54 protein-coding genes (2 of these 54 only partly in view) are annotated in these 56,911 nt (G+C 60.9%); 21 read left to right on the forward strand and 33 right to left on the reverse strand.

The window, feature by feature from the left end; all coding sequences use genetic code 11:
• From RXV86_RS06705 to RXV86_RS06715, 3 genes are all read right to left on the reverse strand, one after another.
• Window positions 1–898 carry the 5' portion of a TRAP transporter large permease subunit gene (locus tag RXV86_RS06705; RefSeq protein ID WP_316298579.1) on the reverse strand. 698 nt of this gene lie to the left of the window's left edge, so the window shows 898 of its 1,596 coding nt (coding positions 1–898); the start codon lies at window positions 896–898; the stop codon falls past the left edge of the window.
• Window positions 899–901: 3 nt separating this feature from the next.
• On the reverse strand, window positions 902–1,645 hold the full coding sequence (locus RXV86_RS06710; RefSeq protein WP_316298582.1) for a TRAP transporter small permease: 744 nt from the start codon (window positions 1,643–1,645) through the stop codon (window positions 902–904).
• Window positions 1,646–1,782: 137 nt separating this feature from the next.
• Window positions 1,783–2,787, reverse strand: coding sequence for a TRAP transporter substrate-binding protein (locus tag RXV86_RS06715; RefSeq protein ID WP_316298584.1), 1,005 nt, complete (start codon window positions 2,785–2,787; stop codon window positions 1,783–1,785).
• A 310-nt stretch (window positions 2,788–3,097) separates the two neighbouring features.
• Here RXV86_RS06715 and RXV86_RS06720 point away from each other — a divergent pair, with 310 nt between their 5' ends.
• The 7 genes from RXV86_RS06720 to RXV86_RS06750 are packed head-to-tail and all read left to right on the forward strand — an operon-like array spanning window position 3,098 to window position 9,418.
• Window positions 3,098–3,940, forward strand: a complete 843-nt coding sequence (locus RXV86_RS06720; protein WP_316298585.1) for a fumarylacetoacetate hydrolase family protein — start codon at window positions 3,098–3,100, stop codon at window positions 3,938–3,940.
• A gap of 16 nt (window positions 3,941–3,956) precedes the next feature.
• Window positions 3,957–4,862, forward strand: a complete 906-nt coding sequence (ltnD, locus tag RXV86_RS06725; RefSeq protein WP_316298587.1) for an L-threonate dehydrogenase — start codon at window positions 3,957–3,959, stop codon at window positions 4,860–4,862.
• Window positions 4,863–4,898: 36 nt separating this feature from the next.
• The gene (locus RXV86_RS06730) at window positions 4,899–5,804 is read left to right on the forward strand and encodes a phytanoyl-CoA dioxygenase family protein (protein ID WP_316298588.1); all 906 of its coding nucleotides are present in this window, start codon (window positions 4,899–4,901) and stop codon (window positions 5,802–5,804) included.
• 30 nt (window positions 5,805–5,834) lie between these two features.
• A complete protein-coding gene (locus tag RXV86_RS06735) occupies window positions 5,835–7,007 on the forward strand; it encodes a pyridoxal phosphate-dependent aminotransferase (protein ID WP_316298589.1) in 1,173 nt (390 codons plus the stop codon).
• A gap of 19 nt (window positions 7,008–7,026) precedes the next feature.
• Window positions 7,027–7,965 carry a 2-hydroxyacid dehydrogenase gene (locus tag RXV86_RS06740; RefSeq protein WP_316298591.1) on the forward strand — a complete coding sequence of 313 codons (939 nt, stop codon included), beginning with the start codon at window positions 7,027–7,029 and terminating at the stop codon, window positions 7,963–7,965.
• Window positions 7,966–7,978: 13 nt separating this feature from the next.
• Window positions 7,979–8,767: an HpcH/HpaI aldolase/citrate lyase family protein gene (locus RXV86_RS06745; RefSeq protein ID WP_316298593.1), complete on the forward strand. Its 789-nt coding sequence runs from the start codon at window positions 7,979–7,981 to the stop codon at window positions 8,765–8,767.
• The gene (locus tag RXV86_RS06750) at window positions 8,768–9,418 is read left to right on the forward strand and encodes a GntR family transcriptional regulator (RefSeq protein WP_316298594.1); all 651 of its coding nucleotides are present in this window, start codon (window positions 8,768–8,770) and stop codon (window positions 9,416–9,418) included.
• 68 nt (window positions 9,419–9,486) lie between these two features.
• On the opposite strand, the gene RXV86_RS06755 is transcribed toward RXV86_RS06750, so the two are convergent.
• The 5 genes from RXV86_RS06755 to bhcA are packed head-to-tail and all read right to left on the reverse strand — an operon-like array spanning window position 9,487 to window position 14,227.
• On the reverse strand, window positions 9,487–9,942 hold the full coding sequence (locus RXV86_RS06755; protein WP_316298596.1) for a redoxin family protein: 456 nt from the start codon (window positions 9,940–9,942) through the stop codon (window positions 9,487–9,489).
• A gap of 9 nt (window positions 9,943–9,951) precedes the next feature.
• Window positions 9,952–10,917 (reverse strand): iminosuccinate reductase BhcD, encoded by a 966-nt coding sequence (gene bhcD, locus RXV86_RS06760; protein WP_316298599.1) that lies wholly within the window; start codon window positions 10,915–10,917, stop codon window positions 9,952–9,954.
• Window positions 10,917–12,080, reverse strand: coding sequence for a 3-hydroxy-D-aspartate aldolase BhcC (gene bhcC, locus RXV86_RS06765; protein ID WP_316298601.1), 1,164 nt, complete (start codon window positions 12,078–12,080; stop codon window positions 10,917–10,919). The genes bhcD and bhcC overlap by 1 nt, the downstream gene beginning before the upstream one ends.
• Window positions 12,081–12,095: 15 nt before the next feature.
• Entirely contained in the window at window positions 12,096–13,058 is a 963-nt protein-coding gene (bhcB, locus tag RXV86_RS06770) for a beta-hydroxyaspartate dehydratase BhcB (protein WP_316298602.1), read from the reverse strand.
• On the reverse strand, window positions 13,055–14,227 hold the full coding sequence (bhcA, locus tag RXV86_RS06775) for an L-aspartate--glyoxylate aminotransferase BhcA (protein ID WP_316298604.1): 1,173 nt from the start codon (window positions 14,225–14,227) through the stop codon (window positions 13,055–13,057). Before bhcA ends, bhcB begins: the two co-directional genes overlap by 4 nt.
• Window positions 14,228–14,408: 181 nt before the next feature.
• Between bhcA and bhcR the strand changes: the two genes are divergently transcribed.
• On the forward strand, window positions 14,409–15,233 hold the full coding sequence (gene bhcR / locus RXV86_RS06780) for an HTH-type transcriptional regulator BhcR (RefSeq protein ID WP_316298606.1): 825 nt from the start codon (window positions 14,409–14,411) through the stop codon (window positions 15,231–15,233).
• A 356-nt stretch (window positions 15,234–15,589) separates the two neighbouring features.
• Here the strand turns inward: bhcR and RXV86_RS06785 are convergent, their stop codons facing one another.
• A complete protein-coding gene (locus RXV86_RS06785) occupies window positions 15,590–18,058 on the reverse strand; it encodes a DNA topoisomerase IV subunit A (RefSeq protein WP_316298608.1) in 2,469 nt (822 codons plus the stop codon).
• 228 nt (window positions 18,059–18,286) lie between these two features.
• Here RXV86_RS06785 and RXV86_RS06790 point away from each other — a divergent pair, with 228 nt between their 5' ends.
• A complete protein-coding gene (locus tag RXV86_RS06790) occupies window positions 18,287–18,925 on the forward strand; it encodes an SH3 domain-containing protein (RefSeq protein WP_316298609.1) in 639 nt (212 codons plus the stop codon).
• On the opposite strand, the gene RXV86_RS06795 is transcribed toward RXV86_RS06790, so the two are convergent.
• Window positions 18,922–19,743 (reverse strand): LytTR family DNA-binding domain-containing protein, encoded by an 822-nt coding sequence (locus tag RXV86_RS06795; RefSeq protein ID WP_316298611.1) that lies wholly within the window; start codon window positions 19,741–19,743, stop codon window positions 18,922–18,924. The two genes, RXV86_RS06790 and RXV86_RS06795, sit on opposite strands and share 4 nt — an antisense overlap.
• Before the next feature lie 124 nt (window positions 19,744–19,867).
• Here RXV86_RS06795 and RXV86_RS06800 point away from each other — a divergent pair, with 124 nt between their 5' ends.
• From RXV86_RS06800 to RXV86_RS06825, 6 genes are all read left to right on the forward strand, one after another.
• Entirely contained in the window at window positions 19,868–21,028 is a 1,161-nt protein-coding gene (locus tag RXV86_RS06800) for a calcium-binding protein (protein WP_316298613.1), read from the forward strand.
• Window positions 21,029–21,108: 80 nt separating this feature from the next.
• Window positions 21,109–21,939, forward strand: a complete 831-nt coding sequence (locus RXV86_RS06805; RefSeq protein WP_316300194.1) for an SDR family NAD(P)-dependent oxidoreductase — start codon at window positions 21,109–21,111, stop codon at window positions 21,937–21,939.
• Window positions 21,940–22,032: 93 nt separating this feature from the next.
• Complete coding sequence (locus tag RXV86_RS06810) at window positions 22,033–22,230, forward strand: twin transmembrane helix small protein (RefSeq protein WP_316298614.1); 198 nt, start codon at window positions 22,033–22,035, stop codon at window positions 22,228–22,230.
• Between the two features lie 3 nt (window positions 22,231–22,233).
• On the forward strand, window positions 22,234–22,803 hold the full coding sequence (locus RXV86_RS06815) for a cob(I)yrinic acid a,c-diamide adenosyltransferase (RefSeq protein WP_316298615.1): 570 nt from the start codon (window positions 22,234–22,236) through the stop codon (window positions 22,801–22,803).
• Between the two features lie 333 nt (window positions 22,804–23,136).
• Window positions 23,137–23,895 carry an electron transfer flavoprotein subunit beta/FixA family protein gene (locus RXV86_RS06820; RefSeq protein ID WP_316298616.1) on the forward strand — a complete coding sequence of 253 codons (759 nt, stop codon included), beginning with the start codon at window positions 23,137–23,139 and terminating at the stop codon, window positions 23,893–23,895.
• On the forward strand, window positions 23,895–24,821 hold the full coding sequence (locus RXV86_RS06825) for an FAD-binding protein (RefSeq protein WP_316298617.1): 927 nt from the start codon (window positions 23,895–23,897) through the stop codon (window positions 24,819–24,821). Before RXV86_RS06820 ends, RXV86_RS06825 begins: the two co-directional genes overlap by 1 nt.
• A gap of 92 nt (window positions 24,822–24,913) precedes the next feature.
• Here the strand turns inward: RXV86_RS06825 and RXV86_RS06830 are convergent, their stop codons facing one another.
• Window positions 24,914–25,762, reverse strand: a complete 849-nt coding sequence (locus RXV86_RS06830) for a DUF6473 family protein (RefSeq protein ID WP_316298619.1) — start codon at window positions 25,760–25,762, stop codon at window positions 24,914–24,916.
• A 189-nt stretch (window positions 25,763–25,951) separates the two neighbouring features.
• Here RXV86_RS06830 and RXV86_RS06835 point away from each other — a divergent pair, with 189 nt between their 5' ends.
• Window positions 25,952–26,827, forward strand: a complete 876-nt coding sequence (locus tag RXV86_RS06835) for a 3-hydroxybutyryl-CoA dehydrogenase (RefSeq protein WP_316298621.1) — start codon at window positions 25,952–25,954, stop codon at window positions 26,825–26,827.
• 225 nt (window positions 26,828–27,052) lie between these two features.
• Window positions 27,053–27,700, forward strand: coding sequence for a HigA family addiction module antitoxin (locus tag RXV86_RS06840; RefSeq protein ID WP_316298622.1), 648 nt, complete (start codon window positions 27,053–27,055; stop codon window positions 27,698–27,700).
• Between the two features lie 3 nt (window positions 27,701–27,703).
• Here RXV86_RS06840 and RXV86_RS06845 read toward each other — a convergent pair whose 3' ends face one another.
• Window positions 27,704–28,531: a TauD/TfdA family dioxygenase gene (locus tag RXV86_RS06845; protein WP_316298623.1), complete on the reverse strand. Its 828-nt coding sequence runs from the start codon at window positions 28,529–28,531 to the stop codon at window positions 27,704–27,706.
• A 75-nt stretch (window positions 28,532–28,606) separates the two neighbouring features.
• Window positions 28,607–29,377, reverse strand: coding sequence for a sulfite exporter TauE/SafE family protein (locus RXV86_RS06850; RefSeq protein WP_316298626.1), 771 nt, complete (start codon window positions 29,375–29,377; stop codon window positions 28,607–28,609).
• Window positions 29,378–29,561: 184 nt separating this feature from the next.
• Between RXV86_RS06850 and RXV86_RS06855 the strand changes: the two genes are divergently transcribed.
• Complete coding sequence (locus RXV86_RS06855; protein WP_316298627.1) at window positions 29,562–31,220, forward strand: acyl-CoA dehydrogenase family protein; 1,659 nt, start codon at window positions 29,562–29,564, stop codon at window positions 31,218–31,220.
• A gap of 244 nt (window positions 31,221–31,464) precedes the next feature.
• Here RXV86_RS06855 and RXV86_RS06860 read toward each other — a convergent pair whose 3' ends face one another.
• The 4 genes from RXV86_RS06860 to RXV86_RS06875 all read right to left on the reverse strand — a co-directional run bounded on the left by RXV86_RS06860 (window position 31,465) and on the right by RXV86_RS06875 (window position 35,310).
• Window positions 31,465–32,223 (reverse strand): SDR family oxidoreductase, encoded by a 759-nt coding sequence (locus tag RXV86_RS06860; protein ID WP_316298628.1) that lies wholly within the window; start codon window positions 32,221–32,223, stop codon window positions 31,465–31,467.
• Window positions 32,220–33,698, reverse strand: a complete 1,479-nt coding sequence (locus RXV86_RS06865) for a carnitine 3-dehydrogenase (protein WP_316298629.1) — start codon at window positions 33,696–33,698, stop codon at window positions 32,220–32,222. Before RXV86_RS06865 ends, RXV86_RS06860 begins: the two co-directional genes overlap by 4 nt.
• A gap of 57 nt (window positions 33,699–33,755) precedes the next feature.
• The gene (locus tag RXV86_RS06870) at window positions 33,756–34,094 is read right to left on the reverse strand and encodes a hypothetical protein (RefSeq protein WP_316298631.1); all 339 of its coding nucleotides are present in this window, start codon (window positions 34,092–34,094) and stop codon (window positions 33,756–33,758) included.
• 304 nt (window positions 34,095–34,398) lie between these two features.
• Window positions 34,399–35,310 (reverse strand): 3-keto-5-aminohexanoate cleavage protein, encoded by a 912-nt coding sequence (locus RXV86_RS06875; protein ID WP_316298632.1) that lies wholly within the window; start codon window positions 35,308–35,310, stop codon window positions 34,399–34,401.
• A gap of 102 nt (window positions 35,311–35,412) precedes the next feature.
• Between RXV86_RS06875 and RXV86_RS06880 the strand changes: the two genes are divergently transcribed.
• Complete coding sequence (locus RXV86_RS06880; protein ID WP_316298633.1) at window positions 35,413–36,357, forward strand: helix-turn-helix domain-containing protein; 945 nt, start codon at window positions 35,413–35,415, stop codon at window positions 36,355–36,357.
• 153 nt (window positions 36,358–36,510) lie between these two features.
• Here RXV86_RS06880 and RXV86_RS06885 read toward each other — a convergent pair whose 3' ends face one another.
• From RXV86_RS06885 to RXV86_RS06915, 7 genes are all read right to left on the reverse strand, one after another.
• Window positions 36,511–37,377 carry a lysophospholipid acyltransferase family protein gene (locus RXV86_RS06885; protein WP_316300196.1) on the reverse strand — a complete coding sequence of 289 codons (867 nt, stop codon included), beginning with the start codon at window positions 37,375–37,377 and terminating at the stop codon, window positions 36,511–36,513.
• A gap of 71 nt (window positions 37,378–37,448) precedes the next feature.
• On the reverse strand, window positions 37,449–37,727 hold the full coding sequence (locus RXV86_RS06890; protein ID WP_316298634.1) for an HPr family phosphocarrier protein: 279 nt from the start codon (window positions 37,725–37,727) through the stop codon (window positions 37,449–37,451).
• Between the two features lie 34 nt (window positions 37,728–37,761).
• Window positions 37,762–38,157: a PTS fructose transporter subunit IIA gene (locus RXV86_RS06895; RefSeq protein WP_316298636.1), complete on the reverse strand. Its 396-nt coding sequence runs from the start codon at window positions 38,155–38,157 to the stop codon at window positions 37,762–37,764.
• A gap of 16 nt (window positions 38,158–38,173) precedes the next feature.
• On the reverse strand, window positions 38,174–39,091 hold the full coding sequence (gene rapZ / locus RXV86_RS06900) for an RNase adapter RapZ (protein WP_316298638.1): 918 nt from the start codon (window positions 39,089–39,091) through the stop codon (window positions 38,174–38,176).
• 27 nt (window positions 39,092–39,118) lie between these two features.
• Window positions 39,119–39,538, reverse strand: coding sequence for an HPr kinase/phosphatase C-terminal domain-containing protein (locus RXV86_RS06905; RefSeq protein ID WP_316298640.1), 420 nt, complete (start codon window positions 39,536–39,538; stop codon window positions 39,119–39,121).
• Window positions 39,539–39,582: 44 nt separating this feature from the next.
• The gene (locus RXV86_RS06910) at window positions 39,583–41,271 is read right to left on the reverse strand and encodes a sensor histidine kinase (protein ID WP_316298642.1); all 1,689 of its coding nucleotides are present in this window, start codon (window positions 41,269–41,271) and stop codon (window positions 39,583–39,585) included.
• 58 nt (window positions 41,272–41,329) lie between these two features.
• The gene (locus tag RXV86_RS06915) at window positions 41,330–42,031 is read right to left on the reverse strand and encodes a response regulator transcription factor (RefSeq protein ID WP_316298644.1); all 702 of its coding nucleotides are present in this window, start codon (window positions 42,029–42,031) and stop codon (window positions 41,330–41,332) included.
• Window positions 42,032–42,393: 362 nt separating this feature from the next.
• Here RXV86_RS06915 and RXV86_RS06920 point away from each other — a divergent pair, with 362 nt between their 5' ends.
• Both RXV86_RS06920 and RXV86_RS06925 read left to right on the forward strand, forming a co-directional pair.
• The gene (locus RXV86_RS06920) at window positions 42,394–43,992 is read left to right on the forward strand and encodes a phosphoenolpyruvate carboxykinase (protein WP_316298645.1); all 1,599 of its coding nucleotides are present in this window, start codon (window positions 42,394–42,396) and stop codon (window positions 43,990–43,992) included.
• A 136-nt stretch (window positions 43,993–44,128) separates the two neighbouring features.
• The gene (locus RXV86_RS06925; protein WP_316298646.1) at window positions 44,129–45,901 is read left to right on the forward strand and encodes a carboxyl transferase domain-containing protein; all 1,773 of its coding nucleotides are present in this window, start codon (window positions 44,129–44,131) and stop codon (window positions 45,899–45,901) included.
• A gap of 55 nt (window positions 45,902–45,956) precedes the next feature.
• On the opposite strand, the gene RXV86_RS06930 is transcribed toward RXV86_RS06925, so the two are convergent.
• From RXV86_RS06930 to RXV86_RS06970, 9 genes are all read right to left on the reverse strand, one after another.
• Window positions 45,957–47,021, reverse strand: a complete 1,065-nt coding sequence (locus RXV86_RS06930) for an aldo/keto reductase (protein ID WP_316298647.1) — start codon at window positions 47,019–47,021, stop codon at window positions 45,957–45,959.
• 117 nt (window positions 47,022–47,138) lie between these two features.
• Entirely contained in the window at window positions 47,139–48,167 is a 1,029-nt protein-coding gene (locus RXV86_RS06935) for a diguanylate cyclase (RefSeq protein ID WP_316298648.1), read from the reverse strand.
• A gap of 3 nt (window positions 48,168–48,170) precedes the next feature.
• The gene (locus RXV86_RS06940) at window positions 48,171–48,776 is read right to left on the reverse strand and encodes a heme NO-binding domain-containing protein (protein WP_316298651.1); all 606 of its coding nucleotides are present in this window, start codon (window positions 48,774–48,776) and stop codon (window positions 48,171–48,173) included.
• A gap of 114 nt (window positions 48,777–48,890) precedes the next feature.
• Window positions 48,891–50,576, reverse strand: coding sequence for a Na/Pi symporter (locus RXV86_RS06945; RefSeq protein WP_316298652.1), 1,686 nt, complete (start codon window positions 50,574–50,576; stop codon window positions 48,891–48,893).
• Between the two features lie 195 nt (window positions 50,577–50,771).
• Entirely contained in the window at window positions 50,772–52,340 is a 1,569-nt protein-coding gene (locus RXV86_RS06950; protein ID WP_316298654.1) for a trimethylamine methyltransferase family protein, read from the reverse strand.
• A gap of 333 nt (window positions 52,341–52,673) precedes the next feature.
• Window positions 52,674–54,200, reverse strand: a complete 1,527-nt coding sequence (locus RXV86_RS06955; RefSeq protein WP_316298656.1) for a sulfatase-like hydrolase/transferase — start codon at window positions 54,198–54,200, stop codon at window positions 52,674–52,676.
• Window positions 54,197–55,783, reverse strand: a complete 1,587-nt coding sequence (locus tag RXV86_RS06960; RefSeq protein WP_316298658.1) for a tripartite tricarboxylate transporter permease — start codon at window positions 55,781–55,783, stop codon at window positions 54,197–54,199. Before RXV86_RS06960 ends, RXV86_RS06955 begins: the two co-directional genes overlap by 4 nt.
• Window positions 55,783–56,331, reverse strand: coding sequence for a hypothetical protein (locus tag RXV86_RS06965; protein WP_316298659.1), 549 nt, complete (start codon window positions 56,329–56,331; stop codon window positions 55,783–55,785). The genes RXV86_RS06960 and RXV86_RS06965 overlap by 1 nt, the downstream gene beginning before the upstream one ends.
• 69 nt (window positions 56,332–56,400) lie before the next feature.
• Window positions 56,401–56,911 carry the 3' portion of a tripartite tricarboxylate transporter substrate-binding protein gene (locus tag RXV86_RS06970; RefSeq protein WP_316298660.1) on the reverse strand. 437 nt of this gene lie beyond the right edge of the window, so only the last 511 of its 948 coding nucleotides appear in the window; its start codon lies off the right edge, out of view — the gene reads right to left on this strand; its stop codon occupies window positions 56,401–56,403.

Below are 56,911 nucleotides of genomic sequence, written 5' to 3' on the forward strand. Positions count from 1 at the left end.
CACGACCAGCGACAAAGAAGATCAGCGCCAGGAAGATCGCCAATGCGACACCGAACTTCACTACGAAATCCGGCGTACCAAAGGTGATGGCCTCTACCCCTTCCACCACGGCATTCTGACCGGTCACCGTGAAGAACAGCGCCCGCACAAACAACGCGGCCGAAAAACCGGACGCAATCAACAGCAGAAACGACCCAAACAGCGCTGCCTTCTCACGGCCTTCCGGATCGCCCGGCTTTTTCTCAGGAAGCGGAGCTTTCTCCGGGTTTAGCTGGGTTGTGATGATGATGTAGATGATGAAAAAGCTCGCCAGCATGAAGCCGGGTAGAAAGCTCGCCGTGAATAACGCCTTGATCGACGTCTCGGTGATCAGCCCATAGATAATCAGAACAATCGACGGCGGGATCATCGTGCCGAGGCTGCCCGAGGCACAGATCGTGCCGATCGCTAGGTTCTGGTTGTATCCCAGCTTAAGCATCTGCGGCAGCGCAATCAGGCCCAGAAGAACCACCTCGCCACCGATGATGCCCGACATAGCTGCCATGATTACCGCCATTATCGAGGTTACGATGGCAATACCCCCGCGCGTCCCGCTGAGCCAGACATTCAGCGACTTGTACATCTCGCCGGCGATACCGGATCGTTCCAAGAGGTTCGCCATGAATATGAATAACGGTATTGATATGAGGACATAATCCGTCAGCAGCCCGTAAATCCGCTGTGCCAGAATGTTGAGCGGACCCTGCCCGAAGTTTCCAAACAGAAAGTCAGGGCCGAATTTCATTAGCAAAACGCCCGCGGCCAACACCGCCGAGGCAAATCCCAGCGGCATGCCGATCGCCAGCAGGATCAGCATCGCCACCAGCAGGATCAGGGAAATGGTTCCGATATCGAGCATGGCTCAGGCCCCCTTCGCCGGGTCTTTGGCCCGGTCGGCTATTTCGTGCTTCAACTCTTCGATCTCCGCCTCATCGACTGGCAAGTGGTGCTCGGGCGCCTTGTTCCAATCCTCGATCAGGTTCACCAGCGCCTGGATTGACACCAGCAGAATGATCAGGAGAACCGTCGGTTTCATCGTCGCCGGAATCGGCGGATCAAAGGCGGTCCCGAAGGTTTCCCAACGCAGAAACTTTGCCCGGGCCTCGTTGTACCCACCCCAGATCATCGACACGGTAAAGGCCCAGATCAGAGCAACCGACACCGTGTCGGACAGTTTTTGCGCCCAGCGTGGCATAATGTCGTAAAGCAGGTAAATCCGGATATGGCTGCGCTGCTGCATGGCGTAAAGACCTGCAAGCAGAAAGATGAAACCGGCAATCCACAACGAAAGCTCGTTGGCCCACAGCGTCGGCTTCTCGAACACGTAGCGCAGGACAACCTCGTAGAACATCACCGACACCAGCAACATGACCAGCATCATCGCCACCCGCCCCATGAACAGGCTGATGTCATCCCAGCGGGTTTCCGAGTCCTGTTCGATCGACGTGGTGCGCACGGTGCGCACCCCCATTACCAGCGACACCGCAACGATCAGAGCTGATAAATACTCCAACGCCCCTGCCGGTACATAAGTCGAGGTAATTGCGTTGTTTGCCCACCCGAAGGTCAGAATGAATTTCGGAAAGTTCCAGATCAGGTAAGCCATGCTGGCGACAAATAAACTTGGCCACAGCAACTCCTTGAACGAATCGATCGCCCTCACGGTTGAAACCCTCCCCGCTTCAATCTTGCTTTTTGACAAATTGGCGGACCGCACCCCTGCGCGGCCCGCCTCATTAGGCTTTATTCCGCGACCAGACCAAGCTGCCCAAGGAACGCCATGTGGCTGTCAACCAACGCCCGGGCTTCCGGGGTCTTGTCGGCCCAACCCTGCCATGCGCCCTGAGCCGCCTTGCGGAAATCGGCACGGTCAGCCGGCGACCAGTCGTGGATGGTCACGCCAGCAGCTTCCAAGGCCGCTTTGGCTTTCAGGTTTTCCACGTCCATCGCCATGGTCAGGCGGAACGACAGCTTCTGCATCGCCACATCGAGAATACGACGGTTCTGCTCGCTGAGGCCTTCATAAGCGTCGACACGACAGGCCAAGTGGTCCGACGGCATCGAGTGGAAGCCCGGATAGGTGGCGTGCTTGACGATGTCATAGAGACCCAGGCCAACGTTGTTGGCCAGCGATGAGGCATCGGCACCATCAATGATACCGGTTTCCAGCGCCGTAAAGATCTCGTTGAAATCCATCACGATCGGGCTTGCGCCCATGGCCGCGAAAATCTCGGTTTCCAGGCCCGGCGGCGAACGGAATTTCCAGTCTTTCAGATCTGCCGGCCCGGCAATCGGACGCGAGGACGACATCGATTCCTGTCCGTTGATCCACCAACCGACCAGCTTCATGTTATATTGGCCGTAAAGCGCGTCCGCCGCTTCGAACCCACCACCATGATACAGCCACGAGTATTGCTGCCACGGCGAGTCATAACCGCCCATGATGTCGCCGACGAACTGGAACGCAGGGTTCTTGCCGGTCTGATAGGCACCACCGGTCATGTCGCAATCGAGAATCCCGGTCGACGCGGCGTCGAACGTTTCCACCGACTTCACAACCGACGACGAATAGAACATCTCGACATTCAGGTCGCCGCCCGACATTACCTTGATATCGTCAAGGAACCCCTGGATTTGCTGGCCCGAGATAGTTTCAGGCGCATAATGCGTCTGAATGCGCAGTGTATCAGCCGCAGCCGGAATAGCCACCAAGGTAGCCAGTGCGGCCGAAAGTAGAGTTGATTTCATTGATCGTTTCCTCCCAAAAAAAGTCCTTTCGGTGAACATCAAAATGGGGCCTCCTCCCCCATCAAACGCCCAGACCGAAACCGAGCGCGGGACTCAATCGAATCCCGGCTTGATTTTTGGTATACCACTCACTTTCATTTTGGTATACCAAAATTCTGAAGACCGGTCTGAAATCTGCGATTTCCGCTTTTCTTCAACGAAAAACAAGGGCTCAAATTCCCGGCGGCGTCGCGGAATCGGGCTGAATTCAAGCGCTGCCCGTGCAACACGCCGACCCAAGACTCAACAGTGCGCCAAAGACAGGAACAACATGAAACTTCTCCGATATGGTCCAAAGGGCCAAGAAAAACCCGGCATTCTGGACGCTGACGGCAATGTTCGCAGCCTCGACGGACAAGTTGCCGATTTCGCAGGTGAAAACGTATCCCTCACCGCCCTGGATGCCATTCGTGCGCTCGATCTTTCGGCCCTGCCCGTGGTGGCACCCGACCGGATCGGAGCATGCCTGGCAGATGTGCCCAATTTCTATTGCATCGGCCTGAACTACGCCAAACACGCCGCCGAAACCGGTGCCGAGCCTCCGAAAGAACCGATTCTCTTTTCCAAATCGACTTCCGCCCTGTCCGGGCCGTTCGATCCAGTTGTAATCCCGCGCGGATCAAAGAAAGCTGACTGGGAGGTCGAACTGGGCGTCGTGATCGGAAAACATGCAAGCTATGTCTCAGAAGAGGACGCCCTGGACCATGTTGCCGGCTACTGCACGATCAACGACATGTCCGAGCGCGAGTTTCAGATCGAACGCGGTGGCCAGTGGGTCAAAGGCAAATCGGCGCCGACATTCGGCCCAACCGGCCCCTATCTGGTGACCGCAGACGAAGTTCCGAACCCGCAGGCGCTGCGCCTGTCACTCGATCTGAACGGGGAAACGGTTCAGGACAGCGACACCTCGGACATGATCTTCTCGGTACCCGAAATCATCTCCTACATGTCACAGTTTATGGCCCTGCGGCCTGGTGACATCATCGCCACCGGCACCCCGTCGGGCGTTGGCATGGGCATGAACCCACAACGATTCCTGCGCCCCGGGGATGTCATGGAGCTTGAGGTCGAAGGCCTTGGCCGCCAGCGCCAGGAAACGGTCGCAGCGGACTGAGCCGGCGGAACGGGACATGACACGGACGGACGCAAAAAACATTCTGGTCGTCGGACTGGGGTCCATGGGTTTCGGCATGGCCGAAAGCCTGCTGAGCGCCGGGCACAATGTGTTCGGTGCCGATATCGACGCCGAAAAGGTTCAGACCCTGTGCGCGAAAGGTGCGCAAAGCGCAGATCAGCTTGGCAAAAGCGAAGCGGATGTTCTTGTATCCGTGGTGTTGAACGCCGAACAGACCGAAACGGTTCTGTTCGGCACGCCGGACTTGGCCGCCCGTGTTGCGAAGGGTGGCGTTGTTCTGTCTTGTGCGACGGTCGCCCCGTCCTTTGCTCAAGAGATGGCGGCCCGGGCAACCGCGCGCGGCCTTCACTATCTGGATGCGCCTATTTCCGGCGGTGCTGTGCGCGCCGCAGCAGGTCAATTGTCGGTCATGGCAAGCGGCAGCGACGCCGCATTCGCCGCCGCATCCCCAGCGCTGGACGCCATGGCAGAAACCGTTCACCGGCTGGGCGATACCGCCGGGGCCGGATCGGCTATGAAAGCGGTCAATCAGCTGCTCGCCGGTGTTCATATCGCCGCGATGGGCGAGGCGCTCGCTTTCGGAATGACCCAAGGCTTGGATATTGGCCGGATGATAGACGTCATTTCGGTCTCTGCCGGCACATCGTGGATGTTTGAAAACAGAGCCCCGCATGTGCGGGATGCCGATTACACCCCGCGTTCGACGATCAGTATCTGGCCCAAGGATCTCGGCATCGTGTCCGAAATCGCCCAATCCGCCGGGCTCGACGTGCCAATCACCCGAACCGCGCTCGAACGCTACCGTGAAGCCGCCGGTTCCGGGCTTGGCCTGGAGGACGACGCAGCAATCATCAAACCCTATGCGGCCTCCGTCGGCCTGAAACTGCCCGGAGAGGAATAAAAATTTTTCTGCCTGCAATTGTTCGGAGATACGACCATGCCCAAGCCGATTTCGCTCGAAGACGGAACACTGCCAAAGGAAGAACGCGACGCCTATTGGCGCGATGGGTTTATCTTTCCGATCCAGGTGTTTTCGGAAAAGGAAGCTGAGTCGCTTCGCAATGAGCTGGAGCAACTGGAACAGGACTGGCTGACCGCCGACCTGCCCCACCCACTCTTGCAATACAAACGCATCAACTCGAACTGCGTGCTTCCGTTCGCTGCGCGCACGGCAACGGATCCTCGGGTTCTTGACGCGGTCGAAGGCATTCTGGGGCCGGACATCCTGATCTGGTCCGCCGAGTTCTTTATCAAGGAGCCGCGCACCACCCACATCGTCGGCACCCATCAAGACCTAACCTATTGGGGCATGGGGGAAACCTCGGACCAGGTCACCGCGTGGATTGCCCTCTCTCCCGCAACGGTGGAAAGTGGGTGCATGGATTTTGTCGCGGGCAGTCACAAAAACCCGATCCTGCCGCATAACGACACATTTTCGGAAAACAACCTGCTATCACGCGGACAGGAAATCGCCGTCGATGTCGCGGATAAGGACAAAACCCCTATCGAGCTGCAACCCGGGCAGATGTCCCTGCATCATGGGCTGACAATTCATGGCTCGGGGCCCAACAGCTCGGATGACCGCCGGATCGGCTTCGCCATCCGCTATATCAACCCCAACGCCAAGCAGCTTCGTGCCTCCCGCGATTATGCGATGCTGGCGCGTGGGGTCGACCGCTCGGGGCATTTCCTGCATTTCGCCCCGCCGACCCGGATTTTCTCGCCGGAAAGCCTGCGCCTGTTCGACGAGATCCGCACGGCCCGCGCCGAAGCCCTGACGGAAGGCGCCGAACAAAGCGTCGGCCTCTACAATGAACGCCACAAGGACGACGCGCGAAAATGACTCGCTTCGCAAAGAGATAAAGGACCACGCATGACCTCGCAGTTACAATTCGCCGATAGCATTTCGCGACTTGGCACGGAATCCGCTTTCGTGGTCCTGGCACGGGCGCAGAAACTGGCGTCCGAAGGCAAGGACATCATCAATCTCGGGATCGGCCAACCCGATTTCCGCACCCCGGACCACATCGTCGAAGCCGGGATCAAGGCGCTGCAAGACGGCCATCACGGTTACACCCCGGCAAATGGCCTTCCCGCCCTGCGCGAGGCGGTTGCCGCCGACCTGCACCGCCGTCACGGCGCCGAGGTCAATCCCGACAACGTCATCATTGTTCCCGGCGGCAAGCCCACCATGTTCTTTGCGGTGTTGATGTTCGGCCAGCCCGGGGTCGAGATCATGTATCCCAACCCGGGGTTCCCGATCTATGAGTCGGTCATCAAGTACTCCGGTGCCACCCCGGTGCCCATTGCGCTGCACGAGAAGAACGGCTTTGCCTTCTCGGCCGAAGCCGTGCTGGGCCAGATCACCGACAAGACACGGCTGATCATCATCAACAGCCCGGCCAACCCGACCGGCGGCGTTACTCCGAAAGAGGAAATCGACAAGCTGGTCGCGGGCCTGATGGACCATCCGCATGTCGCCCTGATGTCGGACGAGATCTATTCAAACATGCTCTATGGCGGGCGTGAACATGTCTCGCTGCTGAACTACCCGGAAATCCGTGATCGTCTGATCATGCTGGATGGCTGGTCGAAAACCTATGCCATGACCGGCTGGCGGCTGGGTTATGCCGTCTGGCCTGACAGCATGGTCGACCCGGTGACCCGGCTCTGCATCAACGACCATTCCTGCGTGAACGCGGCCACCCAGTATGCCGGGATCGCCGCGTTGGAAGGGCCGCAGGACGCGGTGCACGACATGGTCCGCCAGTTCGACACGCGCCGCGAGGTGATCGTGCATGAGCTCAACAGCCTGCCCGGCATAAGCTGCACCGACGCAGCCGGAGCGTTCTACGCCTTCCCCAACATTTCGGGCACCGGTATGACAGCGGCGCAGGCGCAGGACCGGTTCCTTGACGAGGCCGGCGTGGCCTCCGTGGCCGGTACCTCTTTTGGCGCCTGGGGCGAAGGTTACGTGCGCTTCTCCTATGCCAACAGCACCGAAAACATACTCGAAGCCATCAACCGCATCCGCGGCATTCTGTAATTTGCAAAGGGACCAAGACATGACGAACGTTCTGGCAATCGGGCATTACGCCGACCACGACCAAGACGCATTGAGGGCCGATCTTTTAGCCCGGATCGTCACCACGAATGCCGAAATCGCCGCTCTGCCAGAAACCGATCGGCAGCAAGTGACGGCGCTGGCCTTCATGGGGCATGAGCCCTTCGGCGGGACCGACATGGACCTCCTGCCCAATCTCGGTCTGATCGCCAATTTCGGCGTTGGCTACGATGCCATCGACGTCGACGCCGCTGGCGCGCGCGGCGTCAAGGTGACGAACACGCCCGACGTCCTGAACGACGATGTGGCGGACCTTGCCGTCGCCCTGCTGATCGCGCAGGGGCGCGAAATGATCCCGGCCTCGAACTGGGTGACCTCCGGCAACTGGGGCACAAAGGGCAACTTCCGGCTGGCCAGAAAGATCAGCGGCGGCAGTGCCGGGATTGTCGGTCTTGGACGGATCGGGCGCACCATCGCCGACCGGCTGACCGCCTTCAAGATGGACATCCACTATACGTCGCGCCGCGAGAAAGAGACGCCGGGCTGGACCTACCATTCCAATCCAGTGTCGCTGGCCAAGGCGGTCGATTATCTGATCGTTGCACTGGTGGGGGGGCCGGACACGGAAAACCAGGTCTCGAAAACGGTTCTCGAGGCGCTTGGCCCGCGCGGGATCGTCGTCAATATTTCGCGCGGCTCTACTGTCGATGAGGACGCGCTTTTGGACGCCCTGGAAAACGGCACGATTGCCGGTGCAGGGCTGGATGTATTCCAGGGCGAGCCCCAAATCGATCCGCGGTTTCTCAAACTCGAGAACGTGGTTCTGCAACCCCACCAGGGATCGGCCACAGTGGAAACCCGCGCCGCGATGGGCCAATTGCAGCGCGACAACATCCACGCCTTTCTCGCGGGCCGCGACCTGCTCACTCCGGTGAACTGAATCGGAGTCTTCGATGAACCTGCCAAAGAACCATTTCAAGCACGCGATCCTGCAGGGAAAACAACAATTCGGGTTGTGGAGTTCGATACGTGACCCCGCCGTCAGCGAAATGCTGGCCGGCTGCGGCTATGACTGGATTGTCCTCGACTGCGAACATTCCCCGCGAGACGTTCAGGAAGTCCTGCACGGACTCCATGCCATGTCGGCCTATCCTGTAGAGCCGGTGGTTCGGGTCAAGAGCCTGGACGTGGCCGAGATCAAGAAGATGCTGGATATCGGCGCGAAAACGATCCTCGTGCCCTATATCCAGAACGCGGAAGAAGCCCGGCTTGCGGCGGCGGCGGTCACTTACCCGCCCGGCGGATTGCGCGGCGTCGCCGGCGGCACGCGCGCCAATCTTTTTGGCGCAATCCCCGACTATTTCGACAAAGCCCGCGATGAAATCTGCCTGATCGTCAAGATTGAAACCCGCGAAGCCATGGAAAACCTAGAAGAAATCGTTTCGACCTATGGTGTCGATGCTATCTTCGTCGGCCCTGCCGACCTCGCCGCAAGCCTTGGGCACCCGGGCAACCTGAAACACCCCGACGTGAAGGCAGCGATTGCCGAAACCATCCGTCGCGTACGGGACCTGGGCAAGCCAGCCGGGTTCCTATCGCCCGATGCGGAACTGCTGGATCTTGTGTTCGACGCTGGCAGCGTCTTCACCGCGATTGACATCGACTTGACAGCACTGCGTCGCATTGCGGTGGCCCGTCTGTCCGAGTATCACAGCCGGAAACAACGCAGTCAGGAAAAGTAAATGGCGGATCAAGTCCTTGCAGAAAACATCGCGAACCAGTTGCGTCGGGATATTCTGCGCGGGAAATTTCCGCCGGGCGCGCCGATCAAGGAACGCGACAACGCGGCAGAAATGGGCGTCAGCCGAACCCCCATGCGCGAAGCGATCAGAATCCTGGCACGCGAAGGCCTTTTGGTCCTTCGGGCGTCCCGCAGTCCCATCGTCGCCAAACCATCGTTCAAGGAAATCTCGGACGCGGTTGACGTGCTTCTGGCCTTGGAGAACTTGTCGGTGGTTCTGGCCTGCCGGAACGCGTCGGATAAGGACCTGGCAAATCTCAAGGCGATCCACAAGGACATCGCCGACAGGTACGATGACCTTGACCCTTTGGACCTGTTCGAAATCGACATGTCCTTTCACAGCGCCATCGCCAAGGCATCTCATAACGCATCGCTGTTTGGCACGTATCGCTCGTATCTTGAGCGGCTATGGCGCGCCCGTTTCCTGTCGGCGCGGCAACGACGGAACCGCGACCGTGTGATCAACCACCACACCGCACTTCTACAGGCGCTGACGGACCGCGACGAGGCGGCCGCCAGGGCGGCCATTCGCGTACACCTTGGAAACCTCGCCGACGACATTCGCCCAAGCATTGAGGAAGAACAGGACTGATTTCTGCGCGGACCGTCATGGCGTCTTTGCCAATGTCGCAACGTCGGTGCCCGTTCCGTTTGCCGCGCTCAGGTCGCCCGTTGTTTCAGATAGTTCCGCATAGTTTGCGCGCAGGAAACGGTCACCGGAACACCGGGCGGGTTGTTCCTCCGGTCGGGTTCGGCAAAGGTCTGTTCGATCTCGCCATCGACAATCAGCATGGAATACCGCCAACTCCGGTGGCCCATGCCCTGATCGCTTCGTGGTACCAGCTTATCCGGGGTCTTGGCCAAGTCCCCATTTCCGTTTGGCAGCAGGCGCACCTTTTCGATGCCAAACGCCTTTCCCCACTGGGACATGACGAAAGCATCGTTGACCGAAACACAGATCACCTCGTCCACGCCCAGCGCCGTTGTCTCGTCATGCAGGGCTTCGAAACCTGGCAGGTGGCTTTCCGAACAGACAGGTGTGAACGCGCCGGGAAGCCCGACGTGCAATCGAACCTGCGACCAAGTCGCCTGATTGCAGCCATCACGACCGGGCATTCCACCTTGCTACAGGTCCGTCTCCACAGCTGTTCCAGCCGCGCGCGCCAACTCGACGACCGCCCCCGCCACAGCCAGATCCTGTAAACCGACACCTGTCCCATCGAATAGTGTCACCTCGTCCTGAGACGACCTACCCGGGTGGTCTTTATTGATGACCGCTCCCAACTCAACAATGTCGCTCGCGCCGATCAGGTTTCCGGCGACAGCGTGCTGGCATTCACCGATGCTGGTCGATTGCGCAATCTCGTCAGTAAACGCCGTTGCGCGGGCCACCAGTTCGGCCTCGACCTCCTGCTTACCCTTGGTGTCGGTTCCCATACAGGCGATATGTGTTCCCGGCTTGATCTGGTGCGATTTGAGGATCGGCTCAAAGCTCGATGTAATGGTGATCACCACGTCGGCTTGCGCACCGAGCTCGTCCAAATCGACCGCCTCGAACGGCAATCCGATTTCGGCCGCCGCCTTTGCAAGCGTCTCGAGCCGTGCGGGGTTGCGGTTCCAGCCGACAATTCTTTCAAAGTCACGTTGCTCGGCGGCGGCGCGCATCTGAAAGGCCGATTGATGCCCGGCCCCGACCATCCCCAGAACCTTGGCGTCTTCCCGCGCCAGATGCGCAATTGAAACCGCCGACGCAGCCGCCGTGCGCAGCGCAGTCAGATAATTTCCTCCGACGACGGCCTTCAACCGCCCGGTGTCCGGGTCGAACAGAAAAACTGTCGACTGATGATTGGTCAGCCCCTTGGCCTCATTGCCCGGCCAGTACCCGCCTGATTTCAGGCCCAGTGTCAGACCCGCGCGGTCAAATCCGGATTTGAACCCGTAAAGCGCGTCGGCGTAACCGATATCTTCGCGGATCACCGGAAAATTATAGGCTTCGCGCCGCGACATGGCGGCGAACACCCCTTCCACGGCATCGAACGCCGCGCCGCGGTCGATCAACGCAGGGATCGCACTCTCGGGAACGACAATCATCAATAGGCCTTCCCGCGGGCAGAAACCGGCCACAGGGTTTCCACCTTGCCGCCGCGTACACCCACATACCAGTCATGAACATTGGCCGTCGGGTCGCAATGCCCCGGCACCAGCCGCAGCTTGTCACCCACATTCAACACGGCGTTCGGGTCGGCAATCACGCCGTGCTCGTCCGAGCACTTGATGTATTCAACGTCGTTGCGGCCATAAATTACCGGCAACCCGGAATCGATCGACTGTGCTTTCAGCCCGGCATCGCAAATCGCCTTGTCAGGCTTGGCGTGGCTCATCACCTGGGTCAGAATGAAAAACGCGTTTTCCCACTCACCCTGGTCGATGCGGTTGCCATCCCTGTCCAGGATGCGACCATAATCGGCATCCATGAAGGCGTAAGAGCCGCATTGCAACTCGTTGTAGACACCCGAGTTGGATTCAAAATAATAGCTGCCGGTACCCCCGCCCGAGACCAGTTCGCACGCGATCCCTTCGGCGTTCAGCCCTTCGACGGCGTCTTTCACCTGCGCGATGGCGATGTCCAGTTTTTCCTGGCGATCCTCATAGCTATCAAGGTGCTGCATCGCTCCCTGATAGGCTTGGATACCGGAGAATTTCAGATTGTCGGCGGCCTCAACCGCCTTGGCGATCTCAACCACCGCCTCGGTTGTGGTCACTCCGCAACGGCCCGCGCCACAGTCGATTTCCACGAAGACTTCCAACTCGGTGCCGTGGTTTTTCGCGGCCTCCGACAGTTCGGCAACATTGTCGATGTCATCCACGCAAACGATGGTCCGCGCACCCAGTTTGGGCAACTGTGCCAGCCGGTCCAGCTTGAGCGGGTCGCGCACCTGGTTCGACACCAGGATGTCCATGATACCACCACGCGCAAACACCTCGGCCTCACTGACTTTCTGGCAGCACACCCCGACTGCCCCGCCCAGGCTTTCCTGCAGCTTGGCCACGTCGACCGACTTGTGCATCTTGCCATGAACCCGGTGACGCATCCCATGCGCCTTGGCATAGTCGCCCATTTTCTTGATGTTGCGCTCCAACGCGTCCAGATCCAGCACCAGACAGGGCGTCTGGATATCGGCCTCGTCCATACCCGGCAGCGCCGGCACATCGAACCCGACCTCAAGGCCCTCGAAACTCGTTTGCTTGTTCATGACAGTTCTCCCTGTTCAGGATTTCATCCAGGGCAATTTGTCGAGATCGACATTACCCCCCGTGATAATGACGCCCACGCGCTTGCCCGCGAACACGTCGTTGTTCTTCAAAATGGTGGCCAGCGGTACCGCGCTCGACGGCTCCATCACGATCTTCATCCGTTGCCAGATCAGTCGCATTGCCGCGATGATCTCGTCTTCCGTCGCGGTCAGGATGTCGGTGACGTGGTTCGATACGAAATGCCAGGTCAGGTCCTTGAGCGGCACTTTCAAACCGTCCGCCACCGTTTCCGGCGCATCATCGGCGATGATGTGACCGGCCTTGAAACTGCGATAGGCATCGTCGGCATTCAGCGGCTCCGCCGCGTAAATCTTGGTCTCTGGCGCGATGTTGGACAGCGTCAGGCATGTACCCGACACCATGCCCCCGCCGCCAATCGGCGCCACGACAGCATCCAGCGGTCCGGCCTGCTCCAATAGCTCCATCGAACAGGTCGCCTGGCCCGCGATCACCCGCGGATCGTTATATGGATGGACAAAATCCGCCCCGGTCTGCTTGTGAACCTCGGCGAACACCTCCTCGCGCGACGAGGTGGACGGCTCGCATTCGGTGATCGTGCCGCCATAGCCGATCACCGCATCCTTCTTGGCCTGCGGCGCCGTGCGCGGCATGACAACATGGCACGGAATACCCCGACGACCCGCGGCATAGGACAGGCTCAGCGCGTGGTTGCCGGAACTATGGGTCGCCACGCCCTTGCCGGCGGCCTCATCATCCAGCCCGAACACCGCATTCGACGCGCCCCGCACTTTGAACGCCCCGGCCTTCTGGAAATTCTCGCACTTGAAAAACAACTCCGCACCGGTCAGCGCGTTCATGTAGCTGCTGGTGAACACCGCCGTTTCGTGCACGTAGGGCTTGATCCGTTCGCGGGCGTCCAACGCATCCTGGAATGTGGGAATATACATCTCGGTCATCCTTCCATTGCCGCACGATAACTGGCTTGTGCCGCCGCAACCCCGGATCCAAGCGTGATGTCCAAGCCCATGTCGCACATTGCCATCTCGGCGGTGGCAATCCCCGATAGCGCCATGGGTTCGGTCAGGCTGCCGAGGTGGCCGATCCGAAACACCTTGCCCGCGACCTGGCCCAGCCCCGCACCGAACGCCATGCCGTATTTCCGATCCGCATGCGACACCAGCGCGTTGCCATCAACACCCTCTGGCATCACGATTGCCGTCACCGTATCCGAAAGAAGCTCCGGAGATGTGGCACAAAACGCCAACCCCCACGCCCGGACGGCGTCGCGCACCCCTTCGGCAAGCCGGTGGTGGCGGGCAAAGACAGCCTCAAGCCCCTCTTCGAGAAGCATTTCCGTCGAAACCTTAAGCCCGTTCAACAGACCCACCGGCGGGGTATAGGGATAACCCGCGTTCGGATACCCGTCCAACATGTTGCGAAGATCGAAAAAGAACCGGCCGAGCGTGGCGTTTTCCATAGCCGACAGGGCCTTCCGGCTCACCCCGACGATGGCCAGGCCAGCGGGCAACATGAAGCCCTTTTGCGAACCGGTCACCGCCACGTCAACGCCCCAGTCGTCCATGCGGAACTCCATCGACCCGATCGAACTTACGCCGTCGACGAACATCAACGCCGGGTGCCCCGCCGCATCCAGCGCGCGACGCACTGCGGCGACATCGCTGGTCACGCCGGTGGCGGTCTCATTATGGGTGACGAGAACGGCCTTGATCTTGTGAGCCTTGTCATCGGTTAACGCCGCAGCGAAGGCATCAACCGGCAAACCGTTGCCCCAGATCTCCTCGATCACGTGTACATTCAGGCCGTGGTGACGGCACATATCGATCCACTTCTGCGAAAACATGCCGAAATTCGCGGCCAGCACTGTGTCGCCTGGATTGAGCGTGTTGGTCAGCGCGACTTCCCACCCCCCCGTGCCCGAGGCGGGGAAAATGGCAACCTTCCCCGACTCTGTGCGCAGGATTTTGCGGACATTCTCGAGGGCCGGAAGCAGGATGTCGGCAAAAGCCGAGGACCGATGATCCAGCGTTGCCATGTCACAGGCCTTGCGGATCGCGTCTGGTATGTTTGTGGGTCCGGGAATGAATACGGGATTCTGGTCCGACATTGCGCCCTCTGCGTTGACTCGCGCAACCATCATCGAACCCACCAGATTTCGCAATTTTTTTAAAAATTTTTTCAATTTTTATGATTTGTAAATTTCTCCTTCAGGATCAATGCATTGCATTTTTTCAAAACATGCGTCAGAACTCGGAACAACAAAAAATGCTAACTTTTCGAGAGTGCCAATGACCGAATCCAGCAAAAGAAGCCGCGGACGCCCGCGTGCGTTTCACGATAAAACCGACCAGAACACCATCAAGTCGCTCGACCGCGCGCTGGCAATTCTGGCCACGCTCTCCGAGACCGATAGCCTGTCGTTGTCGGAGCTTGCAGACAGGGCCAATCAACCCGCCGCAACCGTGTACCGCGTCCTGACCACCTTCGCGCGACACGATATCGTCAACCTGAACAACCAAACTCAGCTTTGGCGGATCGGCCCCGGTGCGTTCCGGATCGGCAGCCGCTTCCTGCGCCAGAACAATCTGCTCGAAAACTGCCGCCCGATTATGCACACGCTTATGCTGGCGACGAATGAAACGGCCAATCTTGGCGTCGAGAACCGCGATCAGGTCCTGTTCGTGTCCCAGTCCGAAACCCACCAGACTATCCGCGCCTTCTTCCCGCCGGGCACAAGGAACCCGATGCATTCTTCCGGTATCGGCAAGGCCCTGCTGGCCGAATTTCCGCCTGACCGGGTGGCAGGCATTGTCGAGCGGATGGGCCTTCAGCGCTTTACCGACAACACCATCACCGATCCGAACAGCCTGTCGGAAGAGTTGGAGAAAACCAGACAACAGGGCTATGCCTTCGATGACGAGGAACGCACCGAGGGCATGCGATGTGTCGCCGCTGCCGTGTTCGACCCGTTCGGAAATCCCGTGGCAGGACTGTCCGTTTCAGGGCCCAGCTTTCGCGTCCCGCGCAACGCGGTGCCCGAGCTTGGCGCCCGCGTCAAGGCCGCCGCGAATGACCTGACACATGCAATTGGCGGTGCAAACGGAAGACACTAGCCCAATGGGTGCAGAGCGTCGGAACCAATTGCTATGACACCGGCATCTGGACCGATCGCGACTTGGAAATTGCCCCTAATCCGCAACCTGTATCTTTCGAGACAAAGCGGAAGAACGCCCAAAATCCCGAACTCCACAGGCCGGTTCGATGAAGCGGATGATAGCGTTGGGGGAACCGCGATCCGCAGTCAAACCCACCAACAAATCTGCTTTGCAACACGCAGCTTTGCCGTAGATCTGAGCTGCAGGCTGTCACGCGATTTGGCTCCAACCAGACGCCCTTGAACACAAGAGGACCACCCCAAGCCGACAGGCACACTTCACCCGACGCGATGATGCCCCCGGTTCGGGCGAGTTCAGCTAAACTTGTATGTTTTTGGGAAACCGTAAGGCGGGCGTTTACCAACACCGGCGCGTTTGCCCACCCACTCACTCATATCGGGCTCATGACGAGTCTTGCCGCCGCCCATTTCCCAGCTCAGCCCCTGGTCCCAGACAAATGTGGTTAGGTCGGCCAACCCGCCATCCAGTTCCAGCGCGCCTTGCCGCCCGCGGGCCTGGTTGTATTTCTGCAGCCGCACGCCCTTGCCGCGGCCCATCTCAGGCAGTTCCGACAGCGGGAAGACCAGGAACTTGCCGTTCTGCGAACAGATCGCCACGTGATCACCCGCCACAGGTTTGCAGATTACGGCGACAGTGTCCTTGACATTCAACACCTGCTTGCCCGTCCGTGTCTGGGCCACTACGTCATCTTCGCCGACAACAAAGCCATTGCCCTCGGCTGAGGCGACCAACAGCTTCTCACCGGGCCGGTGAATGAACAGGTCAATGATCTCGGCCTCGTTGGGCAGGTCCACCATCAGGCGCACCGGTTCACCCATGCCGCGCCCACCCGGCAGGTTCGACGCCTGAAGCGTGTAGAACCGCCCATTGGTCGCAAACACCAATAGCTTGTCAGTGGTCTCGGCATGGAACAGGAAACGCCCCTCGTCACCGTCCTTGAACTTCAACTCGCGGCTCAGGTCGATATGGCCCGACATTGCCCGGATCCAGCCCATCTTTGAGCAGACAACCGTGATCGGTTCCTTCTCGATCATCGCTTCCAGCGGCACGTCCTCGATCTCGACCGCCTCGGTAAACTGGGTGCGGCGTTCACCGATCTCGTGGCCGGCACCGAAGGTCTTGCGCACGGCCTTCAACTCATCCGAAATCCGATCCCATTGCAGGGTGTCGCTTTCCAATAGGTCTTCAAGCTCTGCGCGTTCTTCCATCAGCGCGTCGCGCTCCTTGATCAACGCCTCTTCTTCCAGGCGGCGCAAGGACCGCAGGCGCATGTTCAGGATCGCCTCGGCCTGCACATCCGACAGCCCGTTTTCACGCCCTGCATAAGAATGCGGAATGGCACGGGTGCCATCATCGGATTCGGACAACACGCCCGAAGCAATCGCATCTTCATCGGCAATCAGGCTCAGCGACCCGACATCCACGCCCACCAAAGGCGAAACATAGGATGTTTCATCCATTGCGCGGGCGATGGTCTCTTGATGCGGACGGCTCCAATCCTCGTACATCAACGCGACCTTGGGATCATCATCGTAACGGATGATGTCGATCACCCGATCAAGGTTCAGGAACGCCGTGATCAACCCCGACAGAACTTCGAGCCGGTTGTCGATCTTGGCCATCCGGTATTTCGACCGCCGGATCAGAACCTCACGCCGGAAATCAAGGAAGGCGCGCAGCACTTCCTTCATTGAACAGACCTTGGGTGTTACCCCATCAATCAGCACGTTCATGTTGAGCGAGAACCGCACCTCAAGATCTGAGTTGCGGAACATCATGTTCATCAACACGTCTGGGTCGACGTTCTTGGATTTTGGCTCAAGGATCAGGCGAATATCGTCGGCAGATTCATCCCGTACATCCCCAAGAATCGGGATCTTCTTGGTCTGGATCAGTTCGGCGATCTTCTCGATCAGCTTGGATTTCTGCACCTGATAGGGAATCTCGGTGACAACCACCTGCCACTGGCCACGGCCCAGATCCTCGATCTCCCATTTGCTGCGCAGACGGAATGACCCGCGCCCCGTGCGATAGGCCCTGGCGATATTCTCGCGCGGCTCGACAATCACGCCGCCAGTGGGGAAATCCGGGCCGGGCACGTAATTCAAGAGCGTGTCGTCGCGCGCATCCGGCGTCTTGATCAGGTGCAGACAGGCGCCAATCAGCTCGTCGATATTATGCGGCGGAATATTCGTCGCCATGCCCACGGCGATCCCCGCCGCACCATTGGCCAACAGGTTCGGAAACTGCGCCGGCAGGACCGACGGCTCTTCCAAACGCCCATCATAGTTGGGCCGGTAGTCCACTGCGTTCTCGTTCAGCCCTTCCAGCAGGGCCTCGGCAAACACCGTCATCCGCGCCTCGGTATACCGGCTGGCCGCAGGGTTATCGCCGTCGATATTGCCGAAATTCCCCTGCCCGTCGACCAGCGGATAGCGCACCGCGAAATCCTGCGCCAAACGCGCCATCGCGTCATAAATCGCTGCATCGCCATGGGGGTGGAAATCACCCATCGTGTCGCCGCTGATCTTGGCCGATTTCAGGAAACCACCGCCCGAATTCAACCGCAGACGGCTCATCGCATAGAGAATCCGGCGGTGAACCGGCTTCAGCCCGTCCCGCGCATCGGGCAGCGCCCGGTGCATGATTGTCGACAGCGCATAGGTCAGGTACCGCTCGCCAATTGCCCGGCGCAGCGGTTCCGAAATCTGCATACCCTCGTCGTCGCCCGTATCTTCTGGATCGTCCAGCAAATCGCTCATGGCCTGCTTCTAACCGCCCGATTCCACCCCTTCAAGCGGTTTGGCGCCCATACACGTCCGGGTAGGGAATCCCGCACTGGCGCAAACAGGCGCAATTGATGCATCATTACATCAGGGAAAAATCCTAAACACTTCCCCCCCGACTCGGGGTGCGAATCGGGTATAAGGGGGGAAATTGACCATAATTGCGGTCATTTATCAGTGCTTGGGTAAGTGGGGGACGCGCATATGTGGCGCCTGATTGTTATCACATTCGGTTTCATGGGCTTTGCCTTTTACGAACTGAGCGGCGGTTCAGACTACAAACCGTCCGAGCGTTCGCGCCAGCATGCGGCAACGCAGGCCGCTCAACCACCGGCCACGCCCGTGCAACGTCCGGTCAGAGATACCGGCAATGCGCAGATTCTTCTGGCCTCGGCGTCACCTTCGAACATGGAACAGCCCACCCCGCGCCGCTCCACCGTGGTCAGCGACGCTGAAAAACGCCTGCGCCTGACGCTCAACACCGCCCAAACCGCGGTGCCCGCATCCGCAACGACCCACGGCGTAACTACCGTGGCTGCCAATCCTGACAAGATTGCCCGCCTCGTTGCCGCCGCCGGCGCTGCGCGCCCGCAGGCCCAGCCGAAAACCGATGACGCGGTGGCAACCGACGCCGACGATAATCGCGACCTGCGCAAGGTAAAATCGGCCCGTGTGAACATGCGGCAGGGACCGGGTAAAACGTTCAACGTGGTGGCCAAGCTGACCCGCGGAACCGAGGTCGAAGTGATCCGCGATGGCGGCGACGGCTGGGTCAAACTTCGGGTGCTCGACACAGGCCGCGTTGGCTGGATGGCTGATTTCCTGCTGGTCGCAACGAACTAGACTGCGTCTTCGCCAGGCCCAATCCCCAACTGCTGTTGCGCCGCCTTCAGATAGGTGTTCCCAATCGGCAGCCGCCGCCCGTCACGCATCCGCACTTCGGTCTTGCGCCCGGTCTTCTCGATCCCTTTGACAAATTCCCCTGCCACCCAATGCGAGCGGTGAATGCGCGCACCGGGGCAACCTTCCATCAGGTCTATCGCATCACCCAGTCGCATCAAGATCAACGCCGCGCCTTGCGTCGTTGTCACCTCTGCATAGTGATCCTGCATCGAGATGGACACCACCTGTGCGCCCGCATGTTCATCCGGCAGCCGAGACAGCAATGCCGCAGATGTAGATGCGCACGCGGTTTTGGGCTCATCAGTGGTCCCCGGGACGTTCATACCGGCGGGTGAACCCTTGTGCGGTCCGAAAACCATCGGCCACAGCACGAATTCGGTCAGCAATAGCAAGGTGGAAAAAACCGTCACCTGCATCAGCAGCAGCGGAAACTCGGTGCTGATTTCCAGTTTCTGACCAACAGTTCCGAACAAAACAGTGATGTAAGCCGCCGTCGGTACAGCCCCGATCGCCACCCCGATTAGGAACCGCGGGAAACTGGGAATGAACGCTGCCAACCGGCTGTAATAGAACACGTGCAAAATCGGGACGATAATCAACAAGCCGCCCAGTACATCCAATGTCCAGAATACCGCCCGTTCCCAGAAACTCATCAATTCGTAGGTACCAAACGGCCCGACCAAGATGGCCATGAAGGCCACGCCGAAATAGAGGAACAGCTTCCTCTCGGGGTCAAAAACAACGTCAATTTCACGCATCGTGAATACGTTTTGGCGAATAAATTCCTACTTTTCAACGGTTTTGGCGAAGTTGAGCTTTCTATGGCGCGCGGCAAGCCCCTAGCCTCGGCTTCGAACTGCGTTCAACCCAAAGGACATTTTCATGCCCAATACATTGACGATCTCCATCCGTGGCCGTGACGGATTTGACCTCTCTGGGTTCATGAACGATCTGGAACAGGGTCTGTTTTCGACGGATGGAACCACGCTGGAACTGCTCGGCCCCGACGGCACGGCGCTGATGACAGACGCCGGCACGATGGAGCTGCGCATCCCCTACACAACCATCGACGGCCAGGTACACGCCGAAGGCTTCATCCTGATCCCGGATACCCTACCGGTCGTGCGCGCAGTATTTTCCTCGCCCGAACCCTTGGGGTTTCCGGTTTGGACAGACATGCGCCCCCTGTCCTTCTTTGACGCCCTGCTCGGCGACACCCGCTTCGACGTCCGCGGTAGCCGCGGTGACGATGCCGCCGCCGGTAGCGATTTCGGCGACCGCTTCCGCATGGGCAGTGGCGACGACAGCGTGTTCGGCGGCGATGGCGACGATTTGATCAACGGCGGACGCGGCAACGACCTGCTGATCGGCGGCCCCGGCAACGACACCATTTTGGGCGGCGGCGGCAATGACATGCTTGTGCTGGGCGATGGCAATGCCTTGGTCCTGGGCGACGGCAACACGCTTGACCAGATCGTGGCGCGCGGCGGCGCGGGCAACGACATCTTCGTGCAGTTCAGTGGCCAAAGCACCATCACCGGCGGTCCTGGCAACGATGTCCTGATTGTCCAGACCGACAGCGCACTGGCGAATATTTTTGTTCAGTTCCGTGATTTCGGGGCCGAGGATTCCCTGGTCCTGACCGGCCTGTCCGTCAGCCCCGATACCATCGACCCGGCCGACGAAACCCTCGCCGATCTCGAAAACGGCTCGATCGACGATTTCCAATGGCGCGAAACGCCCCGCGGTGTGGAAATTCAGGCCGGTGACGCCCGCATCATCCTGCGCGGTGTCGACGCAGAGGATATCAATCTCGACCAGATCCTGTTCACCGAAAACTCGGCGCTGGAAACTATGGGGATTTTCGATTGCAATCCCGGCCAAGGCATTCTGGGCACTTCGGCATTGGGCGACAACGTCTATATTCAGGAACTTCCCAGCGGCGGCGCCCAATCGACCTCGGAATCCCTGGAGCCTTTCGATGTCTTTTGCGGCGACATTTTCGAATTTGGCACCACTGCCGGCGGCTCCCCCAACATCTAGAAATTTCACCCAAAGGTATTTTCAGTTGCCTAAAGCCGCGCTGGTCTGCATGACTGGCGCGGCAATTTCTTTCGCAGGGTATTATGGTAAAATCCGTCCTGATCACCGGCTGTTCCTCGGGTATCGGCCATGACGCCGCCCATGGGCTCAAGGCGCGCGGCTGGCGTGTGTTTGCAGGGTGCCGACAGCAAGGCGACTGCGATCGCCTTGCCGATGAAGGGCTGGAAACCGTCCATCTAGATTACTCCAGCCCTGATACGATCCACACCGCGCTCGATCATGTGCTTGATGCCACCGGTGGCACGCTTGACGCGCTTTACAACAATGGCGCCTTCGCCGTACCCGGCGCGGTCGAAGACCTGCCCACCGAAGCCCTGCGCGCAATTTTCGAGACCAATGTCTTCGGCCTGCACGAGCTGACCCGACAGGTCATTCCGGTGATGCGCGCCCAAGGACACGGCCGCATCGTCAACTGCTCCTCGGTGCTGGGCATGGTGCCGATGCGTTGGCGCGGCGCCTATGTCGCCACAAAGTTCGCCCTCGAAGGGCTCACCGACGTGCTGCGCCTAGAAATGCGCGACACCCCGATCCACGTCATCACACTCGCCCCTGGACCGATCACCTCGAAGATCCGTGAAAACTCGATCCCGCATTTCGAAAAATGGGTCGACTGGGAATCCAGCCCGCGCGCGGACCAATACCGCTCGGCCCTCCTCAAACGTCTCTACGAGGAACGCGACATGGACCGGTTTGAACTGCCCGCCTCGGCAGTGACCAAGAAACTCGCCCATGCGCTGGAATCCAGCCGCCCGCGTCCGCGTTATTACATCACCACGCCCACCTACCTGATGGGCGCGGCCCGGCGACTTTTACCGACCCGTGCGCTGGACTGGTTGATCTCCAAAGGGTGACCGATCCGGGAAAACCGCACTCCAGGAAAAAACACCCCTTCGCTTTTGTGCCTCCAACCACTACATCAGGCCAAACGGTGAAAGGAACACGACATGGCATCTGATCCCCTCTTTTGGGTTGTGGCAATCGCCTGTCTGGGCGTGCTGATCATCCTGATGATCGGCGTCGGTGGGTTTGCCAGGGGTGGTGAGTTCAACCGCAAACACGCCAACCGGATCATGCGCTACCGGATTGCCGCGCAGGCAGTGGCCGTTGCACTGATCCTGCTGTTTGTCTGGCTCCGGTACTGATCCATGGTGGTCCTGTCGAAAATCTATACCCGCACCGGCGACAAGGGTGACACCGCGCTGGTTGACGGGTCACGCCGCCCCAAGCATGACGCCCGCGTGTCCGCCTATGGCACAACGGACGAGTTGAATTCGACCGTGGGTCTCGCCCGGTTGCATGCCGGCGGTGCCGTCGACACCGCCCTGTCCCTGATCCAGAACGACCTCTTCGATCTCGGCTCGGACCTTGCCAACCCGACGACCGACGATGCGCAGGCCGAATACCCGCCCCTGCGCATGGTTGCGGCCCAGGTCGAGCGCCTCGAATCCGAGATCGACGCCATGACCAGCCAGCTCGAACCGCTGCGCAGCTTCGTCCTGCCCGGCGGCACGGCGCTGGCCGCCCATCTGCACCTCTGCCGCACTGTGGCCCGCCGGGCCGAACGGTTGGCCGTGGAACTGGCGGCGTCCGAGCCGGTCAACGAACACGCGGTGAAATACCTCAACCGCCTCTCCGACTGGTTCTTCGTGGCCGCCCGCATCGCCAATGACGGTGGCAAGGCGGATGTCCTCTGGGTTCCCGGCGCGAACCGCTAAACCGGACCATCCCTCCCTCGCCCCTGGTTGTTTGTTCAAATACTTACTTCCACTCCCAGCCAAGAACACCTCCAGAGACGCGTGAGGGCACGGGGGCGGGCGGGTGGGACGTGCCCGAACGCGTCTCTCCCGGCAAGTCCCGCACAACCGCACCAATCCATCGCCTGCAACATTCTGGCAAAGAATCCCCTGCAAAACCCGTGAACGCGACGTCGGTTGGCGCTAACGTGACGATTTTGCCCTGTTTCACCGCCCCACGAACCGCTAACAGAACCGGGAGAGCCGGAATCGCCGCATCCAAGCGGCATTGATTTGTTAAGGAGACCGCAGCCCATGAAGGTACTTGTGCCTGTGAAGCGCGTGATCGACTACAACGTGAAAGTCCGCGTCAAGGCGGACGGATCGGGTGTTGATCTTGCCAATGTGAAAATGTCGATGAACCCCTTTGACGAGATCGCTGTCGAAGAGGCCATCCGCCTGAAAGAAGCCGGCAAGGCCGCAGAAGTCGTCGCCGTTTCGATCGGCGTGAAGCAGGCTCAGGAAACCCTGCGCACCGCGCTCGCCATGGGTGCCGACCGCGCTATCCTGGTGGTCGCCGCCGATGACGTGCATACCGACATCGAACCGCTGGCCGTGGCAAAGATCCTCGCCAAGATTGTCGAAGAAGAGCAGCCCGGTGTTGTTCTCGCCGGCAAACAGGCGATCGACAACGACATGAACGCAACCGGCCAGATGCTGTCGGCGCTCTTGGGCTGGTCGCAAGCGACCTTCGCCTCGGAGCTGGACATCGACGGCGACAAGGCCGTTGTGACCCGCGAAGTCGACGGCGGACTACAGACCATCAGCGTCTCGATGCCGACCATCGTCACCGTTGATTTGCGCCTGAACGAGCCGCGCTACGCCTCGCTTCCCAACATCATGAAAGCGAAGAAAAAGCCGCTCGACGAAAAAACCGCCGCCGATTACGGCGTCGACGTCACGCCCCGCCTCGAGATCGTTTCGACGACCGAGCCGGAAGCGCGCAAGGCAGGCGAAATCGTGGGTTCGGTCGACGAGCTTGTGGCGAAACTCAAAGAAGCGGGGGCTGTGTAATGGCTGTTCTTCTTCTCGCAGAGGTCAACAACGGCGAACTGGCGATGGACGCCACCGCCAAGGCCGTCACCGCAGCCTCGTCGCTGGGTGAAATCACCGTTCTGGCCGCAGGCGCGTCCGCTGCCGCTGCCGGCGAAGCTGCCGCCAAGATCGACGGCGTCGCCAAGGTGCTGGTCGCCGAAGACGCGGCGCTCGGTCACCGTCTGGCGGAATCGACCGCCGCCACCATCGTGGCGCTGGCCGGTGATTACGAACACATCGTCGCCCCGGCGACCACCGACGCCAAGAACGTGATGCCGCGCGTGGCAGCCCTTCTTGACGCCATGGTGATCTCGGATGTGTCGGGTGTGGTCGACGCCAACACGTTTGAGCGCCCGATCTACGCTGGCAACGCCATCCAGACCGTCAAGTCGTCGGATGCCAAGAAGGTCATCACCTTCCGGACCTCGACCTTTGACGCTGCTGGTGAAGGTGGCTCCGCCGCCGTTGAAACCGCATCGGCCGCCGCCGATCCGGGCCTCAGCTCCTGGGTCGAAGACAAGGTTGCCGCAAGCGATCGCCCGGAACTCACCTCGGCAGGCGTTGTTGTCTCTGGTGGCCGTGGCGTCGGCTCGGAAGACGACTTCAAACTGATCGAGCAATTGGCCGACAAGCTGGGCGCCGCCGTTGGCGCATCCCGCGCCGCCGTCGACAGTGGCTATGCCCCGAACGACTGGCAGGTTGGTCAGACCGGCAAGGTGGTTGCACCCGAGCTTTACGTGGCCGTCGGCATCTCGGGGGCGATCCAGCACCTCGCCGGCATGAAGGACTCGAAAGTCATCGTCGCGATCAACAAGGACGAAGAGGCCCCGATCTTCCAGGTCGCCGATTATGGCCTGGTTGCCGACCTCTTCACCGCCGTACCGGAATTGATCGAAAAGCTCTGATCGCGGTGCGTTCAAGCGCACCCCATCAAAACCGAAAGGCCCGCCAAAAAACCCGGCGGGCCTTTTGCTTGTCCGGCTCACACGCCAAGGACCTACCACTCTGCCGCCGGATCGTGCAGCAGGTCCGCCAACTGCCCGGATATCGCCTTTGCCGCCTCGCGATGCGCAGCCGGGCCAAACATCCCCTTGGCTGCCGGGGCTTCCAGTTCACCGAAGACCATATCCCTGGTGCCCCGGGCCAGCGCATGAGGGCTGACCACCACCTCGATCACCTGAGCGGTCTGCGGGCGAAGACGTTCGATCATCCAGCGCTCCACCGCAAAAGGATCGTTCTGGGACTGGGCGTAGTCGGTCTTGTTCTCGGGGGCATGATCGGCAAACCACAACAAAACCGCCCGCGGCCCGATCCGCGACAAGAGAAGCTGCATCCGCGCCACCCAGGCGTGCTGCACTTCTTCGATGACCGCCCAAAACCTGTCCGGCGCCCTATCTGCCAGCGTTCCCAACATATGACGGGTAAAGTGGAACTCGGTAAAGTCGACGTCGCGAAACACCGCCCGCATCGTCGCTGACGCCTTGAGAAACCGGTCATTGCGCCGCGGATGAACCGAGTAGAACCGGTTTGACAGGTTATTGGCCCCCATCACCTGCACCACCGCATAACGCGCTTGCGATGCCGCCCGGATCATCATCGTATCGTTCAGAAAAACGTCGGCCCCGGCATTCATCTGACCGAAATTGACACAGGTCAGACCCAGTTCCCGCTCGACAAGATCCGGAAACGGATATTCAACGAATTTCCCGTAGGTCTCAGTCCCGCCAAGAAAGACGACATAGTCATGGTCTAATTGCCGCTTCGGACCGCGAAAGGTCAAACGGCTTTCACCGTAATTGCACGGGTCATAGTCTAGGGGCCCGCTCCCCACTTGTTCAAAGGTCATAACACCCACCAGATTTTTCACCCAGAAAGGAGAATCACACAATTCCATTTCCGAAAGGCTAACGAGCGAATTTGCCGAAACTTTTCCCGGGCCACCCTGTTTTCACCCCCCGAACCAGCCCTTGCACCTGCCCCGACAAGAGGCCTATTCTCGCGCAAACGAGATCACCAATCGGAGCCCGCAAACATCATGGATATCAACAAGGTCGGCGTGATTGGAGCAGGGCAGATGGGAAACGGGATCGCCCACGTGATGGCCCTTGCGGGCTATGATGTGGTTCTCAACGACGTGAACCAGGATGCTCTGGAAGCCGCCCTGGGCAAGATCGACAAGAACATGGAACGCCAGGTCAGCCGCGATCTGATATCCGTCGATGACAAGGCCGGCGCTCTGGCCCGGATCACCCCCTCGCTCGAGGTGGCGCAGGTGGGCGAAACTGATCTGGTCATCGAATCCGCAACCGAAAACGAGGATATCAAGAACAAGATCATCGAAGGGCTGGTGCCGCATCTCCAGCCGCATACGATCGTCACCTCGAACACCTCGTCGATCTCGATCACCCGCCTCGCCGCACGCACCGACCGGCCCGAAAAATTCATGGGCTTCCATTTCATGAACCCGGTGCCGCTGATGAAACTGGTCGAGCTGATCCGCGGCATCGCCACGGATGAAGAAACCTACCAGACCTGCCTCGGCGTGGTCGGCAAGCTGAACAAGACCGCCGCCTCGGCCGAGGACTACCCGGCCTTCATCGTCAACCGCATCCTGATCCCGATGATCAACGAGGCCTGCTACGCGCTCTACGAAGGCGTCGGCAACGTCGCCTCGATCGACAACGCAATGAAGCTCGGCGCCAACCACCCGATGGGCCCGCTGCAACTGGGCGATTTCATCGGACTCGACACCTGCCTCGCGATCATGCACGTGCTGCATGACGGGCTGGCCGATACCAAGTACCGCCCCTGCCCGCTCCTGACCAAATACGTCGAGGCCGGATGGCTGGGCCGCAAGGCCGGGCGCGGCTTCTATGACTATCGCGGCGAAACCCCGGTGCCCACACGCTGACAAATCGGGCACTGGCCCCGGTTCTCTTTCTTTGACCAAATACTCAAACCCGCCACGCACGCCGGGCACCTTCGCCTGAAAGCCGCGCGCAACCCGCCGCAGAGCGGGGGGGCGGCTGGGTGGGCCGCGCTCCGCGGTGGCGCCGGGTTTTCTGCCTGTTTCCGTCCCAGCCTCGATAGGATACAGAATGTCGCACCCGACCACGTGACAACACCGGATTCGCCCATGAGCACCGTCATCCCCGCCAGCCCCGTCGAAATCTCCGATTGGCTCGAAGAGGACAAGATCGTCCTTGTCGACGTCCGAGAACCTTCGGAATACGAAGTCGAACACATCACCGGCGCCCTGCTGCTGCCGCTGTCCAGTTTCGAGGCCGACCTGTTCCCCTCCCTGCCCGGCAAGCGGCTGGTGCTGCACTGCGCCGTCGGCAAACGCTCCGAAGCGGCCGGCAAGATGCTGCTGAACGAAGGTCATGACGATGTCGCCCACATGACCGGAGGAATGGACGCGTGGAAGGCCGCGGGCCTGCCGACCGAAGTCCAATTGCTGCCCCCCGGTGAAGAGAAGACACCCGAACCCGTCTTCCTGTGCCCTCCCCCCGGCACCGTGCTGCGCGAGGAATACCTCGAACCGCTGAACATTCCGGCGGGCGATCTGGCCTCGGCCATCGGCATGCTCGAAGGCCGCCTCAAGGGTCTGATCGACGGCTCCGAGAAAATGACCGTGGAAATGTCGATGCGGCTGGCGCGCTACTTCTCCACCGCCGCCGATTTCTGGATCCGCCTGCAAGTCGAACACGACATGGAACGCGCCCGCCACGCCATCGGCGACGACATCCGTCGCTCGATCACCCCGCGCACCCAAGCGGGCTAGGTTTCAGGCGGCCTCCAGCGCGCAGCCTTCAACCGTGACCCGGTGCATATAACGCCGGTGCCCGTGATAATCATTGATCGCCTTGTGCCATGTCGCCCGGTTGTCCCACATGGTCACGTCACCATCCTGCCAGCGCACCCGGCATTGGAACTCGGGCTTCTGGCAATGGGAATAGAGCATGTGCAGGATCGCATCGGACTCGGCCTCGGACAAACCGTCGATCCGGGTGGTGAACTGTGGGTTCACGAACAACCCCTTCCGCCCTGACAGGGGATGGGCAATCACCACCGGGTGCAGCGCGTCCTGGGTCGCCAGGTCCGCATTGCCGACCCGCCCGGTCCGCGTCGCTTCCGAATCCTGTTGGACAGCCCCGAACACGTGACGCGACGAATGCCAGGCATGAAGCCCGTTCAAAATCTCCTTGAAGCGATCCGACAGCGCATCATAGGCCGCCCCCATGGAACAAAACGCGGTGTCGCCGCCGAAAGGCGGTGTTTCGATCGCATGCAGGATCGACCCCATCGCAGGCGCATGATCATAGGCGTGATCGGTATGCCATGACTCGCCGATGGCGCCGGTCTGATCCGCTTCTTTCAAAACGATGGCAATCTCGGGATGGCTATCCAGCCGCTTGAAAAACCGGTTCACGTTGATCGTTCCAAAACGACGGGCAAATTCCAGGTGATCGTCCGGTGTGATAGTCTGCCCCCGCAGCGTGATTACGGAATACCTCACAAATGCGTCCCTGATATCATCCAGTTGCGCCGGATCACGCAGATCCGCCCCGAATATCTCGGCTCCAAGCCCGCCGGTCAGTGGTCGGATGTCCATGTTTCGCGCCCCCTTTTAACTCCATATCCACGATCAGAGTACAGGCACGACCCTACGGCGCAAGCCATGGCTCGCCTACCCCATCAATCCCCGCCGGATCAGGTTCAGCCCTGCAATGATCAGAACAAGCATGGTCAGGCGCTGGAACAGCCTCTGATCCACGCGATCATGCAAGGCGAACCCAATGGCCATACCCATCAGCGCGGGGAGGGTTGTCACCATGGCAAAAGGCAGCGTCTCGGCCCGAAGCACGCCCGACCCCACATGCGCTAGCAACAAAGCCACGGACCCAAGGCCATAGAGCACGCCCTGAATGCGCATCTGGTCGGGCTTCGGCGTGTCCAATGCGGTCAACAACAGCACGGTAGGCGGACCCCAGGTTCCGGACACGCCCCCCATCGCTCCGGCAATCGCGCCCGCCGCCAACTGGGCTCGAAACCGCACAGCCTCGTTCAGCTTGGGCCTCCAGCCGATCAACTGAAGCATGGTAAACGTCACCACCGGCACCCCGATCACCAGAAACATGATCTGCTCGGGGATCGACCGTACCACTTGCGCGCACAGCACAAGCATCACACCAGCTACCAGCAGGAACGGCACGAAGGCCCGAAGCGACGCCAGCGCCGCCTTGATCCCCTGGCGAAACCCCTGCCAAAGATTGCTGAGCAAAACCGGGAACAGCAGCCCCGCCAGCGCCAGTTCCGGTTCGATGAAGCTGCCCATCCCAGAAATCAGGATCAGCGGCATGGCAAACCCGACAAGCCCCTTAACAACCCCGGCAAACAGGGCAATGGCAAGACATAGGGTGAAAACCTGCGCCGACATCAGCGATAAAATGGCGTCCATACCCCGTCTTATCACCCCGTTCGGTGCATGCACCGATTAAATGAGGCCGCGACTCCGGGGCGCAAGATTTGAACAATCCTCGCCGCCATGCAGCATAATTGTTGCGCTGCACCTGCAAAGTGATTACACCGTCCCGGACTGAAAACGCCCCCCGGGGCCTTACGGATTCGCCGAGAGCTTGACCATGACCGACATCATCCTTCCCGACCTTCTGAAACTCACCGCCGCCGCCGTTGACCCGGCGCAATCCGTTCTGGACAAAGCCCTGGAAAAACTGCGCGACGCCGTCAGCAAGGATGGTCGCGTTTCGGCCGGTCTGATCGAAGCCAACCAAGGGGCAGCCCACGGCGTTGCATGGCTGGCGACCTATGTCGAAGCCCTGCGCCAGATGCAAAAATGGGCCGAACGGATCCAAGGCGAAGGCAAGTTCGGCGAGGTTGAGCAACTGATCCACCAGATCGCCTTTGGCGAATACCTGCACCATATCGCCGGTGGTATCCCGATGAACCAGGGCGAAGTCGTGCGCCTGCAGGAAATGGGCCTTGGCTGGGACGCACTGTCGGGCTTCCAGTCGAGCGAAGTGCAAACCCTGATGGCCTCGGCCAACACGCAGGCCGCGCGCGTGCGCCTTGTGGAACTGATGCAGGAACGCGCCGCCGAAATCACCGTCGGCGTCACCGGGCTCGACGACGAACTGGAAATGATCCGCGAGCAGTTCCGCCGCTACGCGGTGGAAAAGGTCGAACCCTTCGCCCACGAGTGGCACCTAAACGACGAGCTGATCCCGATGGAAGTGATCGAGGAACTGGCCGAAATGGGCGTCTTCGGCCTGACCATCCCGGAAGAATACGGCGGGTTCGGCCTGTCCAAGGCCTCGATGGTGGTGGTCAGCGAAGAACTGTCACGCGGCTATATCGGTGTTGGCTCGCTTGGCACCCGCAGCGAAATCGCCGCGGAACTGATCGAAGGCGGCGGCACGCAGGAACAGAAAGAACACTGGCTGCCCAAGATCGCCAGCGCTGAAATCCTGCCGACCGCCGTCTTTACCGAACCCAACACCGGCTCCGACCTCGGCTCCTTGCGCGCCCGCGCGGTCAAGGACGAGAACGGAGATTACAAGGTCACCGGCAACAAGACCTGGATCACCCACGCCGCCCGCACCCACGTGATGACCCTGCTGGCCCGCACCGATCCCGAGACCACCAACCACACCGGGCTTTCCATGTTCCTGGCTGAAAAGACGCCAGGCACTGACGACGCCCCCTTCCCCACCGAAGGCATGTCGGGCGGCGAAATCGAAGTGCTGGGCTATCGCGGCATGAAAGAATACGAGCTGGGGTTCGACAATTTCCACGTGAAGGGTGAAAACCTTCTCGGTGGCGTCGAAGGCCAGGGCTTCAAACAGCTGATGAAAACTTTCGAGGCCGCCCGCATCCAAACCGCTGCCCGCGCCATCGGCGTGGCGCAATCGGCGCTGGATCAGGGCATGCAATACGCCCAGGATCGCAAGCAGTTCGGCAAATCCCTGATCGAGTTCCCGCGCGTGGCGTCGAAACTCGCCATGATGGCCGTAGAAATCATGGTGGCGCGCCAGCTCACCTATTTCTCGGCCTGGGAAAAAGACCACGACCAGCGCTGCGACCTCGAAGCCGGCATGGCGAAACTTCTGGGCGCCCGCGTCGCCTGGGCCGCGGCCGACAATGCTCTGCAGATCCATGGCGGCAACGGTTTCGCGCTGGAATACAAGATCAGCCGCATCCTCTGCGACGCCCGGATCCTCAACATTTTTGAAGGTGCCGCAGAAATTCAGGCCCAGGTCATCGCCCGCCGCCTGTTGGGCTGATCACCTCACGCCGGGGTCGCGGCACTCCCGCATCTCCGCGTGCCCGCTGCGCGGGCTCTTGTCGATTTTGGGCCCGGCCTCGCTTTGCTCGGAGCCGATGGGGTCCAGGGTCGCGAATAAGCCAAAATGCAGCGCGCTGTTAATCGGTTCGTTTTGAGTATTTCAGCTAAGAAAGAGAGCCAGGCCCTGCGCCTCTTTCTTGGCAAAATACTCCCCGCGGAGCATCCCGAAGCCGCGCCTTGCCTCAGGGTTTGGGATCGGGGTTCTCGGTATGGCCATCGACCGCGATCACTTGACCCGAGATGTAGCGCGCCGCGTCCGAGCCGAGGAAAAATGCCGTCTCGGCAATGTCGCGGGCCTCGATGAAGGTGCGCATCGACGTGCCCGAAGCGTAGCCCTGGTAGACCTGGTCACGGGTCATACCCTTGGCTGCGGCTTCACGCGCCAGAACGCCTTCCATCCGTTCACCTTCGACAGCCCCCGGACAGATTGCGTTGGCGCGAATTCCGTACGGGCCCAGCTCCATCGCCAGGGTCTTCATCAACCCGATCACCGCCCATTTCGCGGCCGCGTATGGTGCCCGGTTCGGATAGCCGAACTGGCCGGCGGTAGATGACGTTATGATGATCGCGCCCTTGCGCGCCTGTTTCATCAGCGGCGCGCCGTGTTTTGCCGCCAGAAACGCCCCTTCCAGATTGACGCTGACGCAATCGCGCCAATCGTTCAGGCTGACATCCTCAATCGGCGCTGTCGGCCCGGCAACCCCGGCATTGGCGCAAAGCACATCCAGACCGCCCGCTGTGCCCACCGCCTCGAACACCGCGCGTTTCTCTTCTTCATTTGCCACGTCGCAATGAAAGGCGTGCCAATGATCCGGAACCGCGGCCAAGCCAGCCTCGTCGATATCGGTGATCCACACGTCATAGCCACCTTCATCGAACCGTTCAGCCATCGCCCGGCCGATCCCCGAGGCCCCTGCCGTGATCAGAACCCGTTTGCTCATCTTGAACCGATCCCGGCGCCCAGCCCCTGCGGCGTTGGCAGCGCGGAGTGCGCCCGCGCCACTTTGGTCAGCGCCTGTTCGATCTGTGGTGCAGGCGGGCTGCTGCGTCGGGTCTCCAGGCTGACATGCAGCAGCATCTGTTCGCAGGTCGCCACGACCGTGCCCGCTTCATCGCGCATCTCCATGAACAGATGCATCTTCTTACCCTGCCCCTCGATCACCTGGGTATGAACAGTGATCAGCGCCCCGGCATGGGCTTCACCCAGGTGTCGGATATGGGTTTCGGCGGTGAAATAGCTGCCCCCATTGGCGATATACTGCTCGTCACAGCCGATCATCATCATGAACCGGTCACTGGCATTGGAAAACGCCTCGAGATAGCGGCTTTCATTCATATGCCCATTGTAATCCAGCCATTCGGTCGGCACCGCCCGCCGCGCCGTCAGCACCGGTTTGGACAGATCGTCCACCTCGTCCACATGGCGGCGCAACCCGGCATGGGCCTCGATTGCCATGTCGTGTTTGCGCTGAATGGCACCGGCGCCCCAGTCCATGCGGTAAAGCCCGCGAATCTTGCTGACCAGATTGGCATCGCGGATCCGTTCCAATTCACGGATCGTATAGTGCCCCGATTGCGCGTCAGACTGATCCGCGATCGTATCGATCAACTCGTCGGTCAGGTCGGGCACATCCATCAGCTTGGTCCAGGGCCATTGCAGCGCCGGACCGAACTGGGAAATAAAATGGCGCATCCCGGCCTCGCCACCGGCCACGCGATAGGTCTCGAACAGCCCCATCTGCGCCCAACGCAGGCCAAAGCCATAGCGGATCGCATCGTCGATCTCTTCGGTGGTGGCGATCCCATCCTTGATCAGCCACAGCGCCTCGCGCCAGACCGCTTCGAGAAAACGGTCGGCGACATGAGCGTCGATCTCTTTCTTCAAATGCAGCGGGAACATGCCCAGGGTGGTCAGAATATCCCGCGCCCGGTCGATCAGCACATCGTGGTTGATCGGTGTTGTGACCAGCTCGACCAGCGGCAACAGGTAAACCGGATTGAACGGATGTGTCACCACGATCTGTTCAGGCTTCGGCTGACCTTCCTGCAATTCGCTGGGTTTGAACCCGCTGGTGGACGAACCGACGATGGTCTCCTCGCCCACATGGGTCATCACCTCGCCGTAGACCTTCTGTTTCAGGTCGAGCCGTTCCGGCACACTTTCCTGCACCCAGACCACCCCATCGACCGCCTCGGCGATGCTGTCGTGAAAGCTCAGCTTGCCCTCATCCGGCAAGGCCACATTGCCCAGTCCGGGCAGGCTGGCGCGGGCATTGGCGATCACCTCGCCGATCTTGCGCTCGGCCTCGGGGTCCGGGTCGAACACCTGCACGTCCCATCCGTTCAGAAGAAATCGCGCGGCCCACCCGCCGCCGATCACACCACCGCCAATGATTGCCGCTCTCGTCATGGTCATCTCCCTCGTACCGGCGCTTTCGTTCGAACTCGGCACATATGTCTTGCTGTTGTCGCTTTATTCACACCGAACCAGGAACAGCCAATCCCCGTCTTCGGGCTGCATCCGGATCGCATCGGCCCCATCCTTCAGAACCATGTGTTCTTCTTCATAGTGGTCACCTTGATCATTGCAGGCCAGTGTCAGGCGCACGCCGTCTTGCCCCCGCGCGCTCTGGACAAAGGTCACGGCACAGCCGTTCCTGTAACCTGTGACCTCATACTCTGAAAAAATCACCCGATCCTGTGCCGCACACCCGGCAGGTTTTTCGGTCCAGCTACCATGCCACCACGCGGTATCGGCGCCTGCCAATCCCGGCAGCATCGCCGCCGCGACCGCACCCATCAGTCGATGCAAATCTCTAACTCCTGTCCGTTGTCATCCAGGTGCGGAATACATCCGAACTCTGGGGTTGTCGTTGAACATGTGCGGCTGTCGGACAGGCAAAACCCCGTGCAATCGCTGGCCTTGCTGCAGGATTTGCCTGCGTCTGGAGTATCCCGGAAGCACATCAATGCGCCGGTGATCCCACCGCTCTGCCAGCGGCCGCCGTCGGCATCGCACTGCGCCTTTGCCGCGCGGACTTGATCATTCGAGCGGCCCAATGGATCGGGCTGGCATCCTGCTAGCAGGACAAACACCACGATCCAGACGCCACGCATCACACCGGCCGCGCCCGCTTGACCAGCCCCAGCTTCTCGCGCACCGCTTCTGGCCCAATCACCCGCGCGCCCATACCCTCGATGATGCCCACGGCACGCTCGACCAGTTGCGCATTGGTCGCCAACACCCCCTTGTCGAGCCACAGGTTGTCTTCCAGCCCCACGCGCACATTGCCTCCGGCCAGAACGGCAGCGGCGACATAAGCCATCTGGTTGCGGCCCAACCCAAAGGCGCTGAAGGTCCAGTCGTCGGGCACGTTATTGACCATCGCCATGAAAGTATTGAGGTCATCCGGCGCGCCCCACGGCACCCCCATACACAGCTGCACCAGCGCCGGGCTCTCCAACACACCATCCTTGACCAACTGCTTGGCATACCACAGATGCCCGGTGTCAAACGCCTCGATCTCGGGCTTCACCCCGAGATGCGTCATCATCCGGCCCATGGCCGTCAACATGCCCGGCGTGTTGGTCATCACGTAATCGGCCTCGGCAAAGTTCATCGTTCCGCAATCCAGCGTGCAGATCTCGGGCAGACATTGCTTGATATGTTCCACCCGTTCGGCCGCGCCGATCATGTCTGTACCCTCCTGCACCGGGAACGGGTGCTCGGTCGGGCCGAAAATGATGTCCCCACCCATACCGGCGGTCAGGTTCAGCACGACATCGACGTCGGATTCCCGAATACGGTCGGTCACTTCGCGATACAGCGCCAGATCTCGGCTGGGCACGCCGGTCTTCGGGTCACGCACGTGACAATGCACCACCGCCGCACCGGCGCGGGCGGCCTCGATGGCGCTGTCGGCAATCTGCTCGGGGCTGCGCGGCACATGCGGAGAGCGGTCCTGCGTGCCCCCCGATCCGGTTACGGCACAGGTGATGAAAACCTCACGGTTCATGGTCAGCGGCATCGGCGAATCCTCTCCAGGCTTGTCATTTTTTCCAGTATTCCCCGGCTTGCCCATCTTAATTTGATCTTTTACGAAGCCTTTATGTCATCATCCGAAAAAAACATGCCCCTCAATGCCGCCATCCTCGTCCTTGAGGATGCCAACCTGCTGTCGCTGGCCGCCACGGTCGATCCAATGCGTGCCGCCAACCGCCGCTCGGGGCGCAGGTTGTTCACCTGGGAGTACTACACGGCCACCGGTGCAGCCGCCGCCTTGACTTCGGGCCTCTCCGTCCCCGGCCCCGCCATCGAGCGGTTGAATCGTTCCGATCTTCTGGTGGTGATCGCTGGTTTCCGATTGGAGCGCCACGCCACACCCCCTCTGCTGGCCTCGCTCCGCCGCCTAGCGCCCCATTGCGAGACCATCGCCGGGATCGACGGCGGCAGCTGGCTCTTGGCCCGCGCCGGGCTCCTGGACGGTCATTACGCCACCACCCACTGGGAAGACCTGGCCGAGTTCACCTCGCGGTTCGACGCCATCACCGCCCTGCGCCACCGCTATGTCAGCTCGGGCAAATACCTCACCGCCGGCGCCGCTGGCCCGGCGCTGGACTTGATGCTGTCGTTTATCGAGGACCGCTTTGGCTCACGGCTCGCCCGCGACGTGGCCGGCGCCTTCCTCTACGCCCCCTCGCCCGGCTCGGATCAACCGCAAACCCCACATTCCGGTCCGGCCCTGGCACGGCGCCACCCGGTTGTGGCCCGCGCCCTCACTCTCATGGGCGACAATATCGAAACACCGCTGCCGATCACGACCATCGCCAAAATGCTCTCGCTGTCGCCGCGCAGTCTCGAGACCCGATTTGCTCGCGCCCTGAGCCAATCGCCGAAATCCGCCTACCTCGCCCTGCGCATGGCCGAAGCCCACCGCCTGGCACTGGAAACCAACCAGCCAGTGCAGGAAATCGCCTTCGCCACCGGCTTTTCCTCGCAATCCTCGCTGTCACGCGCCTTCCGCTCGGCCCATGGCAGCTCGATCCGCGCGCTGCGCCAACAGCAACTCAACTAAGGCCCTCGCACACCCCTGCTCTTCCCTTTGCCGGAAATATCCCCGCCGGAGGCTCCCCTGCCAACCGCACACGGCAACGCCGGTTACGACGCGTTACCACTCCACTATCTGATTATCCTTGCACCGTAGCGCGCATCCGGATCACCTTGCGGATCACTTTTCCAACGACAGCGTATGCTCGCGCAGCCAGGCCATAAAGCCACGCGGGTCGCTCTCCAGCATCGTGCGTTGTTCATCGTCGATCGGATGGCCCACCACCGGTGAATGCGGCTTGTTACAGCTCTTGATGATCTCGCGCAGCAAGAGGCCCTGGCGCACCGTCGCCGACAATTGGTTGGCAATCTGGTAGGTCCGCGTGTTCTGCCCGCGGAAGTGGATCGGCACCACTTGCGCGCCGGACCGCCGGATCATCTGGGCGGTGAACACGTTCCACTCGCGTTCGATCACCGGGCCGAACATCGTGTCGGACGAGGCCACGACGCCGGACGGGAACAGCGTGACCAGCCCGCCATTTTTCAGATGCGACATCGCCTCGCGACGCATCTCAACAAATTTCTGCTGGGCATCCGGCTCATAGGGGAACGGTACCGGGATCATGTAGCTCGAGGCCACCTCGTCGATGCCGGTCAACAAGGCGCGTGTCAGGATACGATAGTCATTGCGCACGCGCCCGATCAGATCCGCCAAGATCATCCCATCGGTCAGCCCATGCGGGTGGTTCGCCACCACCACCACCGGTCCCTCCTTGGGAATGCGGTTCAACTGTTCCTGCGGAGTCTGACGGTCGATCCCCATCACGTCCAGCGCCGCTGGCCAGAACGCCTGACCGCGCGGGGCGCCCATCCGCTCGAACTTGCGCACCATGCGGATGATGCTCAGCTTGCCGGTCAGCCATTCGATGCTTCGGATCACGGTCGATTTCATCCGGCTGTCAAACGAGTTGGCATAGGTCAGCGACCGGCGGTCATGCTGAATGACCTCAGGCTCACTGCCCTCAAGCGGCGTATCTGCCACTTCCATGCTGTCCCGGTAACTCTCTACCAACCGGTCATCCCCATTTGTCGGCCTTGCCCGGGTGTCTCACCCTGGCCTCAGCTGTCCTCTCCGAACCGGTCGGCCACCAGCGCTTCCAGCGCGTCGACCAGGGCCTCGGCGTCCGGTCCGGACGTTTGCACGTCAATAGTGCTTCCTTTCGGCGCTGCCAACATCAAAAGCCCCATGATGCTGTCGCCGCTAGCGCTCAAACCATCCCGGCTGATCTCGGCATGGGCGTCAAATCCCTCGACCACCTCGACCAGTTTGGCCGACGCGCGGGCATGCAGGCCCTTTTCGTTGATGATGTTCAGCTTGCGTATGGTCAGTTCGGTCATGTGTCGTTGTTCCGGGAAATTTGGGTCATGCGGCTCACGAGTCGGCGCTGATCGTCTGGCTGTCTATATACTTGCGTCCGGCGTCCATCGCCAATCTTGACGCTTCGGCCACGGTCAAGTGGCGGGATTTCGCAAGCTTGATCAACATCGGCAGATTAGCACCGTAAAGAATACGACGGTTGTCCTGGGCACAGGCCATCAGCGCCAGGTTCGAAGGCGACCCGCCGAACATGTCCACTACCACGATGACACCATCGCCCTGGTCGACCTCGTTGGCGGCCTCGCAAATCTCACGCTGTTTCTTGGCCCGGTCGCAATCGGCGGCAATCGCCACGGCACGTGCGCCTTTCTGCTGCCCGATCACGTGCTCGACTGCGGCCAGGTACTCCCTGGCCAGCCCGCCATGTGCAACGATCACGATACCGATCAAGCTCGTTCCCTTCCGGTTACGCCTTTTTTGCCGCCCTGCGGCGTTCCAACTCGCGATGCCTAATTGACACTTGCCAGCCCGCTTCCGCAAGGGTCCGGGCCAAGTTTTCTGCCAACGTTACCGACCGGTGTTGCCCGCCAGTACATCCAAACCCGATACTGAGATGCGCCTTGCCCTCCTCGGAATAGGCCGGCAGCAGCATTTCAACCAATCCGCGCACCTGGTCGAAGAACGCCTCGTAACGGACATCCCCGGCTACGTAGTCACGAACCTCGGCATTGGTGCCGTTCAAGGCGCGCAAGCTCTCTTCCCAATAGGGGTTCTTCAGGAACCGGCAATCGAACACCATGTCGATGCCGCGCGGCAACCCGCGCTTGTAGGAGAACGAGTTGACCGACACCGCCAACCCCCGCCCGGCCTCGGGCGCAAACCAGCGCTCAACCTCGGCGCGCAGGTCATGCGGGGTCATTTCAGACGTATCGATCAGAATGTCGGCCCGTGCCCGGATCGGCACCAGCAGGTCGAACTCGCGTGCGATTCCTTCGGCGGGACTTTCCGCCGGAGCCATCGGATGACGGCGGCGGGTTTCGGAAAACCGCCGTAGCAGAACATCTTCGCGGCAATCGAGATAGAACAGCTCCAGCGGCCTGCCGTAACGCTCATCAAACCCGTCGATTGCCTCGATGGCAGCCGCCACCGAAAACTCGCGGTTGCGCGTGTCTATGCCCAGCGCCAGCGGGCGGTCGTGATCCGGGCCGTCCAACAGCCTCGGCAACAAGCTCAGCGGCAGGTTGTCGATCGCCTCATACCCCAGGTCTTCCAACACCCGGATCGCTGTTGACCGACCGGCCCCCGACGGTCCGGTAACCATCACACAGCGCGGGGCTGCCAGTGTTTCACGTTCGTTTCGGATGTTGCCTGCTTCGGATTGCATCCACCAAACCTTCCATCGGTCACAGTCTCAATCGCTACGTCCAGCCCTGAGATATTGAAGAATCGCTGCCGGAAAACATCCGGTATCGACATTGTGAAGCACGGGCAGGGAAATCCCGAGGATTTCCTTGCTGCGAAACGGGGGTAATCTATCGCGCTCTTTCTGATCCAGGTCCACGATCAGCTCCAGCGGTGCCTCGTCCTCGGTACGGGCATTGAGAATGCCGACAAAACGCGCCTCAATCCGACCTCTGAGCGCCTCCGGAGCCCGGGCGATGAGCGTTTCAGCTTGGCGGTACAACATCACCCGGTCATCGGCCACCAGCGTGGCGCCCAGCGCCATCAACTCCAGCGCCAGGCCCGATTTTCCGGCCCCCGACGCACCAAGGATCAAGACCGCCTTGCCACCATGGGCGACACAACTGCCGTGAATGATGTCATCTTGCATCAAGACCTACCTGCACAGGAACTGTGGCAAATCATTGTTGCCGGTCAAACCGGCAGACCAACCACGAAACGTGCGCCCAGTGGATCGCTGGTGATGTCGGCATCCGTCGGGCGGATGTTCTCAGCCCAGATCACACCGTCATGGGCTTCGATGATCTGTTTCGAAATCGCCAGGCCAAGGCCCGAGTTGTTGCCGAACTGACCCTCGGGGCGCTCGGAATAGAACCGCTTGAAGACCTTCTGCAACGCCTCTTCCGGGATGCCCGGACCGGTATCCTCGACCACCACCAGCACCCGGTTCTCCCGCTGCCTGGCCCATACACGAATGGCATCGCCATCCTCGCAGAACGAGGTCGCGTTGGTGATCAGGTTGACAAAGACTTGCGCCAACCGCGCCTCGAGCCCGTCGATGATGATCGGTTCGCTCGGCAGGTCGGTGATGAACTCGACCCCCTTGGAACTGGCATCCTCGCCTAGGAACTGGCACAGGTTGCCCAGCATCTTCAGCAGATCAAAGCTCTCCTGCTCTTCCTTGACCAGTTCACTATCCAGACGCGACGCATTCGAGATGTCGCTGACCAGCCGGTCCAGGCGGCGCACGTCATGCTCGATCACATCGAGAAGCTTGTTGCGCTGCTCTTCTTTCTTGACCATGCGCAGGCTGCCCACGGCGCTGCGCAGGCTGGCAAGCGGGTTCTTGATTTCGTGCGCCACGTCGGCGGCGAATTGTTCGTTGCCGTCGATCCGATCGTAAAGCGCGCTCACCATGCCGCGTAATGCCCCGGACAGGCGGCCAACCTCATCAGGCCGCGCGGTCAGGTCGGGAATTCGAATACGCCCGCCCGCCTTCTTGTGGCGGTTGTCCTTGTCGCGGCCAATTTCGGCCGCCTCTGCCAGGTCGCTCAACGGGTTGGCAATGGTCGAGGCCAGAACAAGGCTCAGCCCAATCGACACCACAATGCCCACCACGAACATGCGCAGCACCCGCTCGCGCTCGGCCCGAACCAACCGGTCGATTTCACCGCTCGTCGAGGCCAGCGCCACCACCGCCACTGTCGCACTGCCCTGCATCACCGGCGTTGAGACCATGTAGACCCGGCCCTCGCCCTCGCTGCCCGGGGCAAGCTGCGGACCGTTAACAAGCGTCGGAGCCACCATGTCGCGCGCCTGATCTTCAACCGCAATCAGCGGCTTGGCCAGCTTGTCGCCAACAAAGAACCCGGCGCTTTTTTCCCACAGCCAGGACAGACCATCGGTCAGATAAGTGTTGGTGCCTTCATCGACGTCATCGACCAGGCCCTTGATCCCGCGCCCGCCGGCCGTCCCAACCAGTGTACCCGAGGTATCGAACAGGAAGACCTGCACACCGCGGCGCATATCCAGACCGCGCAGCGTGGCATTGACGTTGATCCCGTCACCGGCAGCAATGTTGACCGGTGCCACGCCTTGCATCTGCACTTCGAACGTGTCGGCAATCAGTTCAGCCTCGCTCACCAACCCGCGAGTGCGTTGCATGGCCAGCCCGTCGCGCGACGAGTTGAGAAAGAAGATCCCGGCGACAAGGATATTCAGGGCAATCAGGTTGAAAGTGATGATCTTCCGCGCCAGCGGCGACCGGCGCAACGAGAAAAAGCCGCGGTTCTCGCGGCTGACGCGCATCTCGTCGTCAACATTGGCATTCGGGGCGACGAAATCGTCGCCCAGAACAATGTCACCATCACGGTCTGCCACCATGTCGCGCACGTCGATCCTTTCGATCAGGCTTCCTGCCCGCGGCTGCTACTCTGCGCCGTCACTCTTCGTTGTAACGGTATCCGATCCCGTAAAGCGTCTCAATCGCCGAGAACTCGGGGTCGACGCTGCGCATCTTCTTACGCAGGCGCTTGATATGGCTGTCGATGGTGCGGTCGTCGACATAGACCTGATCGTCATACGCCACGTCCATCAGCTGGTCGCGACTTTTAACAAAACCGGGACGCTGGGCCAGTGCCTGCAACAACAGGAATTCGGTCACGGTCAGCGAAACGTCCTTGCCCTTCCAGGCCACCGAGTGACGCAGCGGGTCCATCCGCAGATCGCCGCGATCCATCACCTTGGTTTCTTCGGTGTCCCCGACGATATCGCCATCCACCGCTTCCTGGCGACGCAGCAGCGCCCGGATACGTTCCACCAGCAAACGCTGGCTGAAGGGTTTCTTGACGTAATCGTCCGCCCCCATGCGCAGGCCCAAAACCTCGTCGATTTCGTCATCTTTCGAGGTTAGGAAAATCACCGGCATAGTGGTTTTCTGCCGCAAACGTTGGAGCAGGTCCATTCCATCCATACGCGGCATCTTGATATCCAGAACCGCCATATCGGGTAGTTTTCGGTTAAACGCGTCCAGCGCCTGCTGGCCGTCGTGATAGGTTTCGACCTCAAATCCCTCTGCCTCAAGGGTCATGGCCACCGATGTCAGAATATTCCTGTCATCGTCCACAAGGGCGATTTTCGACATTATAATTGTCCTTATTGCTGCTCGTTATGCCTGTTTTTTCAGGCACAATCCCCTTTTTCCTCTTTACAATCAATCCCAAACTGCGAATCAGCCGGGTTTTCCCCACGATTGTGACGCGAAAAACGCTTAGGAATGGCTAAATTGCCTCACATTCTGTTTCAGATCGGAAACTGGTTGCGCTAAAACCGGTGTGGTTGCGCTAACTGCGGCAAAACCATCCTGTTCCCATTTGCTCAGGCCATGTTATGAGGCCGCACCGGGCCCGTCGGGCTTCGGTCGACCGGGTGTTGTGCCCGGATCGCAAGACATGACCAAGGACCAGGATCCGCGCCATACGCGGGCATATCAGGAGCAATTGAAACATGACATCTGGACGGGTAAACCCGAACTTCCGGCTCGAGGATCAAGGCATCGCGGGGCTGGGCAATGTCAGCTACAATCTCATGGAGCCCGCGCTGATCGAAGCCGCGCTCAAGAACGGTGAAGGCCATCTCGGCAATGGCGGCACCTTTCTGGTGTCCACCGGCAAATTCACCGGCCGCTCGCCCAAGGACAAGCATGTCGTCAAGACCGCATCGGTGGCTGACAGCATTTGGTGGGAAAACAACGCCGCAATGTCGGAACAAGGCTTTGACGTTCTTTACGAAGACATGCTCACCCACATGAAGGGCAAGGACTATTATGTTCAGGACCTTGTTGGCGGTGCCGACCCCGAATTTGCGATCAACGTGCGGTTCGTCTCGGAACTGGCCTGGCACAACCTCTTCATCCGTCACCTGATGCGCCGCCCGTCGCGCGAGGCGCTTGATGGTTACGTTTCGGATTTCACCGTCATCAACTGCCCCAGCTTCCAGGCCGACCCGGCCAGGCATGACTGCCGCAGCGAAACCGTGATCGCGATGAATTTCGACCGCAAGATTATCCTGATCGGCGGCACCGAATATGCCGGCGAGAACAAGAAATCGGTCTTTACCCTGCTGAACTACATGCTGCCGGAAAAAGGTGTCATGCCGATGCATTGCTCGGCCAATCACGCTGCCGGAAACCCGGTCGACACCGCCGTGTTCTTCGGCCTGTCGGGCACTGGCAAGACCACGCTGTCGGCCGACCCGGCCCGCACCCTGATCGGCGACGACGAACATGGCTGGTCCGACACCGGCGCGTTCAATTTTGAGGGCGGCTGCTATGCCAAGACCATCGGTCTCGACCCCGAGGCCGAGCCGGAAATCTATAACACCTGCTCGATGTTCGGCACCGTAATCGAGAACATGGTCTATGACGAAGAGACCAAGGAACTCGACTTCAACGACGATAGCCTCACCGCCAACATGCGCTGCGCCTATCCGCTGGAAGCGATCCCGAATGCCTCGGACACTGCGATTGGCGGGCACCCGAAAAACATCATCATGCTGACCTGTGATGCGTTCGGCGTGCTGCCTCCCATCGCCCGGCTGACCCCGGCACAGGCGATGTATCACTTCCTCTCGGGCTTCACCGCCAAGGTCGCCGGAACCGAGCGTGGCGTGACCGAGCCGCAGCCGACCTTCTCGACCTGTTTCGGCGCGCCCTTCATGCCGCGCCGCCCCGAGGCCTATGGCAACCTCTTGCGTGAAAAAATCGCCACCCATGGCGCAACCTGCTGGCTGGTCAACACCGGCTGGACCGGCGGTGCCCACGGCGTTGGCTCGCGGATGCCGATCAAGGCAACCCGTGCGCTTCTGACCGCCGCTCTGGACGGCTCGCTGAACGAGGCCACCTTCCGCAAGGATCCGAATTTCGGCTTCGACGTACCGGTGACGGTTCCGGGTGTTGACGCCGGTCTTTTGGATCCCCGCTCGACCTGGGAAGACAAAGACGCCTATGACGCCGCCGCAGCCAAGCTGGTGGGCATGTTCGCCGATAATTTCGAGCAATACCTGCCCTACATCGACGAGGACGTGAAAGCGGCCACCATCGGGTAAAGTGCGTGCAAGCACACACCCTACGTGAAACGCCCCGCCTGGCAACGGACGGGGCGTTTTCCGTTCTGTCGCCACGTTGCAGTTGAAATCCAACGCTCCCGTCCGCACCATCACCCGACAGATCAGGAGAGCGACAATGCCAATCATCACCGCAGAACATGCCGCCCTTGTCGCCGAGGTTCACGTCACCCCCGGGCAGGAGATCACCAAGGGCACCCCGATCCTGACCACCGAACTGATGAAGATGCGCCACGACATCCGCACGCCCCATGACGCCATTGTGACCGAGGTGCATGTGATCCCGGGGGACGAGCTGCACAAGGGCACGCCCCTGGTCACCCTCGAACCCGCCACCCTTGCCGCCCCGGCCGCCGCTGAACCCGATACCGCCCGCCCGGATTTTGACGAATTCACCGCCCGCATGGCGCTCATCTCCGACGACGCCCGCGCGCAAGCGGTGGCCAAACGCCACGCCCAGGGCCTGCGCACCGCCCGCGAAAACATCGCCGACCTGTTCGACGAGGGCAGCTTTACCGAATATGGCGCCCTGGCCGTCGCCGCCCAGCGGTCGCGCCGCCCGCTGGACGAGCTGCAGGCCCGCACCCCCGGCGATGGTATCATCTGCGGCATCGGCACCGTGAACGGACGACGTGTTGCCGCCATGGCGGTCGACTACACGGTTCTGGCCGGCACCCAGGGCTTTAACCACCATCGCAAGATGGACCGCCTGATCGAAGTTGCCGGCCGCGATGCCCTTCCCATCGTATTGTTTGCCGAGGGCGGCGGCGGGCGGCCCAACGATTATGACGTCGCCCATATCATGGCGGCTTGGCTCAATGTCACTTCGTTCCGCCACTTCGCCGCCCACAAAGGCCCCAAGATCGGCATCGCCGCCGGGTTCTGTTTTGCCGGCAATGCCGCGCTCTTCGGGGTCTGTGATGTCCGCATCGCCACCGATCGCGGTTGGATCGGCATGGGTGGTCCGGCGATGATCGAAGGCGGCGGCTTGGGCGTCGTCAAACCAACCGAGATCGGCCCATCGGACGTCCAATCAACCAATGGTGTCATCGACATTCTGAGCGACAATGAAGAACAGGCCGTCATCGCCGCGAAAACCCTCCTCGGCCTCTCCGAGACGGGCTCGCAAGAGACCAGCAAGGAAACCCCCGCCCTGCGCGACATCGTCCCCGCCGACCGCACCCGCGCCTATGACATGCGCGTCGCCGTTCGTACGATGGCGGATGCCGACAGCTTTCTTGAGCTACGCGGCGACTTCGGCCCGGGCATGATCACCGGTTTTGCCCGCGTTCAGGGGCGCGCCGTGGGCCTTCTCGCCAACAACCCGTTGCACCTGGGCGGCGCTATCGACGCCACCGCAGGCGACAAGGCCGCGCGGTTTCTGCAACTCTGCGATGCCTGGGGCATCCCCGTTGTTACCCTCTGCGACACACCCGGCTTCATGGTCGGCCCTGCGGTCGAGGAAACCGGCCAGGTCGCCCATATCTCGCGGCTGTTTCTCGCCGGTGCACATTTCGCGCAGCCGCTTGTCACCGTGATCCTGCGCAAGGCCTACGGGCTGGGCGCCATGGCCATGGCCGGCGGCGGGCTGGACCGGCCGCATTACTGCTGCGCCTGGCCCACCGGTGAAATCGGCGCCATGGGTCTCGAAGGCGCGGTGCGTCTGGGCGCACGCGACCACCTTGCCGCGATCGCCGATCCCGCCGAACGCGAAGCCGAATACCAGCGCCTCGTCGACGAGCTTTACGAACGTGGCAAGGCGCTCAACGCCGCCAGCCTGCTGGAATTCGACGCCGTAATCGACCCGGCTACAACACGCGAGATGATCACGCGGGCGCTCGACTCTGCCGGGCCCTGCCATCCCGGGCCGCGCTATGTCGATGCGTGGTGAGCAAAATCCCACGCAGGACGGGCGTCAGCCCACCGCCACCGGCATTGCCACACACTTAATAAGGCATCGGATGCGCCCGATGCGCCGTGTCGATCTCGTCCAGAACTTCATCCGTCAAAGTCACATCCGCCGCCCCCAATGCGACTTCAAGCTGATCCATCGTCGTTGCTCCGAAGATCGGAATGCAGGTAAACGGCCGCGTCAACTGCCAGGCCAACGCCATCTGCGCCGGGTCCAGCCCATGACGCATGGCGATGTCCAGATAGGCCGCCACCGCATCAAACACTCTCGGTGTCACCCGCCCCCCGAGGTCGGTGGAACCGGTCTTCTCTCTGGCCACCGCCATGCGTGAGTCGTCCGGCATTGCTTCGTCCTGATATTTCCCCGTCAGCAGCCCCGTCGCCAGAGGTGAAAACGCCAAGAGCGGCACATCTTCCATCACGCTCAGCTCGGCCCAGTCGGTATCGAACAACCGACAGAGCAGCGAGTATTCGTTCTGAATCGTCGCCACCCGTGGTCCGCCCGTCCGCTCGGCCCCGGCCAGCCACTGTGCCGTGCCCCAGGCGCTTTCGTTCGACAGGCCAAAGGCGCGGATGCGGCCCTTTTCCACCTCGCGCGCCAAGGCACCAAGGATGTCATCGATCTCACCATTCACCGCCTCGCGGCTTTCACTGCGCGGATCGTAGGTCCAGTTCTTGCGAAACATGTATGAGCCGCGATTGGGCCAGTGCAGTTGATACAGATCGATCACATCGGTCTGCAATCGCTTCAGACTGCCCTCGACCGCCTCGGGCACGGTTTCCGGCGTGATCCGCGGCGTGCCCCCAGGAATCGCCGCCGAACCTTCACCCAGATGCTTGGTGGCGATCACAACCTCGTTTCGCCTTCCCGAAGAGGCACACCAATTGCCGATGATTTCCTCGGTCCGCCCCAAGGTTTCAAACTTCACCGGGTTGACCGGGTACATATGCGCCGTGTCGATGAAATCGACACCATGTTCCAGCGCCATGTCGATCTGTCGGAACGCTCCGTCTTCGGGCGTCTGCGTGCCCCATGTCATCGAGCCGAGACACAACTCGGACACGTCGATGAGGCCACCGGCCAGCTTTACCCTGCGCATCATTATTGCCCTTTTCCACGTTTTTCGGGCACTCTAGGGGTCTGTGCAGGTGACCTCAACCAACGACCCGGTCAATGGCGCATCTCATCCTCGCCATCAAGATCCTCACGCTCTGCCTCAGGTCCGGCCACTGGCGCGATCGCTCCCCCCTTCATCTTCGCGCATTTGCGGGGAGAAAAACGTGTGACAAGCCCGGCCCTTGTGTTTCGAGGCATAGAGCGCAAGGTCAGCGTCCCCCAGCATTTGCGCCGCATCCAGCCTGTCGTAGTGACTGGATAGCACGGTGCCTGCACTGGCCGAGATTTGCGCGGTCTGGTCACCGAACGCAATCGGCCGCTCCAACTGCTTGATCAGGCGCGACGCGGTGATGTCCAGCCGCTTGCGATCAATCAGCCCGTCGAACAGAAGAACGAATTCGTCACCGCCTACCCGTGCCACCGTGTCATCTTGCCGGGTTTCTTCAACCATGATCCGTGCCACCTGCTGCAACACGTGATCGCCCGCCGCGTGACCCATTGTGTCATTCACCGCCTTGAAGAAATCAAGATCCATGTACATCACCGCGAAAGGCCGCCCGGATTCGATCATCCGTTCCAGCACGTGATCCATCGCCCGGCGGTTCTTGAGCCCGGTCAGCGTGTCGGTGAACGCCTGTTCCTCCGCTGCGATCATTGCGCTTTGAAGCTGTGTGTTCAGCTTGCGCGATGCGTCCATCGCCGCCGATTTCGCCTCAACCAGGTAGAGCATTTCAATGGTCAGGTCAGTGGCCGGGAAATCCGCCGCCAACAATTCGTAATCGCGCACCGCATCCAGGATCGAGATACCAAAGGACAGGTTCACCACCGCGCAACCCATCCCATCCCCGGGCAACGGCATCAGCACCCCCTTGAGCGCGGTCGTGCGCCCCTCGCGGAACCTCAGTTGCAATTTCAAGCCGCCGGCCCGCAACAACTCGCCCATGTTGCGGACGTCGCGTGGCCGGCGTAGCTCGAACAGTTCCAAGAACCGCTGGCCTGCCATCGGCTCATCCGGCCGCAGTTTCTGCAGGGTCGGCCCAGCATGCAGTATGTGGCCACTGTCATCGACGATGACATGCATCGGACACAGCGTGTCAAAAATCGGACTCCAGGCGTCAATTTGGTCCATGGCCTAGCCTGCCTCCCGACTGACGGCCGCCCCCGCGCCCAACTCAAAATGCCGGCCCGAGGCATAGCCCGCCTCGATCAGGGTGATATCAACCACTCCGAACCCGCGCTGACCGCCACGATGATCCAGCAGCACCAGCGCACCATAATCATCCGCCAGGGTGCGCAGCATACCGATCATCACATGGCCGAAACCGCCAATCCGCGCACTGACTGTCAGGCTGAATCGATTGCTGGCATGTTCACGCAATTCCAATTGCGGCAGGTCCAGATCGGCCACTGCCAGCCGGGCCCGGTCCGGCAGGTCATCCAGCGAATGCAGGAATTCGACGAAATCCTCGCCGCCGAACCGCAACAACCGCCGCACGGCCTCGGCGTTGGGATGGCTGACCAGATAGGTGCCAATATCTTCCAAAACCTCATCACGGGCCTTTTCCAACTCGACACAGGCGGCCTGCAACACCCGATCGGTCAGGGCTTCTTCATAGACCAGCATGGCCTCGAACTCGGTAAAGCCGAGGTCGGCGGCATGGACAACCCGCTGCCAGCAACCAATGCCGTAAGTGTCGGCCACAAACCGTTGGATCGTCCTGTTGACCAGTCCGTGCATGTGCAGGGTCCACCCGTGTTCCAATTGCCGATCAGCATGGCGCGGCGGCGCTTAACAAACCCTCAATATTCTCAATTGTCGGCAAATTTCCGCAAGCCCTGACACGCGGTCCGATCAGTCTGCCCGCACGTCCTCCAACGCTTCCTTACGGGCAGCGCTTGGCACGGCTTCGTGGCGCGATCGGCCAATCCGCTCGAGATGATGCTCGATCCGCCAGACATGGTAGCTGACCCTATGCAGCCAGCGCGCCGCGTCCATCAGCGCGATCGCCTGACCCGTCGAAAGCTCTTCGCTCGCCTGACCGATCCCCAGAACGGCCCTGTCCCCGTCCCCGGCCTCGACCGCCTGTTCCAGAACCTTGGTTCTGAAGTTCCGCTGACCGCGGCGAAACGACTCCTGCAGCCAGTCGAACCGTCCGGCCCGCTGTCCGACATGCTTCTTCTTCAAATTACCCACCAGCGCCTTGCGCAGCACCTGTGCCTGTCGGCGCAACCGAAAATCTGCCTTTACACCACGCGCGCGGTCCTCCTGAGTGATGCGATATCCCAGCCGCGCCAGGTGGTCCAAGGCGTGCAAGATATCCAGATAGCGCGTCAGGACATTGCCGGTCAGCTCTGCGGCGTTGATCTTCTCGGCATAAGACCGCGTTGCATCCAGCGCCCTGAGCCCCTGGCGCAGCTGCTTGCCATCGCCATCAGCGGCCCCTTTGGTAGAAAGCCGCGCCGCCAACAGCCCGTACATGTGCCGCGCCAGATCCTCGACCGTGGCACAGGTGGCATCGACCGCCGCGCCCGGATGGCTCAGCAATTGCCGGTCCAGCCGCGACACCAGCGGCTCGCGCACCTCGCGCACCAACCGCCGGATCACTGCGATGAACGGATCCAGCAGCGCCAGCGCCAGAACCACGCCCGCCACGTTGAATACGGTGTGGAAGATCACCAGCGCGTAGCGCTCCGCCGCAACGTCGCCGCTGCCCGCCAGTGACTCGATCAGCCCCGCGCCAAAGGTCAGCAGCACAAAGGCCAGAACCCCGGTCATCAGGTTGAACAAGAGATGCGCCACCCCGGTCTGCCGCGCCGCCACCGACCCGCCCAGTGTCGCCAGCAAAGCCGTGACCGTGGTGCCGATATTCATCCCCACCACCATTACCGCCGCCTGTCTCAGCCCGATGGCCCCGGCATCCAGCGCCACCAGCGCCGCTGCGACGCCGGCGCTGGAGCTTTGCGTTACCGCCGTGATCGCCGCGCCCAACAGCACCAGTTGCACCCGTCCCCACATGCTATCGCCGGGCATCTGTTCGGGCGTCAGCACATCGCTCAACCCCGCCATGCCCTGCTGCATCAGCGCAATACCAAGGAAGAGCAGCGCAAAGCCCGACAACGCCCGACCAGCCAGTTCAACCCGCCTTCCGCCGAAAAGCCGCATCATCCCGCCAATGAACACCACCGGCAGCGCCGCGATTTCCAACTCCAGCTTGAACCCCAGCACCGCCACCAACCAGCCGGTGAAGGTGGTGCCGATATTGGCGCCAAAGACGATGCCCAACCCTTGCGAAAACGTCAGCAGCCCGGCGCTGACAAAGCCGATCACGGTGACGGTCGTGGCCGAACTGCTCTGCAATAGCGCGGTCACCATCGTCCCCGCCGCCACGCCGCGCAAAGGCGTCTTGGTGAATCGCCTCAGCACCCGGCGCAACGATTGCCCCGCCAGCCCCTGCAGACCCTCGGTCATCAGCACCATGCCAAGCAGGAACAACCCCACTCCGCCCAAAGCCGTCAGAATACCACTTGTCTCGCCCATGCAGCCCCAAGTTCGTGTTACCCGTCCACCCTACACGAAAGCCAGACACACGTCCTTTGATCTGGGTCAGCCCCGGAAACGGCCCTTCATCTTGCCAGAAATACTCCGGGGGTTTGGGGGCGGCGCCCCCAAGGCCTCCGTGGCCTGAACGGATACTATCCTGTGCGCGACAGCGCTCCGCTTGATAACATAGCCTCAGAAATCCGTCGGCGCCCCGCCCTCTTCCTTGCGCTTTGCCACGAAGGCTGCCAGTTCCTCGCGAATGCCCTCGTTCATCGCCGGGGCCTCGAAACTGTCAACGATCCGACGGTAAAGCCCATGCGCCCGCTCCGGCGTCCACACCGCACCCGCCTGGTCCCAGGCCTCAAAGTTACGCCAATCACTCAGGAACGGCTGGTAGAACGCCGTGGTATACCGGTCCTGGGTATGCTGCAGGCCAAAGAAATGCCCCTGCGCGCCGACTTCCTTGATGGCATCAAGCGCTATGTCCTCCGGCGTGGTGGCACAGATTGCCGGGTCCATATAGCGCTGGATCTGCTGCAACAGCTCGCAATCCATCACGAACTTCTCCGGGCTGGCAATCAACCCGCCCTCCAGCCAGCCAGCAGCGTGGTAGACAAGGTTCGACCCGGATTGCACCGCCGCCCAGAGCGAATTGCTGGTCTCCCACATCGCCTGCCCGTCCGGCACGTTCGCCGCACACACGCCCGAGGAGCGCAGCGGCAGCTTGTAGAACCGCGCCATCTGCCCTGTCATCTGGGTCGCACGCATGTATTCCGGCGTGCCGAAGGCAGGTGCGCCCGACTTCATGTCCACGTTCGAGGTAAACGTCCCGATCGCACAGGCCGCGCCCGGCCGGATATACTGCGCCAGCGCCACCGCGATCAGCCCCTCGGCCAGCGATTGCGCAACCGCCCCCGCCATCGTCACCGGCGCCATCGCCCCGGCCAGGGTGAACGGCGTCACCACCAGCCCCTGGTTGGCTCGCGCCAGCCGCATCCAGCCATCCAGCATCGGCTCATCATGCTTCAACGGCGAGGTCGAGTTGATGTTGGTATACATCTTCGGCCCGGATTCGAACTCGTCATGCGAATGCCCCCCGGCAATCCGCACCATCTCCATCACGTCCTCGACCCGCTCCTTGCCGAGGCAATAGGCATGCACCACCTTGTCGCTCATCGTCAGCTTGTCATAGAGCACATCCAGGTGGCGGATACTGGCGTGAATGTCCTGCGGCTCCACCGGGTAGCCGCCGATGAAATGGATACAATTGAAATACTGGCTCAGCTTGATGAAATCGGCGCACATCGCTCTTGTACCGGGGATTTTCCGACCCGTATCCATGGTCCAGTAATTCGGCGGCGAACTGACATTGCCAAACAGCATCGTGTCGCCACCCACAGTGATCCTGCGCTCGGGATTGCGTGGCGTCAGGTCCCAGCTTTCCGGTGCATGGCTCAGCATTTCCATGATGAAGTCACGCCCGATCCGGGTGTTTTCCCCGTCGATGATCGCGCCCGCCTCGCGGAAAATCTCCAGCGCCTCGGCATTGAGAATCTCGATCCCGATCTCCTCGAGAATCCGCATTGCGCCCTCATGCAGCGCGGCGACACCCTCCTCGTTCAGCGGCTCCACCGGCGGGTCCACCCGGCGCGGCGGGTTCCAAGGCATCTGCTCGATCACCTCGCTGCCGCGCCGCGCCGCCTTACCGGCGCGCCCGCCTGCCCGTCCGCCGCCGCGCTTGCGTGATGTGTCCCGTGCCATGATCCGCCCTTTCACCTTGGTCCTCCCGATCATGGCGGTGCCAATCCCACCATCGCCTGCCAATTGGCGACACCTCCTGTCGGAAACAGGCCATCCCGGCAGCGGGTTTCAGTCACGAGAGTCGCGCAGGGTTGTGGGCTGAACCTTGAACCACCCTTGCCGCATTTGGCACCAGGCTTCGAAATGCGGACAAAACAGACATTGCGGTACATTTCTTCCATGATCGGTGAACAGCATAAGAACAGCGGGTAACGTCATCGCAACGCCCGTTTTCGATGATAGGTTTCTTGGTCAAAACGTCTCCCGAACAAAAACTCGGGGAAGCCTAATCCATCACGCCGTGCCTACCGCCACCTGATCGGGTCGCATGTCATCTGCCCGCGTGGCGATAAAGCTATTCAGCAGCGAGCGGGTCTCAGCCGCTGAAGGATCATCAAACAGGTTGTTCTGCTCGTTAGGATCCGCTTCCAGATCATAGAGTTCACCGGCGCCTGAATTGAGATCGATCGTCATTTTGTGGGTCCGGGTGCGGACGGTTCTGAGCTCTAGCGCGACCCCGACGCGGCCCGGGCCAAGCCCCCATTCATTCAGCGCGAACTCGCGGGTGGCGTCAGCGGTTTCCAGAAGCGGGCGCAGGCTGTGCCCATGCTGGGTCTGAAGTGGTTTCGCCGTGCCATAGTCATAGAAGGTTGGGCCAAGATCCAGGGTCGAGATCGGGTGATCCACCGAAGCGCCTTTGCGCACGCCGGGTCCGCGCACGATCATCGGCACACGCAACAGACCTTCGTAATGCATCGGCCCTTTCAGGATCAATCCGTGATCGCCCAGCCAGTCGCCGTGATCGCTGATGTAGATGACAATGGTGTTTTCATCCAATCCGGCCTGTTGCAGCGCAATCAGCATGCGTCCGACCTCATGGTCGATGTAGGAAATCTGACCATAGGTATTGGCGATGATCTCGCGCAGTTGCTCATCCGTTTGCGGTTGGATGCGGGAGTATTGCTTGCGCACATCGGCGTATTTCTTGTCCGCCGGTTCACCTTCTATCGCGGCCCGGTGCCACCAGGGCTTGCCTTCGTAATTGCGGGTGCGGTTTTCCGGCAGGTCGACCTCGGCCGGGTCATGCAGGCGGGACCAGGGTTCGGGGCAGTCGAACGGGTGGTGCGGGTCGGGAAAGCTGACCCAGGTGCAGAACGGTTTGTCGGCGTCACGCCCGTGGTTCATCCACTCGATGAACCGGTCCGAGGTCCAGGTGGTGTTGTGATACGCCGTGGGCAATTTCGAATGCCAGACCTGCGCCGCACCCTTGGTATCACCGGCGTTTTCCCACATCAGCTTGGTGCGTTCATCACCACGTCCGTCAGCATGGTAGAAACGTTCGTAATGGTGCCCACCGGGCGGTTTTTCGGGGGCCCACCAGTTATGGCCGACAAGCATCAGCTCAAGATGCTGGAACCCCATGTAGGGTCCGTTCCAACCCGGGCCATATTGGGCCGACGAGCGCAGACACTCGGGCGTGCCGGTGGGGTCATAGGTGTGGTAGGTGGAAAAATGCGCCTTGCCGAAAAAGCTGGTCTGATAGCCGGCCTTGGCCATAGCCCCGGCCCAGCCTTTTTCGCCTACTTCCGGGCTCAGATCGATACCATTGTCATGCACACCGTGGGTGCGGCACAGCTGCCCGGTCAGGATCGACGCCCGTGCCGGTTGGCAGACGACAGATGGGGTGATGCAGGCGGTGAAATGGGTGCCATCTGCGGCCAGTTGATCGAGATGGGGGGTTTTGATCTTGCGCCCCATGAAGCCAAAGCAATCGGCGCGTTGCTGGTCAGCCGAAATCAAAAGGATATTGGGGCGGGTCATGAATTGGCCTCTTTGGGTTTGCGTAGAGAGAGTGTGACCACCAGAACGGTGAGCGCCATGAAGGTGATGGAAACGGGGCTGGTGAACAGGAACCAGGCATCGCCACCGGTGGAGGCAAAGGCCTGACGGGCGCTTTCTTCCAGTTTGGCGCCAAGGATATAGGCGATGATGAAGGGCAGAGGCGAGATGCCCAGGCGGCGCATCAGGTAGCCGAGAACGCCGAACCCGATGGTAAACCACAATGCCGCCATCCGGGTTTCCTGCACATAGATCGAGGTCAGCGTCAGCAGCAGGACGACCGGCAACAGGATGTGCTTGGGAATACGGCTCATGAAGCCCATCGACCGCATGAAGACCCCGCCGATGGTCCAGTTGAGAAGGTTGGCGAACATCATGCACGTGAAGAGGCCGAAGGCGATGACCAGTTCCGGGTTCACCTCGTTCCCGGTGAAGCGGAACACCGACGGGCCCGGGTTGAACCCGCCGATCGTCTCGGCGGCCAGGATCAGGAACACTGCTGCCGCGTTGCCGGGAATGCCAAGTGACAGGACCGGTATCAGGTTGGCGCCGGACACCGAGGAATTGGCCGCCTCGGTTGCGGCGATGCCCTCGGGCGCGCCCTGACCAAAGGCCGGGGTACGGCCCTTGCGGGCATGGGTGGCGCGACCGGTGGTATAGCCCAGGGTCGCGGCAAGCGTTGATCCGATGCCGGGCAAGGCGCCAATCGTGGTGCCGATCACGGCCGATCGGGATATGTAGGGTAACAGTCGGCGAATGTCGGCCCGGTGCAGTTTTTGATCGCCCTTTTGCTCAATCTGGGCAATCGCGCCAGATTTGCGTTTTTCCTGCCAGAGGTCTTCGATGCTCTTGAACACTTCGCCAAGGATCAGAACCCCAAGAACAACGGCCGCAATGGGGAACCCTTGGGCCAGGGTCTGACTGCCCATGCTGAGGCGGGGATAGAAATCCTCGCCTGTACCGACATAGGCCGCCAGCAAACCCAGACCCAGCGAGATCAACCCCTTGCCCACCGAACCACCGATCACGGCAGCGATAAAGGCAAGTGACAGGATCAGAAGCGCGGTCTTTTCCGGCAGGTCAAGGTAGCGCTCCACCACCACCGCCAGGAAAGGTGCGCAAAGGATCAGGACGATATCTGAGAACGTGTCGCCCGACGCCGAGGAAAAATGCGCGACCCGGAGGGCCTTGCGCGCCTGACCCTGTTTGGTCATCGGGTAACCGTCGAGCGTGGTCATAAAGGCATCGGGTGTGCCGGGCGTGTTGAACAGGATCGCGGGCACCGCGCCGCCAATGGTGGCGCCTTTCATGATGCCCAGCAGGAATCCCATGACAGGCAACAGGGCATCGGGTGAAAAACCAAAAATCGAGATCAGGATCGGCAGCGCCACCGCCATGGCCATGGGCCCGGCAAGTCCGGGCGTGGCACCAACGGCGATCCCCATGAGAAACCCCATCAGGATCATTACGAGGGTGACGGGAATGGAGATGCCCAGGACCGAAAACATCTCGGGGCCTTGAAAGACCGCAAGAATACCCAGCCAGACATAGTCGAACCAGCCCATCAGACGTCACCATTGGGTGGCAAAAGCAGGTCGTCGAACGGCAGATCGTAGACCACGATCAACCCGATGGCCGCCGCCAGACCGACCAGTACGGCGCGCCAGGTGACCCGGCCTTCAACAAAGCTGACCAGCGCCGTGATCATGCCTGCTCCTCCAACCAGGAACCCGACATATTTCCACGGCGCCGTGTCACGCAGGGGGCGATAGCCCGAGTCCATGATCAAACTGGCCATGGCCGGTCCAAGCCAGCGCATGATTGCAAAAGAAAGAGCGACAATGATCAGGAACACTGCAAGGAACCAAATGTTGCGCCAGGTGATGCGGCGGGCGTTTTCGGGGCGCTCGAACACGATGACCAGAAGCCCGCCCAGTCCGATGAAACCGGCGGCCAGCATGGGGGCAAGGGCGTCGCCAATCGTCACCTGACGGCGGACCTTTTCGATCACACCGGTGGTCACGTCGGCGGGCACCCAGACAAAGGCGACCAGCAAGGCAGCAACCACGGTGCCCAGTCCAAGGATGAGATTTGCACGGTCAACGGAACGCATGGGGTACCCCGCGCCTTTGGCTGAAGAAAAAGGCCCCGCAACATCTTTGCGAGGCCCATTGACCTTTGATTACTCGGAGGCCGCCTGCAGCAGAGCGCCCGCAGCTTCGAAATCGCCTTCGACAAGCGCCTGAGCGTCGTCCCCGGCGATAATGGCAGCGCCACCGAAGGCCTTGGAAATCATGCCATTCGACTTCATGCCCTCTGTAGAGATCACCTCGCCAATGGCTGCGGCCAGCGCATCGCGGGCCTCGGCAGGCATGCCGCCTGGGCCAACGATCAGGAAATAGCCATCGGCACTGAACTTCACGCCCAGATCGGCAAATGTCGGCGCGTCAGGCGTTTGAACCAGCGGCGCGCTGAGCGCCGAAGCCAGGTTGACCAAATCGCCCGCGGCAACGCCTTTGCGCTGGATGCCAGCCATGAAGCCAAGGTCCAGATCGCCCGCGTTGACACCGTTCATTACGCCCTTGCCGCCTTTAACGTTGACGATGTTGAACTCGACGCCTTGTGCCTTGCCGAGAAGATAGGCCAGATCGGCCAGCTTGGGGCTCATTGCGCCAAAACGGAGCGGGCTTTCC

The sequence above is a fragment of the Aliisedimentitalea sp. MJ-SS2 genome, from assembly GCF_032586155.1.
GTDB lineage: Bacteria > Pseudomonadota > Alphaproteobacteria > Rhodobacterales > Rhodobacteraceae > JAWHTC01.

What these genes read in the sequence shown, in the direction of transcription:
- RXV86_RS06710 (WP_316298582.1), bottom strand. Translation starts at nt 1,645, where the DNA reads ATGGCTTACCTGATCTGGAACTTTCCGAAATTCATTCTGACCTTCGGG.
- RXV86_RS06715 (WP_316298584.1), bottom strand. Translation starts at nt 2,787, where the DNA reads ATGAAATCAACTCTACTTTCGGCCGCACTGGCTACCTTGGTGGCTATT.
- RXV86_RS06720 (WP_316298585.1), top strand. Translation starts at nt 3,098, where the DNA reads ATGAAACTTCTCCGATATGGTCCAAAGGGCCAAGAAAAACCCGGCATT.
- ltnD (WP_316298587.1), top strand. Translation starts at nt 3,957, where the DNA reads ATGACACGGACGGACGCAAAAAACATTCTGGTCGTCGGACTGGGGTCC.
- RXV86_RS06730 (WP_316298588.1), top strand. Translation starts at nt 4,899, where the DNA reads ATGCCCAAGCCGATTTCGCTCGAAGACGGAACACTGCCAAAGGAAGAA.
- RXV86_RS06735 (WP_316298589.1), top strand. Translation starts at nt 5,835, where the DNA reads ATGACCTCGCAGTTACAATTCGCCGATAGCATTTCGCGACTTGGCACG.
- RXV86_RS06740 (WP_316298591.1), top strand. Translation starts at nt 7,027, where the DNA reads ATGACGAACGTTCTGGCAATCGGGCATTACGCCGACCACGACCAAGAC.
- RXV86_RS06745 (WP_316298593.1), top strand. Translation starts at nt 7,979, where the DNA reads ATGAACCTGCCAAAGAACCATTTCAAGCACGCGATCCTGCAGGGAAAA.
- RXV86_RS06750 (WP_316298594.1), top strand. Translation starts at nt 8,768, where the DNA reads ATGGCGGATCAAGTCCTTGCAGAAAACATCGCGAACCAGTTGCGTCGG.
- RXV86_RS06755 (WP_316298596.1), bottom strand. Translation starts at nt 9,942, where the DNA reads ATGCCCGGTCGTGATGGCTGCAATCAGGCGACTTGGTCGCAGGTTCGA.
- bhcD (WP_316298599.1), bottom strand. Translation starts at nt 10,917, where the DNA reads ATGATTGTCGTTCCCGAGAGTGCGATCCCTGCGTTGATCGACCGCGGC.
- bhcC (WP_316298601.1), bottom strand. Translation starts at nt 12,080, where the DNA reads ATGAACAAGCAAACGAGTTTCGAGGGCCTTGAGGTCGGGTTCGATGTG.
- bhcB (WP_316298602.1), bottom strand. Translation starts at nt 13,058, where the DNA reads ATGACCGAGATGTATATTCCCACATTCCAGGATGCGTTGGACGCCCGC.
- bhcA (WP_316298604.1), bottom strand. Translation starts at nt 14,227, where the DNA reads ATGTCGGACCAGAATCCCGTATTCATTCCCGGACCCACAAACATACCA.
- bhcR (WP_316298606.1), top strand. Translation starts at nt 14,409, where the DNA reads ATGACCGAATCCAGCAAAAGAAGCCGCGGACGCCCGCGTGCGTTTCAC.
- RXV86_RS06785 (WP_316298608.1), bottom strand. Translation starts at nt 18,058, where the DNA reads ATGAGCGATTTGCTGGACGATCCAGAAGATACGGGCGACGACGAGGGT.
- RXV86_RS06790 (WP_316298609.1), top strand. Translation starts at nt 18,287, where the DNA reads ATGTGGCGCCTGATTGTTATCACATTCGGTTTCATGGGCTTTGCCTTT.
- RXV86_RS06795 (WP_316298611.1), bottom strand. Translation starts at nt 19,743, where the DNA reads ATGCGTGAAATTGACGTTGTTTTTGACCCCGAGAGGAAGCTGTTCCTC.
- RXV86_RS06800 (WP_316298613.1), top strand. Translation starts at nt 19,868, where the DNA reads ATGCCCAATACATTGACGATCTCCATCCGTGGCCGTGACGGATTTGAC.
- RXV86_RS06810 (WP_316298614.1), top strand. Translation starts at nt 22,033, where the DNA reads ATGGCATCTGATCCCCTCTTTTGGGTTGTGGCAATCGCCTGTCTGGGC.
- RXV86_RS06815 (WP_316298615.1), top strand. Translation starts at nt 22,234, where the DNA reads ATGGTGGTCCTGTCGAAAATCTATACCCGCACCGGCGACAAGGGTGAC.
- RXV86_RS06820 (WP_316298616.1), top strand. Translation starts at nt 23,137, where the DNA reads ATGAAGGTACTTGTGCCTGTGAAGCGCGTGATCGACTACAACGTGAAA.
- RXV86_RS06825 (WP_316298617.1), top strand. Translation starts at nt 23,895, where the DNA reads ATGGCTGTTCTTCTTCTCGCAGAGGTCAACAACGGCGAACTGGCGATG.
- RXV86_RS06830 (WP_316298619.1), bottom strand. Translation starts at nt 25,762, where the DNA reads ATGACCTTTGAACAAGTGGGGAGCGGGCCCCTAGACTATGACCCGTGC.
- RXV86_RS06835 (WP_316298621.1), top strand. Translation starts at nt 25,952, where the DNA reads ATGGATATCAACAAGGTCGGCGTGATTGGAGCAGGGCAGATGGGAAAC.
- RXV86_RS06840 (WP_316298622.1), top strand. Translation starts at nt 27,053, where the DNA reads ATGAGCACCGTCATCCCCGCCAGCCCCGTCGAAATCTCCGATTGGCTC.
- RXV86_RS06845 (WP_316298623.1), bottom strand. Translation starts at nt 28,531, where the DNA reads ATGGACATCCGACCACTGACCGGCGGGCTTGGAGCCGAGATATTCGGG.
- RXV86_RS06850 (WP_316298626.1), bottom strand. Translation starts at nt 29,377, where the DNA reads ATGGACGCCATTTTATCGCTGATGTCGGCGCAGGTTTTCACCCTATGT.
- RXV86_RS06855 (WP_316298627.1), top strand. Translation starts at nt 29,562, where the DNA reads ATGACCGACATCATCCTTCCCGACCTTCTGAAACTCACCGCCGCCGCC.
- RXV86_RS06860 (WP_316298628.1), bottom strand. Translation starts at nt 32,223, where the DNA reads ATGAGCAAACGGGTTCTGATCACGGCAGGGGCCTCGGGGATCGGCCGG.
- RXV86_RS06865 (WP_316298629.1), bottom strand. Translation starts at nt 33,698, where the DNA reads ATGACCATGACGAGAGCGGCAATCATTGGCGGTGGTGTGATCGGCGGC.
- RXV86_RS06875 (WP_316298632.1), bottom strand. Translation starts at nt 35,310, where the DNA reads ATGCCGCTGACCATGAACCGTGAGGTTTTCATCACCTGTGCCGTAACC.
- RXV86_RS06880 (WP_316298633.1), top strand. Translation starts at nt 35,413, where the DNA reads ATGCCCCTCAATGCCGCCATCCTCGTCCTTGAGGATGCCAACCTGCTG.
- RXV86_RS06885 (WP_316300196.1), bottom strand. Translation starts at nt 37,377, where the DNA reads ATGGAAGTGGCAGATACGCCGCTTGAGGGCAGTGAGCCTGAGGTCATT.
- RXV86_RS06890 (WP_316298634.1), bottom strand. Translation starts at nt 37,727, where the DNA reads ATGACCGAACTGACCATACGCAAGCTGAACATCATCAACGAAAAGGGC.
- rapZ (WP_316298638.1), bottom strand. Translation starts at nt 39,091, where the DNA reads ATGCAATCCGAAGCAGGCAACATCCGAAACGAACGTGAAACACTGGCA.
- RXV86_RS06905 (WP_316298640.1), bottom strand. Translation starts at nt 39,538, where the DNA reads ATGCAAGATGACATCATTCACGGCAGTTGTGTCGCCCATGGTGGCAAG.
- RXV86_RS06910 (WP_316298642.1), bottom strand. Translation starts at nt 41,271, where the DNA reads ATGGTGGCAGACCGTGATGGTGACATTGTTCTGGGCGACGATTTCGTC.
- RXV86_RS06915 (WP_316298644.1), bottom strand. Translation starts at nt 42,031, where the DNA reads ATGTCGAAAATCGCCCTTGTGGACGATGACAGGAATATTCTGACATCG.
- RXV86_RS06920 (WP_316298645.1), top strand. Translation starts at nt 42,394, where the DNA reads ATGACATCTGGACGGGTAAACCCGAACTTCCGGCTCGAGGATCAAGGC.
- RXV86_RS06925 (WP_316298646.1), top strand. Translation starts at nt 44,129, where the DNA reads ATGCCAATCATCACCGCAGAACATGCCGCCCTTGTCGCCGAGGTTCAC.
- RXV86_RS06930 (WP_316298647.1), bottom strand. Translation starts at nt 47,021, where the DNA reads ATGCGCAGGGTAAAGCTGGCCGGTGGCCTCATCGACGTGTCCGAGTTG.
- RXV86_RS06935 (WP_316298648.1), bottom strand. Translation starts at nt 48,167, where the DNA reads ATGGACCAAATTGACGCCTGGAGTCCGATTTTTGACACGCTGTGTCCG.
- RXV86_RS06940 (WP_316298651.1), bottom strand. Translation starts at nt 48,776, where the DNA reads ATGCACGGACTGGTCAACAGGACGATCCAACGGTTTGTGGCCGACACT.
- RXV86_RS06945 (WP_316298652.1), bottom strand. Translation starts at nt 50,576, where the DNA reads ATGGGCGAGACAAGTGGTATTCTGACGGCTTTGGGCGGAGTGGGGTTG.
- RXV86_RS06950 (WP_316298654.1), bottom strand. Translation starts at nt 52,340, where the DNA reads ATGGCACGGGACACATCACGCAAGCGCGGCGGCGGACGGGCAGGCGGG.
- RXV86_RS06955 (WP_316298656.1), bottom strand. Translation starts at nt 54,200, where the DNA reads ATGACCCGCCCCAATATCCTTTTGATTTCGGCTGACCAGCAACGCGCC.
- RXV86_RS06960 (WP_316298658.1), bottom strand. Translation starts at nt 55,783, where the DNA reads ATGGGCTGGTTCGACTATGTCTGGCTGGGTATTCTTGCGGTCTTTCAA.
- RXV86_RS06965 (WP_316298659.1), bottom strand. Translation starts at nt 56,331, where the DNA reads ATGCGTTCCGTTGACCGTGCAAATCTCATCCTTGGACTGGGCACCGTG.